This is a genomic window from Candidatus Limimorpha avicola (assembly GCF_056978975.1).
In genome coordinates this window covers 1-57,671 of record NZ_DBMCYK010000010.1, presented here as the reverse complement: position 1 = coordinate 57,671, position 57,671 = coordinate 1, and the positions used below count along the sequence as shown (strand labels likewise).

Below are 57,671 nucleotides of genomic sequence, written 5' to 3'. Positions count from 1 at the left end.
GAAGTAGAAATTTTAATTTCAGGTTTACATCTCATGAACGACTCTTAGGATGAATTGCTAATCAAAATGTGATGTCATTTGCAGCAAATGTCATGACTACAATTCCATTGTCGCATATTAATGATATTGCTGTATTGCCGTCGTTGGTGGTGAAATATCCGTCTTTGTATTCGTAATTGTCGGATAACCACTGAAAACAACTTCTTTCAAAAATAACATTCTCGAAAAAACATTCTGTCTTAATCAATGTATTGTTGCTGTTGTCAATCCAATATACTATCTGTGCAGCATCGTGATATTTAATAAAATAAAGAAAATCAATATTTTCCGTATGTTCAATATGATGTGTTTCGCTACCCATGAAAACTTCAATGTCTTCTGAAGATCCATTTCGGTTAATATAAGGTTCTTTGAAGTCGAGAGGAGGGATGTTGACAGTCAATGTTTGTGTTTCATGTTTGTTGTCAAGTATGATGTCGCATGAGCCTTCAAACAGAGCCGTTATTGTCCCATAGTCGTCAACTGTTGCTATGCTGTCGTTCGTACTGTGATATTCTATTTGATGAATAGAATAGGCATAGATAGAATGAGATTCTCCTATTTTCAAGGTTATGTGGTCGTATGATAAAGAAATACTGTTGTCATCAGTATTTTTACAACTTGTTGACAACAGTATTATTAGTGACAGTATAATGAAAATTTTATTTTTTAACAAATTTGTTGTCCGATTCCAATGTTTGATAGAAAATGCGAATATCTTCATAACTATTTGTGTTATAGTGTTTACCTATAATAAAACTTGCATTTTCAACCTCTGCTGCATCAAGAAGAAGGTAATACGTCACTTCGTCGATATATACGGTATCTTGTGTGCTTATGGTGTCAACAATTGTAAGAGTGTCATAAGGATAATACTTTTCCAAAAGGAATTTGTCAAGCATATAATCCATATAATTTTTAATGTACAGGTCGGAAAGATAATATTTGTCATTATGGAAGAAATAATCCATTTGCCAAACACTGTATGTGTAACCCGGAAGTTCACCACCGTAAATATATATGGAATCGCCAATATTGACTCTCGGCAATCCGTGATGAATTTCAACATCTGTTGTCGAACATCCGAAAGTAAGTAAAGGCTCTTCAAACAAGGAAACGTTAACGTTTATGTAGATAGATTCATATCCGTTGCTTACAGTTATCGTTGTTTTGCCCACATTGATACATGTTATGATACCGTTGCTGTCAACTGTTGCAACGAGTTCATCGGCGGATGTATAGGTGATTGGTTGTTCTGATTGGGCTTTGATAATATATCTTTCTTTCAATACAAGATTCAACTCCGATGGAGTGATACATGTCATTTTTGTATTGATTGGCTCTTTTTTACAACTATATAATAATGTTGCTACAACAAGTAATAATAAATAAATTTTTCTCATCTTGTTAAATTTTATTTATGCAAAGATATAAAAAAATTTGATATAAAAAATAAAAAACATAAATTTGCACTTTTGAAAAAGAAATTAAAGATTTATTAAATAAAAACGTAAGAATATGATAAACAATAACTTCATTAAAAGACACAACGGACCGAGGGAAGCAGATGTTAAAAAAATGCTTGAAGTCATAGGAGTAAAGTCGGAAGAGCAACTTATCGATGAGATAATATCTAAGGATATCAGACTTCCTCATGACCTCAATATTGGTAAAGGAATGAATGAATACGAGTTTACCAATCACCTCAAAGCTGTGGGAGCCAAGAACAAGATATACCGTTCATATATAGGAATGGGTTATTACAACACCATTACTCCCGGAGTCATTACTCGTAACGTGCTTGAGAATCCGGGTTGGTACACTTCATATACACCTTATCAGGCTGAAGTGTCGCAGGGTCGTCTTGAGGCGTTGCTCAACTTCCAGACTGTTATTTGTGATATGACAGCCATGCCTCTTGCCAATGCTTCCTTGCTCGATGAGGCTACTGCAGCAGCTGAGGCGATGATAATGTTTTTCAATAGCCGCAGCCGTGCCCAGATGAAGGCGGGTATCAATAAATTCTTCGTGGCAGATAATCTTTTCCCTCAGACTGTTGAAGTTATCAAGACAAGAGCTCATTTCCTTAATATAGATGTTGTTGTAGGCGATGTCAACAAATTTAATGATAATGGAGAGTATTTCGGTATTATAGTACAGTGTCCTGACCAGTATGGTCGTGTCATTGATTATGGCGATGCTGTCAAGGCATGGAAAGAGAAAGGTTTACAGGTTGCTGTAGCTGCCGACTTGTTGAGTCTCGCACTCATAACACCTCCCGGAGAATGGGGCGCCGATGTGGTGCTCGGTTCAACACAACGTTTTGGTCTTCCGATGTCATTTGGCGGTCCTCATGCAGGATTCTTCGCTACAACGGAGTCATATAAACGTAACATGCCGGGGCGTATCATAGGTATTTCTAAAGACGCTCTCGGTAACCCCGCTTATCGTCTCGCACTGCAGACTCGTGAACAACATATTAAACGCGAAAAGGCAACATCTAATATATGTACAGCTCAGGCTTTGCTCGCCATCATGTCAGGCTTTTACGCCATTTATCATGGCGCCGATGGCATTAGAGAAATAGCTCGACATATCAATATCCTTACCTGTGTTTTGAATGAGGAGATGTCTAGATATGGCGTAAAACAACTTAATGACTACTTCTTCGACACTCTCTATTTCGAACTGCCTGATAATTATTGTACATGCAAACTCAATGAAATCGCTTTGCAGCACAAGATGAATTTCCGAATCATTGACAAACGTCATTTTGGCATTAGTCTTGACGAGACTACTTCTCTTAAAGATGTAAATGAGATTGTCGCTGTGGTTTGCGAGCTTATGGGCGTGTCGCATGAGGACTTCGTTTGCAACCCTGATGTATGTCGCGAGATGAATGGAATACAACCTTCTATGCGTCGTACTTCTTCATATCTTACCGCTCCGGTATTCTCTAAATATCGCAGTGAAACCGACATGATGCGTTATATGAAGAAATTGGAAAACCGCGACCTCAGTCTTAACCGTACCATGATACCTCTCGGTTCTTGTACGATGAAACTGAATCCTGCAACATCTATGTTTGCACTCAGTTGGCCTGAGTTTGCCAACATACATCCTTTTGTCCCTGCCGACCAGGTGGAAGGTTATCTTGAACTTATCAATGAGTTGGAAAAAGACCTTTGCGAGATAACCGGCTTCAAAGGTATGTCATTCATGCCTAATTCAGGAGCAAGCGGCGAATATGCCGGTCTTCTTACTATACGTCGTTATCAGGAGGCTAATGGACAAGGACAACGTGATATTTGTCTCATCCCTGCTTCTGCTCACGGGACTAATCCGGCATCTGCCGCTATGGCAGGCATGCAGGTTGTTGTGGTGAAATGCGACGATAATGGCAATATTGATCTCGACGATGCCAAGGCTAAGGCTGAACAGTATAAAGATACACTATCGGCTTTCATGGTCACTTATCCTTCAACACACGGAATCTATGAAGATGGCATCCGTACCTTGATGAAGATTGTTCATGACAACGGTGGTCAGGTGTATATGGATGGTGCCAACATGAATGCCCAGGTAGGACTTACCTGTCCAGGCTTTATTGGCGCCGACGTATGTCACCTTAATCTACACAAGACTTTCGCCATACCTCACGGAGGTGGCGGTCCCGGCGTCGGCCCTATTGGTGTGGCAGAACATCTCGTTCCTTTCCTGCCTTCTCATGTGTGCTTCAAGACTGGCGGTGAGAAACAAATGGGTGCGGTGTCTGCTGCTCCGTTTGGTAGTGCTCATATACTTACAATATCTTATTGCTATATTAAGATGCTCGGTGGCGAAGGCCTTAAAAAAGCTACAATAGGCGCTATCGTTAATGCTAACTATTTGAAGGATAGATTGAAGGAATATTATCCTATTCTTTATACGGGCAACAAAGGTCATGTGGCTCATGAGATGATACTCGATATCAACGGTATTGACAAGACTACCGGTATTGCTGCCATAGATATTGCCAAACGTCTTATGGATTATGGCTTCCACGCTCCTACAGTGGCTTTCCCTGTACATGATACTCTTATGGTGGAGCCAACAGAGAGTGAACCTCTTGCCGAACTCGACCGCTTCGTTGACGCAATGATTAACATACGCCGCGAAATAGCTGATATTGAAGAAGGCAAGGCTCCTAAAGGCGATAATATCATTACTCACTCTCCTTATACTGCCGAGATGCTTATGGCTGATGAATGGAAGTTCCCGTTTACCCGCCAAGAGGCCGGCATGCCTTTAAAAAGCGATGTTCAGGATAAATATTTCCCTTATGTGACACGTATTGACGATGCTTGGGGTGATAGAAACCTCGTTTGTAGAATACAAGACTGATAAAGTTTTGTTGTGATTATAATTTAGAAGGTGTGTCAGATTGAAAGATTTGGCACACTTTTTTGCTTTTTTAATATATTTTTTCTGATGTGTTGATGGCAAAATATTTGTTGTATTTTGTTATGTTTGACATGTTTTTTTGTCATTGTGTCAGGTGTTTTAACTTCAAAAACAATATTTTATCTGAAAGTAATGAAATTTTTTAAAAAATATAAAAAAATGTTTGATTAATAAAATTATTCTTATATTTGCAGCAAACTATGATTCTTTTTATAATCGGAGAATCTTAATATTGAGGATGTGAAGTGGAAAATTTCTGGATGTTAATGTTTGTCGAAATGGGACAGACGTTTACGGAGTGTACATGAAATTTTGGGATAAGTTGCATAGTTTAGATGAATTGTTAAAAACATAATTGAAAATCTCATATTCTTTTTGTTTAATGCAGAATTGTAAGTAACAGTTGTTTGTGAATTGAAAATCAGAGATTAATAATTGCGAAATGACGTTATAAGGCTTTAATGGCAAGTCGTGTATGATTATGATAACAACTCAATGGCAGCATTTTTATAGTTCTTTTAGGGAATGTATGTGTTACGATACTTTTCAATGAGATGGAAAGAGTAAGAAAATGACGGTGATGAATACAACTATAATAATAGAAATATAAACAGGTAAAAAAACTAACCATAAAACGAAAAAATATGAAAAAAGGATTATTATTGATGTTAAGCATTATTTTAATGCTTACGATGTGTAAGAAGAAAGAAGAAATAACGACGCAGGGTTTGCCTGTAGTAACGACGCATGAAGTCATGGAAATAGGAATATCGTCGGCGATATGCGGAGGAGAAGTGACTGATGACGGAGGAGCGGAGGTGACGGCAAGAGGAATGTGTTGGAGCACTAATCCGGACCCGACGATAACGGATTCGTTTACGACGGACGGGAGTGGATTGGGAAGTTTTACGAGTAACATTACTGAACTTGATGCAGGTACCGTATATTACGTAAGGGCGTATGCGACAAACAGCAATGGAACATCTTATGGCATACAGAAAATTTTTACTACCAAAGACCAATTTGGTGTATATGATTTTGTGGATTTAGGATTGCCGAGCGGATCGAAGTGGGCTACATGCAATGTTGGGGCAAATTCTCCAACAGAATATGGCAATTATTACGCATGGGGAGAAATTGAACCCAAAGAAAGCTATACTGAAGAAAACTGTCTTACATTGGAACTGGAAATGGAAGATATAAGTGGAAATCCTCAGTATGATGCAGCAAGAGCTAATTGGGGAGGGGGATGGAGAATACCTACTCAGGAAGAACTTGATGAATTGATAGAAGAATGTGAATGGGAATGGACGAATGAAGGTGGAAATGACGGTTATAGGGTAACCGGACCAAACGGAAACAGTATTTTTCTACCTGCTGCGGGTAATCGATACAAGACGATGCTTTACGGTGCAGGCACGAGCGGCTTGTATTGGGGATCTACACCGGACGCAAACAGTATTCAGAATGCATACTGTATCAATTTTCTCATAAATTATTTTGACTCTGATTGTAGCAGACGCTACTATGGTCGCTCCGTGCGCCCTGTCTCAGGAATGTATATAACAACAAAAGGTGTTACAGGAATTACTGAAACATCTGCGTTATGTGGAGGTAATGTGGCTGATGACGGTGGGGCTGCTGTGACAGCAAAAGGAATATGCTGGAGCACAAGCGAAAATCCTACAATATCGGATTCACATACTACAGACGGGAGTGGAACAGGAAGTTTTACGAGTAATATGACAGGTCTTACTATGGGAACTACATATTATGTAAGGGCCTATGCGACAAATATCGACGGGACATCGTATGGAAGACAGAAACGTTTTACCACTAACGGACAAATCAACGGATACGACTTTGTGGACTTGGGATTGTCAAGCGGGTTGAAGTGGGCGACATGTAATGTGGGGGCAAATTCCCCTAAAGAATATGGTAATTATTATGCATGGGGTGAAGTTGAAACCAAAGAAGATTATAATCCGGGAAACTGCATTACATACTGGCAGGAGATTGGAAATATAAGTGGAAATCCTCAGTATGATGCAGCGAGAGCCAACTGGGGTAGTACATGGCGAGTGCCTACTCGAGAGGAATTTGGCGAGTTGGTAGAAGAATGTGAATGGGAATGGACGAATGAAGGTGGAAATAATGGCTATAGGGTAACCGGAGCAAACGGAAACAGTATCTTTCTACCTGCTGCTGGTTTATATAGCAGGAAGTTGTTATACCAGGCAAATTCTTATGGTTATTATTGGAGTTCTTTGCCGGACGAGAGCAATACTTTGTCCGCGTACTGTCTTATGTTTTACAGTAAATATTACAATAATAGTTATAATGACCGCAGTTGCGGGGTCTCCGTGCGTGCTGTCTCGGATTAAAAGCGTAGTGTGTTGTAATTATGATTTATTTGTCGGGCGGCATCTGAAAGCCGCCCGATATTATATTGGTTAATATATGTTCGAAATAAAAAATATCAATATATAAAAATTGTAAGATTTGAAGAAACAATAAAATGATAAAGTCAGGATGTTTTTATGGTACAAAAAGCATTTGACATGTTTTTGTCATTGTGTCAGGAGTTTTAACTTCAAAAACAATATTTTATCTGAAAGTAATGAAATAAAATTTTATTTTCAATATATAATAAAGGATTTGAAAAATTTCATCTGACAATAAAAAGAAGAACAATTATTATAGAAATAAAAGAGAGTGGTTCAAAATACGACCACTCTCTAATTAAATATATTTAATATCAATTATTTAGCAAGAAATGGATATCCATATTCAGTGGCAGGCACGAAAGTCTCTTTTATGGCTCTCGGGTTGGTCCATCTGATGAGATTCCACAAACCGCCGGCTTTGTCGTTGGTGCCGGAAGCTCTTGCACCGCCGAAAGGCTGACATCCTACAACGGCACCTGTGGGTTTGTCGTTGATATAGAAGTTGCCGGCAGCATATTTGAGTTTGCGGTCTGCCAACTGCAAGGCTTTGAGGTCGTATGCGAATATGGCTCCTGTCAATGCGTATGGTGAAGTGCTGTCGCATAGTTCAAGAGTTGCTTCGTAGTCTTTGTCATCATATACATAAATGGTGATGATAGGTCCGAAGATTTCTTCTGCCATAGACTCGTATTTCGGATTCTTTGTCAATATTACAGTGGGTTCCACGAAATACCCAACCGATTTGTCGCATTTGCCGCCGAATATAACTTCTGCTTCATCGGACGCCTTGGCTCTGTCGATATAACCTTTGCAATTGTCGAATGACACCTCGTCGATTACGGCATTGACATAGTTGGTGAAGTCGCAAACGTCGCCCATCTTGATGGTACTCAACATTTCTCCAATAATCACCTTTATGTCGTTCCACAATGATTTAGGCAGATATGCACGTGAGGCGGCGGAACATTTCTGACCTTGATATTCAAAGGCACCGCGTACTATGGCACATGCCACCTCGCGAGGATTGGCAGAACTGTGTGCGAAAATGAAGTCTTTGCCTCCAGTTTCTCCGACGAGACGCGGATAGGCCTTGTATTTGTTGATATTCATGCCTACACCTTTCCACAATCCCTGGAATGTGCCTGTTGAACCGGTGAAATGTATTCCCGCCAGGTTAGGGTTGTCGAGGGCTGTGGCGCCTATCAAAGAACCCTTGCCGGGTAAGAAGTTGACAACGCCGGCAGGAAGACCTGCTTCCATGGCGATTCTCATGATGTGGTAGTTCGATAACAGTGATGTCGTCGATGGCTTCCAGATGGTGGTGTTGCCCATTAATGCCGGTGTCATGTTGAGATTGGAGGCTATCGAGGTGAAATTGAAAGGTGTCACTGCCATGATGAAACCTTCTAAAGGACGGTATTCCACTCTGTTGAGTTGATCAGGTGTTGAACTAGGCTGTTCGGAATATAAAATACCTGCATAATAGTTGTTGAAACGATAAAAGTCTATTGTCTCGCATGCTGAGTCAATTTCTGCCTGGAAAGCGTTCTTGCTTTGTCCCAACATGCAGGCAGCGTTGATTCTTGCACGATATTTTGTCGCAAGCAACTGTCCTATGCGAGCCATTATTGATGCTCTCTCAATCCAAGGAGTGTTTTCCCATTCGCGCTTGGCTTCAAGAGCAGCTTCTATCGCCATGTTGATTTCTTTCTCTCCGGCTTTGTGATATCTTGCCACTACATGTTTGTGGTTGTGAGGCATGACTACTTCTCCCATGTCGCCGGTACGTACTTCCTGTCCTCCTATTATAAGAGGTATTTCAACGACTTCAGCTGATTGTTTTGCAAGCTCTTTCTCCAAAGCAATACGCTCGGGACTGCCCGGTCTGTATTCTTTTACAGGTTCATTGGCAGGTTTGGCAAATTGAAATAATGCGTTGTTCATATTCTGTCTTTTTCTATCAAGTTATTTTACAGCGACAAAGTTAAGCTTTTTTTTGCATCTTTACAACTCTTTCCATATTTTTTTGACAAAAACATATATATGTTTTACTTATTATTGAATGTGTTCTTTTATTATATCCTGTTCGACAAATATTAAAAATAATTGACATCAAAATGTTTTTTTAATAGTTTTGCATGCTTAACGTATGTTGATGAACGAAAAAGAACTGTTGTCAGACAATATCATATCCTATGTTACAAAACGTAATTGGGATAAATTGAAGCCTTCAATTGAGGGCAAATTAATGTCAGGAGCCAATAAGTGTCTGTCGAAAAGGTCTGTTATACCTTTTGAATATCTTATGTGCCGCGACAATGTTCCTTTTGTGAAATCTTTCGTCTCTTTGGTTCATGCGCAACAATGGAAAATATGCGACGTGATGTTTACTCTTGTCAATAATATTCTTGCTGAGAAAGGCATGTCGCAGAAACCTCATGTAATACGTTTTCTATCTACGATAAAATTTTCTTATATTTCTGATTTAAAGGTTCGACTGCCTGATGATGAGATTGACATACTTGGTGTTTTGTATCAGAGCCTGATGTTTGAAGGTGAACGTAATGTCAAAGGCGCATATTATACACCTTATTATATAACGTATAATATGACAAAAGGTCTGGATTTTTCTTCCGGACAGACAATATTAGATCCTTGTTGCGGTAGCGGTGCTTTTTTCTTCCCATTGCATGATGTGCAGCCGGAACAGATATTTGGCTTGGACAACGATCCTGTAGCTGTAATGTTGGCAAAGACAAATCTTATTTTGAAATATCCGGATGTAATTTTCGACCCTCAGATATTTTGTTTTGATTATTTAAAAGATGATGTTATAAGAGAGAAAAAATTTACTTATATAGTGAGCAACCCGCCATGGGGAGCTGTGACAGATGTCAGGTATTTTGATACCGGCATTTCTTCAAAAGAGATTTTTATTCATTTTTTCATAAAGTCATTTCATCATCTTGAGAATAATGGATTGCTGCGTTTCCTGATGCCTAATGCAGTACTTAATGTGCGTTATCACAAAGAATTGCGTCGTTTCATGCTTGAAAATGGCAACCTCTCGAATATCTTTTTCTATAATGGCAATTTTTCCGGTGTGATGACAAAATATGTCGATGTGACTTTGAAAAATATGCCTTCGGAAGAATTTGTCTCTGTGTCTGATAAAGAAAAAATACAGCTCATCTCAAAAAGACATTTTTACGGATATCCTAATTTTGTTTTTAATGTGTTAAGCTCTGTCGATCGTGAAATTATTGATAAAATCAAAGATAAAGGTCAGCTGTCGCTCGAAAAGAGTGAATGGGCGTTGGGCATAGTGACAGGCGACAATAAACATAAACTGAAAGATGTAAGAGAAGATGGCTTTGAACCGGTTTTTACCGGTAAAGAAATATCAAAATATGTCTTGATGCCTTGTAAAAAATTTTTGTTGTATCAGCGGGATTCTTTTCAGCAAGTTGCAAAAGATGAGTACTACAGGGCAAATGAGAAACTTGTATATAAGTTTATTTCCAAACGGTTGGTTTTTGCTTATGACAATAACAGAAGACTTTTTTTGAATAGTGCCAATATACTTATTCCTCATGTCGATGGCATGTCGGTAAAAACTGTAATGGCATTTTTGAACTCCGAGGTGATGCAGTATTATTATTCGTCTTTGTTTGGTGATGTCAAAGTGTTGAAATGCAATCTTTTGGAGTTGCCGTTTCCATTGATGACAAAATCTTTGGATAATAAAATTGTGAAACTTGTAGATAATGTTGTCTCTGGTGATTTTTCAGCAATACAAAGGATTCAAAACATAATATACAATGTATATGGCTTAACGCCTTCTCAAAGAAGATATATACATAACAGCAATATGAGAAACAAACTGTTATGATGATCAATGCAGTCGTTTTATGGCGGTCAGGAAATGGGAATACTTTCCCGTTTCTCTGTTGAAGATACCTGTTTGGTCGAAAAAATCTATTCGTATTTTCCCGGAAGAATGTATTATTTCATTATTGGAAAGCAATATGCCGGTGTGAACTATGTTGTGATCTTCATTTTCGAAGAAGGCGAGGTCGCCAGGCTGAGATTCTTGAGCAAAATAAATTAAATTGCCATGTTTGATCTGTTGGGAAGCATCGCGTGGCAGCATATAACCCGCCGTTTTGGCACATAATTGCGTGAATCCGGAACAATCCATTCCGAAAACAGTCTTTCCTCCCCAACGATAGGGAGTGTTTAATAGTTTTCTTGCATTGGTTATCAATATATCAGGACAAAACACATCAGGAATAGTCTCGGTATCTTCTGTTTCTTCGTTGATCACAGTGCCGAAACTCAATGTCAATCCTTTATATTTGGATATTGGCTCTTTTATTATGTGGATTGCTGAAGATTTGAGTACATTATATTCTTCATCGGTGATACTTTTGTGCTGCAGTCTTCTGATCCATCCTTCATATCCGTCATCATTAATCCTGATTTTTAACCATTCTTTTGTTATGTCAACGATTTCATATATCTCATTGAATAGAAGTTCTGTAACAAGTTCACTTTCATGTGATTTGTCTTTTCTTACCGGAATGACTGATAATGAACATATTCCATGAATTGTCTCACTCATGATATCTTTTTTTGTCTATAATTGGATTTATTAGCGAAGATACAAAAAAAATACTTATTTTAGCAAACTGTTTGACGTAATTTTTTATAATTGACGTTGTTGGATTATAAATCTATTGATTATGAATAAATTCAAAAAAATTATAGAAAGAATCCGCCATTCGTATTACGATATTTTCAAGGTATTGGCTTTTGTCGTGGCTATGTTCTTGGTTATATGGTTTATGCCACGTATGGCAAAGTTTAAATATGAATATCAAAAACTTAGACCATGGCAGCATGAGACTCTTTATGCTCCTTTCGATTTTCCATTGTATAAGTCGGATGAACAACTTGCAGAAGAAAGAAATGCCGCTTTGTCAGGCATCGACCCTATTTTTGTTTTCAATACGAAAAAGACTTCAGAGATTAGAAATGTGTTGTTGAAGGATTTTGAACAACAATGGACAGGTCCGGAAGAAGATATGCCGTATTATCGCGACATGTTGATGAAATTATATGATACCATTGAAAATAAGGGCGTCATTGCACATGTCGATTTTATAGATAATATTGGTAAAAATGAAACAATAGATGTGGTAAAGGACAGGGTGATGAAGAAAAGAAAAATAGGGGAGTTTTATTCTATAAAAACCATGCATGATACATTGTCATTGTATTTGTCCGATATTAAAGATAACAAGTATATCCCATTGCTTAACAAACTGTTGATAAATTCTTTGCATCCTAATGTAGAGTATTCTGAAGATTTGTCAAACAAAGCCAAAGAACAAGCTCTTGCTTCATTGTCTGAGACTTTCGGTATGGTAGTGAAAGATGAACTTATTATTTCTGAGGGTGAGATAGTTACAGAAGATAAATATATGATTCTTACTTCTTTGGAAAAGAAATACGACAGTATTACAGACAATGAGTATGTCCATAATAATTATCTATTATATGGGCAGATTATCATTGTGGCATTTATTTTTATACTTCTCTTTTTTATGCTGAAGTATTTGTGTCCTGATGTTTTTGAAGAATTGCGTAATATCAATCTTATTTTAGTGTTGATGATGCTCGGCATTCTGTCATCGTTTTTGGTGATAAAATATCTTCCGAATTTGATATATGTGGTGCCGGTTGCCTTGTTGAGCATTTTGCTGATAACATTTTTTAATGCTAAGGTTGTTATTATTGTTCAGGTATTGACATTAACAATCATATCTTTGGTAGTTCCGAATTCATTCCAATATTACATTATTCAACTTTTTGTAAGTATTGCATCGATTTTTCTGTTGCTTAGAAGAAATACAAGGTCAAGCTATTTTTTGACTTCGATACTTGTATTTGTCATGTATGTGTTGATTGATATAGGGGTGAAGTTGTTGTATGAAGGAGGCGTGGGCAGTTATTTTGTTTCTGATATGGCGGTTTTTCTTCTTAATGCAGTTTTAACAATGTTAGCCCTTCCTTTGGCATTTTTATTTGAGCGTATGTTTGGATTCGTTACTGATTTGTCACTTCTTGAATTGAGTAATACTAATAGTCCTTTATTGAGAAAATTGTCATCTGAAGCTCCAGGAACTTTTCAACATGCATTGCAGGTGGCAAATCTTTGTGAAGAAGTCATTTATATGATAGGTGGTAATATGTTGCTTGTCCGTACCGGAGCCATGTATCATGATATTGGTAAGATAAGATATCCTTATTATTTTGTTGAGAACCAAAATGGCAGTTATAATCCTCATGAAGATCTTACTAATATTGAGAGTGCCAGAATGATAATAAATCATGTCATCGACGGAATAGAGTTGTGTAGAAAATTCCATATTCCTGAGCAGGTTATAGATTTTGTAAGAACTCATCACGGAACACGTCGTACCGAATATTTTTACAGAAAGGAAAAACTTAACAATCCAAATTTAGAGGATGACAGTTCGTTCAGATATCATGGTCCTGTGCCGTTCTCAAAAGAAACGGCGGTGCTCATGATGGTGGATTCAGTAGAGGCAGCATCTCGTAGTCTCAAAGATAAAAATGAACAGTCCATCAGTGACCTTGTGGATAATATTATAAATGCTCAGATTGCTGATAATCAATTTGCTAATTCTAATATTACTTTCAAAGACATTACTGTTGTCAAGAAGGTGTTGAAGAAAAAACTCAAAAGTATTTATCATATCAGAATAGCATATCCCGATTGATTAAATCAGTATTTTGTCAAGATATTCCATACTTTCCGGCCCTTCGTTGAAAACCAAGTCCAGAATGCTTAGATTTGAGACAAAATGAAACCTGTCGCAGAAGACTTGATAGTAAGAGGGATGGTTGTATTCGTTGTTGCATTTGGCTAATATGTTTCGCAAGTCGTCTTTTGATGTTATTGGTTCAAAATCTGAAGTGTATCTTATTGTTTTGTCGATTTTTAATATTTTCAATATCGCTTTTAAAACGTTTTCATTAAGTTGATGTAATGTTTTATATTGATTGTCAAATATTATTGAGATGAAATGATAATAATGTTCAAAATAGGGCGATTTCATATACGCGGATTCCAAGCATCTTTTATGTATATGCTGCCATGGTTCTTTATAACTTATTTTTATGTCTTTAGTCATGGTATGATTGCCATTGACTTTTACCACAGGTACTGTGAGTGTCTGTATTCCGTTGGCTGTTAGAACATTACATCTGGTACGGCATGTTTGTTTTTTATAAGTGTCGTATATTTCTATATATGGCTCTTTTGTTCGGAGCAAAAGAGCCATATATAGAATTGATGGAAAATAAGATAAGGGAAAAATGTTATTCATTGATAAACAATAAAATATTTATTGAAATAACAGATATTTATTAATGTATGAAACAATTTCGTTCTCGTTTTTATAACCAATTGAAATATAAGGTTCGCCTTCTTGAGGGAAGAAAAATACTGCCGGTATGTTCCTTATTTTCATTGCCATTGACAGTTTCTTTTCTTTGTCTGTATTTACTTTGTAAACTGCAATTTTTCCTTCGTAGTCTTTTGCTATTTTTTCCAATACGGGCGATAATTGTTTACAAGGAGGACACCAGTCGGCGTAAAAATCCACAATACAAGGTTTCCCGTTTTGAGGAACATATTCATTCGGATAAGTATTTATATCCCAGACATTCTTGATGAATTCATTATAAGTCAATGATTTTATCACCGACTTCTCTTGAGTTGACTGCTCGGTATTTGTTCTGTTTTGCTCTTTTTTGTCAGAAGAACAATTAATCATACATAATAATAATAATAATAACGGAAGTAATAATGTCGTTTTTTTCATGATGTTTGATTTTTTTGCAAAATTATAAAAAATGTAATTCGAGGACACATTTTTTGTTGTCATAACAAATAAAATCGTATCTTTGCCAATAATTTAACAGAAAATAAAAAATGCAAAAGAAAGATTTATTGAAGGATGTCGTTAAGCATATCGATATCAAAAGTTACGATTCGACACAACTTGTTGATGCAATGCGCAGTATGTCGTTTACCTCACGTGACACCGCACGTGCGGCAGATATTTTAATGATGATGTGTGGCGAAAAAGGTTGTACCAATATATTGACGATAGCAGGTTCCACTTCGGCAGCCGGCTGTATGCAGGTTTATGTCGATATGGTACGTAACAAGATGATTGATGTAGTCGTATCGACAGGTGCATCAATAATCGATATGGATTTGTTCGAGGCTCTTGGCTTCAAACATTATATAGGGGAGAAGGAAAATGTCGTTCCGGATACCACTTTGCGCGAACTTTATATAGACCGTATTTATGATACTTATATAGATGAGGAGGAGTTGCAGATTTGTGACCATGCCACATACGAACTTGCCAACATGCTGGAGGCGCGTCCATATTCCTCACGTGAGTTTATATGGGAGCTCGGCAAATGGCTGCATGAAGGTCGCGCCGTGAAAAAAGATAGTCTTATCCAGACGTGTTATGAATGCGGGGTGCCTATATTCTGTCCTGCTTTCAGCGATTCTTCAGCCGGTTTTGGCATTGGAAAACATCAATGGGAGCGTATGAACAAGAATGAAAAATATCTTTCTATCGACTCTGTGAAAGATTTTATAGAACTTACCCAGATAAAGATGGCAGCTCCTGAAACAGGTCTTTTCATGATAGGAGGAGGTACTCCCAAGAATTTTGCTCAGGATACTGTGGTATGTGCCGAGATACTTGGCAAAGAAGTACCTATGCATAAATATGCCATTCAGATTACTGTTGCCGACGTACGCGACGGTGCTTGCTCTTCTTCTACCTTGTTGGAAGCCGGCTCATGGGGCAAAGTCAGCGAGAAACTGCAACAGATGGTCTATGCCGAAGGTACTACAGTGATACCTTTGATTGCATCTTATGTGTATCATAACGGTCCATGGAGAGAACGTGAATATAAGAATTGGACGGAGATATTCCGTAAATAACAATTTGTTGTCATAACTTTGCTTTTGATGCAAAATGATATTCAAAATCATCACAGCACATTTTAATTCTATGGTGCTGTGATGATTTGATATAATGAAGTTTAGTTTTTTTTGCACTGTAAAATTAAAAATTACCTGTATGCTTATAAACAATATTAGAGAACTTTGCGGTATTATAGATGACGATTCTTTGATAAAGGCAGGAACTGAGATGTCCAAAGTGAAACGTATCAAGAATGCTTTTTTGTTGATAAGAGGTGCTAAAATAGCAGACTACGGAGAGATGAATACTCCTGAATATGAACAATACCTCGCTATTGAGCGTAAAGTCGTTGATGCCGAAAATGGTATCGTGATGCCCTGTTTCTGTGACTCGCATACTCATCTTGTTTATGCTGCTTCACGTGAAATGGAGTTCGTTGACAAGATAAAGGGGTTGAGTTATGAGGAGATAGCCAAAAGAGGTGGCGGTATCCTCAATTCTGCCAAGGCTACTGCAGCAGCATCTGAAGATGAATTGTTCGAGTCTGCCATGCAACGTCTTGAAGAGATAATGTATATGGGTACCGGTGCTGTCGAGATAAAAAGCGGCTATGGACTTACCACAGAAAGTGAATTGAAATTGTTACGCGTCATTAAAAGATTGAAGGAAAATTCTCCTTTGACGATAAAATCGAATTTCCTCGGAGCTCACGGCATTCCGCTTGAATACAGAGGGCATCAGGAAGATTATGTCGATTTAATTATAAATGAGATGATACCTCTCGTTGCAACAGAGGAACTCGCTGACTTTATTGATGTGTTTTGTGATAAAGGATTTTTTACATGTGAAGATACCGAACGTATTCTGATGGCAGGTATTAAATATGGAATGCGTCCCAAGATTCATGCCAACGAGATGGCCGTGTCTGGCGGTGTGCAGGTAGGGGTGAAATATGCCGCTATTTCTGTTGACCATCTTGAACAAATTGGTAAAGAAGAGATTGAAGCTCTCAAAGGCAAAGATACCATGCCTACGGTGTTGCCGGGTTGTGCTTTGTTTCTGAATCTTCCGCTTTCTCCGGTACGCGACATGATAAATGCAGGACTGCCTGTAGCCATGGCTTCCGACTTTAACCCTGGCACAGCTCCATCGGGCAATATGCAACTTGTAATGTCTTTGGCTTGTATCAGATATAAAATGACACCGGAAGAGGCTTTTAATGCAACGACGATAAATACTGCAGCTGCCATGGATGTTAATCGTGAACTCGGCAGCATAACGAAAGGCAAACTTGCCAACGTTATAATTACCATGCCGATGAATGGGTTGGAGTTTATGCCGTATTATTTTGGAGCCAATAAGGTGAGTAAAGTGATTGTTAAAGGCAAGATGAGATAATTGCCTTTAGAATAATTTGAGGATTGGTATTGTACGAAAAAACATCAAATATTGTTTTTAACTGCACTCCAAAGATTTATATTCAATTTTTGGAGTGCAGTTTTAATAATCATATAAAATATTCAGGATATAATTCCTTGAATTTACGTTCATACATGCCTGTTTTTGTGAGTGTTTTGCGAGTCCAGTCCAAACGTAATTCGTTTTTCTCGTCTTCAGTGAGATGCCATTCTACATCAACGCTTTTATGAAGTCGTTGTGTCAGAGTAAACATCAGGAGTGCGGCTGAGACACTGATATTGAAACTTTCGGTAAAACCTACCATGGGAAGCCTTACGTACATGTCGGCATGTTCTATGGCATAGTCGGTAAGACCGGTTTTCTCGGTGCCGAAAACTAATGCCACTGGCTTGTCAAGAGGCAGTGTTTCATGAGTATAGTCGTCCCGGTGTGGACATGTGGCAACGATCTGATAACCTCTCTCATGAAGATGTTCGAATGCTTCAGGAGTGTTGAAATCATCGACATTGTATTTTTTCAGGTCTAACCATTTGTTGCTTCCCACCACAATGTCAGGATTGATGTCATATACCCACTTGTTTTCTATGATATGAATATCCTGAATACCGGTGAGGTCACAACTTCGGAGGACGGCACTCGCATTGTGAGGCTGATAGATATCTTCCAAAACAATAGTTATATGTCGTGTCCTGTATGATAATACTTCTTCAAAACGTTTTTTCCGTTCCTCAGTTGTAAATTGCGATAAGAAGCAGTATAGCGCCTTGTCTTTTGGACTCATTATCAAACTTTTAAATTATTATTCATTTTCAGGATAAAGGTCATTCCACCATGTGGAGTCATCTTTTAGATATTTGTCCCACCAAGCCATTATAGTCCTTTGCCATTTGATACGTTTTTTATAGTCGTTGATGGCATGATTTTCCCCTTCCACCTGAACAAATTCACATTCTTTACCGAGCAGTTTCAAGGCCGTATAAAGTTGAATACTCTCGCCTACAGGAACGTTGGTGTCTGCAGTACCATGCAGGAGCAATAACGGAGTGTTGCATTTGTCTGCATTGAACAATGCACTCTGTCCTACATACATTTTCTGGTTGTCCCATGGGAATGTTCCGGCGGCTGCTGCACTGTTATAACTATATCCCCAATAGCCTTCACCCCAGTATGATGAGATGGAACTGATTCCTGCATGTGAGATAGCGGCGGTGAATATATCGGTTTTTGTCGTCAGGAGTTCTGTCATGAATCCTCCGTAGGAAGCTCCCATGCAACCTATATGTCCTGCATCGACAAAATCGTGATCTTTTAAGAATTTTTTTGTTGCTTCAATAATCTCATCTGCTACGGTGATGCCCCAGTTGTTGACATGACGTGCAGCAAATTCTTGTCCATAACCTGTTGAACCGGATGGTATTATGACATAAACTACATAGCCGTTGGCTGCAAAGTAGTTCTTGGGATAACGACCGCGGAAAGACCTGTCGGTAGGACTTGTGCCACCATAATAATACACAATCATGGGGTATTTCTTGTCTGCTTTGAAGTCTGGCGGCAGATAGTAAAATCCATCTATTAGGGCACCTGATTTTGTCTTTACGACATAATCGTGATATTCACCGAATTTTACATCACGGAAGATATCTTTTTCAGGGTCTGTCTCTGAAATAATATTTTTGGATGATAAATCCATTACAAAAGCCTTGTCGCAAGTCTGTATCCCATTGCAGCTGAAAGCCAATAATGAACAGTCGTCAGCTTTATCCATGGTTTTGACATTGTCGTATCCGGTATATATCTTCTCGAAAGTGTCGTTTCCGACATCATAACGGTAAATGTTGTGGTAACTCTTTTCTTCAACCTTGAAATAGATTTTGTTGTCATTGCTGCACCATGAATAACTCTCGATGTTAGGGTCAAAATTCTTGGTGATACATTTTACGCTTTTGTCTGCAATAGTAAATATATAAGCCTGATTGTCATAGTCATTGGCAATCATTTTCTTGGGAAGATTTCTGCCTGCACCGTTAAACATGCTTGCAGAACCTGTTACCAAAAGTTGTTTCTCGTCGGGGCTGTAACTGAAAGACCCTGAAAACCAATCATTCCACAAAGTGTCTATAGTGTTGTCTTTCAGATTTATTTCCATGGCAATCTGATGCGAGTAGGGGCGTTGTGCATAGTCTTCTATGTGTTGTGCCACAAGTATTTTGGTGCCATCTTTACTGATATCATACAGATAGTTGCTTTGATCTCCGGCAGTAAGCTGACGATGTGTTCCGGTTGCAATATCATAATAATATAAATTGGTTTGATTGCGATACCATGGCAGTCTATCTGATAAACATGACAGTTTGTGAACGCCGTCCTTGCTTTTTTCACCTTTTACGTTGACGAGATATATCAAGCATGTGGCATTTTTGTTCATGCTGAATGATGTCATGTCTTTTGTCGCTTTCATAATCAATTCAGTAGAGCCGTTTTCAAGGTTTTGTTTATATATTTCTGCGAATTTGTCATTATCGTTTCTGAACAGAATGGCATTCTCGGAAGGATGAAATGATACCCAACCCATTTTATTATATCTTGTGTTGAGAATAATGTTGCCATTTTTCATATCTATTATTTCCACCCACGAGGTTACTTTGCCATCCGGAGGTGTCGTCTCGGAGTAGGAATACATTACATAACGTCCGTTGTCTGACAAAGTGGCATTTGTGGCTCTAATACCGTCCAATACGAGACTGATGTTCATGGTTGTAGTCGGGTCAATGGTCCATGAGATGGAACCTTTGTATTTTGTACCTAATTCCAATTTGAAAAGCCAGTTATATTCTTCTTTTTTCTGATAAAAAGTCTTTACAAAAACTTTATGCAGACCTTTTTCAAGTTTTATTTTAGCTGTGTTTTTGTTTTTCTCTCCGTTTTTGGCAAAATCATTTGCAAAAGAAATCATAGAGCCGTCAACGAAAAGTTGATAAGGAAAAGGAGATTCTGATTTAAATTCCAATTCCTGGTATTTGTCGCTGTTGAGATATCCTGCCAATACAGTATAGGCATAATTGCCGTCATTACGTTCCTCAGGACTTAGAATCATGTTCCAGTCGCCGGATTTGGTACTATGATGCACTTCCCAAAGCAGAGAATTGTCCGTATTAGTGACCTTCCTGCCTTCTGCAGGAGACATATTGCAATCCGGAAGCATAATGATATCGAAAAAATCTTTTACGGAAAATGTGTTTCCTGCTATGTCAGCTCCCTTGTTAATAAGAGGTGTATTTATCGTCTGAGGTTTGTAATTTAACCAGAGATGTGTAGGATAATAAATGTAATCTGTTGATTCTTGGGCTTTTAGCATTGAAGACAACAGTGCTGAAAGCATGATGGTTAAAATAAATGCAGACTTTTTCATATCAATGATATTTTAGGTTGAAAAATATTTGGGCAAATATATTTAATTTTTGTTTGTTATTAACAAAAAAAAACTATTTTTGCAGACGAAAAATTATATCGATATGGCAAAAGAAAATTTGAAGAATGAAGGCGGTAAAAGCCTTGAGTCTATTGAATCAACATTATCAAAGACAGAACTTTTTATTGAAAACAATCAAAAGACATTATTGGTAATTGTCGCTATTGTTGTAGTATTAGTAGTCGGATTTTTCGGTGTTAAGAAGTTTTATCTTGAACCGCGTGAGAATGATGCACAACAGGCTATTTATCATGCGGAACAATATTTTGAGAATGACAATTTTGCCAATGCATTGAACGGTGACGGCAATAATCTTGGTTTTGCCGATATCGTTAGCGAATATGGAAATACCAAGACCGGTAATCTGGCAAAATACTATGCAGGTGTATGCTGCCTGAAGACCGGCGACTTCAATAAAGCTATTGAATATCTCAAATCATTCAAGGGTAAAGATCAATTGGTAACACCTTTGGCATTAGGTAATATAGCCGATGCATATCTCGAACTTGGTAAAGTGGCGGAGGCTGCTTCTTATTATGAGAAGGCTGCCAACATAAGCAAAAATTCGTTTACGGCTCCCAATATGCTTCTCAGAGCTGCTATGACATACGAGATGTTGGGAAATTACCAGAAAGCAATATCTTTATATCAACAGTTGAAATCTGAGTATCCTAACAGCAATGAGGCTTTCAGCATAGAAAAGAATATTGCTAATGCAGAAACAAACACATTATAAATATAAAAATAAAATCTTTTTCGAGTGCATCATTTTTGGTGCACTTTTTTTGTGATTAAAAAAATATAAGTCTTTCATTGAAATTTGAATATATTTGCAATAGCTGACATTATGTGTTTTACTGTATGACACTGTCGTTTTTTATATAAAGTAACAATATAAAATATATAGTTATGAAGATTGTATATTTCGGTACTCCGGAATTTGCAGCATCTCAGTTGGATGCTATTTTGAATGCAGGTTTTGATGTCGTTGCGGTGGTAACGACACCGGACAAGCCTGCCGGACGTGGAAAGAAAATACATTGCTCTGAGGTTAAAGAATGTGCCCTTAAACATGGTTTGCCGGTATTGCAGCCTGAAAAATTGAGAGAGTTTTCTTTTGTTGATAAACTTCATTCTTTGCATGCCGACCTGTTTGTCGTAGTTGCTTTTAGAATGTTGCCGGAATTGATATGGAAAATGCCTCCTATGGGGACTATCAATTTACATGCTTCTCTTCTTCCTCAATATCGTGGTGCTGCACCTATCAATCATGCTATCATAAATGGTGAGACAAGGACCGGATTGACGACGTTTTTTCTCGACAAAGAGATAGATACCGGAGCTGTTATATTGCAGAAACCTGTTCCTATAGACGAAAATGATGATGCAGGAACGCTTCATGATAAATTGATGTTGGAAGGTAACAAAGTCATTGTTGAAACAATTGAAATGATAGAAAATGGTTGTGCCAATGCAATAAGTCAAAATCGTATTTTTGATGCTGATACTATTGTTTTAAAACCTGCTCCGAAGATATTCAAGAACGATTGTTATATAAATTGGAATAAACAAAAAAATGAAATAAAAAATTTCGTTAGAGGGCTGTCACCCTATCCTGCGGCCCATGCTCTTCTTAAAAATGGAGATGAAGAAATTCTTGATTTGAAGATTTTCGAGGTCGAAATAGAGGAAAAAAACGACTGTGATGTGCCCGATTTTAAGGTCATAACTGACGGAAAATCATTTTTAAAGGTTGTTTTAAGGGATGGTTTTGTTAAAATTTTGAAAATACAGCAGCCTGGCAAGAAGGTTATGCCGATTGCAGATTTTCTAATAGGAGCGCGGCTTTCAGAAGATTTAGAGATAATTTTAAAAGCATGAATTAAAAAAAAATTAAAAAAAATAAAAAAATAATTGTATAATATCTTGTTAATCTTTATATTTGCCAACAAAATGAAAATTAACTCTTTCAAAAATTAACAAGATGAATAAAGCTGAATTGGTAAATGTCATAGCCGAAAAGTCCGGTTTGACAAAGGTGGATGCAAAAAAAGCTCTCGATGCTTTTATCAACGTTTCAAAGAACGCCTTGCAAAAGGGTGATAGAATTTCATTGGTCGGGTTTGGATCATTTTCTACTATGACTCGTCCGGCAAGAAAAGGTAGAAATCCGAGAACTGGTTCTGAAATTACTATTAAAGAAAAGAAAATAGTGAAATTCAAACCGGGTGCAGAATTAATCAAAGATCTTTGATTGTATGACGTTGAGAATTGAATTAACATTAAAAAAGTTGCCTTAAGGCAACTTTTTTATTTTAAGCTCACCATGTCACCATTTATTCTGATTTTGCCGCTGTCTTCCATCCAACGTAATGTCTCCAATATCTTTTCTTCATGATAATCTTTGATGCTTCTCAATAGTTCTTCGATACATACAAGACGATCTTTCGTCATATTTTCTATTATCTTTTCAAGATTATTGTATTCGCTACCGGTAATTTGCATCTTGTTGTTGCTGTGACATACATCACATCTTCCGCATCTCTTGTTTGTCCTTTCTCCGAAATAACGTAAAAGTTGAATACTTCTGCAAGTTTTATCATTATTTACAAATTCAATAACTGCATTCATTCTATTTATGGCATCGTTTTTACGATTTTTGTACACTTCGTCAGAGAGATAAAAATTTTTGCTGTCTATTCTTTCTGATATGAAACGAATTTGAGGTTTTTCGTTGCGTGGTATATAAACTAAAAAATCCAACTTGTCGAGCTGTTGTAACATTTCCGTTACTATCTTTGTGCTTATGTTGAGTTTATTTGCTATTGCTTCTTCTTTTATCTTTACAAAATTACTTAAAACTCCGGGCAATGACCTTAGAAGATATTGTATCAAGATGTCAAACTTCTTGTATTCTATTTGAAAACGGTACAAGTCTTCCCGTTGAGCAGATATCCATAACATGGAAGGATTGTCGAGAGCGTCTGACAATGCGATGTAACCTTCTCTCTCCATCAGTTTAAGTGAATTGAATGTTTCTGATAGAGAATAGTTGTATGAAGCGGCAAAACTGTTGATATCAAAATCATAGCTTTGGTCTTGTCCGTCACCTATAGATATCATAAGATAATTGCATAGACTGTCGTATATGTTTTTTATTCTTTCCAAATCCGGATATGAGTTGATAATGTTGTTTTTTAGTGTTGTAATATCTTGAGGTGATACTATTAGATAAGTCTCTGACGGTTTGAGGTCTCTTCCGGCTCGTCCCGCTTCCTGAAAATATGCTTCGAGACTGTCCGGCAAGTCTATATGTACTACTATGCGTACATCAGGTTTGTCTATGCCCATTCCGAAAGCATTGGTGGCAACAATTACTTTTATTTTGCCATCCATCCATTGTTGTTGCCTGCTGTCTCTTGTCTTGGCGTCAAGACCGGCATGATAATATGTGGCGCTAATGCCGTTGTTTTGTAGCCATTCGGCTATGGCTTTGGTTTTGTTGCGGCTTCTTACATATACTATTCCGCTGCCACTGTCTGTTTTGTTCAACAATCGGAACATCAAGCCGTATTTGTCAGCATCTTTTATAACATTGTAAGTGACGTTCTTACGTTCGTAACTCGTCTGAAAAACATTGTCTCTTTTGAATTTAAGACGTTGTTGTATGTCTTTTACAACAACAGGAGTGGCAGTGGCGGTAAGTGCTAATACTGGAGCATTGGGGATATATTCCCTAATATCAGCTATTTTTAGATATGGAGGACGGAAATCATAACCCCATTGAGAGATGCAATGTGATTCGTCAATGGCAAGGAGGTTGACTTTCATTTTCATGATGGCATCGATGAATCCGTCAGTTATTAGACGTTCAGGCGATACATATAATAATTTCATGTTCCCGAAAACAGCTTGATTGTAAACAGCGGCAATTTCTCTGTTGTGCATTCCTGAGAATACAGCACCTGCATTTATTCCTCTGTCACGCAGATGTAATACCTGATCCTTCATCAGCGAAATCAAGGGCGTGATGACAATACACGTGCCATCCATCGTCATGGCGGGAACTTGAAAACAAATGGATTTTCCTCCTCCCGTAGGCAGTAATGCCAAAGTGTCGTTGCCGTTTATCACAGAGTCAACAATATCTTCCTGAAGAGGACGAAATGATGTATATCCCCAGTATTTCAACAATATTTCTCTCGTTATATTGCTCATTATGCTTTTTTGCAAAATTAATTATTTTTACCTTAAATACGATATAGCTGTCTTTCTTTTTCAGATTTTTAAACATATTTTTAACAAATATAATTTGAAAATTATTCTTTAGAGATTAAAAATATGTTAAAATTGATTGGTTTATTCAACAACAAGTTTTAATTTTGCAAGCAGAATAATAAACTTAAAATTATAAAAATATGAAATTCGATCCGGCAACAAACATCCAAAGATTGGACGGAAAAGATGCATATCGCGGTGTCAATCCTTCTATAAGCGACAGTGCAACATTTATGTTTGAGAAAGCAAAAACCATGACAGATACTTTTCATGGTGAAACAGAAGGTTATTTTCTATATTCCCGTCATTGGAATCCAAGCAATCTTGCATTGTGTAAGGCTTTGGCTGCTATGGAGGGGACGGAATCTGCATGGGCTACAGGTTCGGGAATGTCAGCCATAACATCTGCTATCCTTCATGAAGTGAAAACTGGCGACCATATAGTTGCAAGTATGACGACATACGGCGGAACATTTGCTTTCCTTAACAATTATCTTAAGAAATTCAATATTGATGTCACTTTTGTGAATTTCCAGAATCTCGATGCTGTTAAGAAAGCCATTCGTCCTAATACCAAGGTGCTCTATACTGAAACAATGAATAATCCGTTGCTTCGTATTGCCAATATCCCTGAGTTGTCAAAAATAGCACATGCAGCAGGTGCAAAATTATTGGTTGACAACACTTTTACCCCTATGATTTTTTCACCTTATCGTCTTGGGGCTGATGTCGTTATTTATAGTATGACGAAGTTTATCAATGGTAAGAACGACTGTGTGGCAGGGGCAATATGCGGTTCAGCTGCTTATATCAATTCATTGATAGATGTTAATGATGGTACAGCCATGTTGTTGGGTCCTGTCCTTGATCCACTGCGTTCTACAAGCATACTTAAGAATTTGCATACTTTGCATATACGCATGCAGCAACATGGTCGCAATGCTATGTATCTCGCCGAGCATTTTAAAGAGGTCGGTTTTAAATATAATTATCCGGGTTTGCCGGAACATCCTGATTATGAGTTGTTTAATAGTATGATGAATCCCGGATACGGCTATGGTGGCATGATATCAATTGATATGGGTACCGCAGAAAAAGCAAGTCGTATCATGGAGATAATGCAGGAAAAAGGCGTCGGTTATCTTGCAGTAAGTCTTGGATATTTCAAGACATTGTTCAGTAATTCAGGTAAATCGACTTCTTCAGAGGTCCCGGAAGAATTGCAACATGAAATGGGTATGAGCGAAGGCCTTATCCGATTCTCTGTAGGTCTCGATAACGATATAGACGCAACTTTCCAACTTATTAAACAATCTGTGGAAGAAGCTAATAAATAACTCGTTAATTAAGATATTGAAAAAGTCCCGGACATTGTTAACCGGGACTTTTTTTATTGATGTTTTAAAATTATTAAATATAATTTTGTTGTTGTAATATTTTTTTTATATTTGCAAATTGCAAACTATGGATGTTAAATTTGATGTGTTTTACATCAGCATGTTAAGAATGTTTTGAATAAATAATAAGATATGAAGAGTAAACTGTTTTTAGGTCTGTTTATGTTTTCATTGGCATTAACAGGTTGTGGAAATTATCATACTGAGGTGATTTCGAAACCAATAGCTGTAAAATATGAGAACAAAGAACAAAAGTTGTTAAAAATTAGAGAATTAAACCAAACTGATTTGGCAAAATGGAGAGCTCAGTTGAAAAAACATACTGACAAAATGCCAAAGAAAATCAAAAAGGCGGGTTTTATCAATTTTGAAATGAATTCTGATATAGTTTTGGCTAAAAATGATATCGGTAAAGATGAAATGAATCTTGTCATGAATTACACATACAAAACTAATGGTATCAATAGTAAAGGCCTGCTATATGATTATGATTATGATATTCATAATTATAGATTGAAAAATTCTGAAGCCTGCAGGCTGCTGTGTGACTTTATTGATGAAATGTTTAATAAAGATTTGAAAGATTATATAGTTGATGGAAATAAAATCACCATTAATATTACATATACTACTGATGCAGCTACAACAGTTATGGCATTGCCGTATAATAAAAAAAATGCTGTCTTTAACAATGTTAAAATAAAAGTCAATGGAGAAGATGCTGTGGTGTCTGTTTCGGAAAGTACAGGTATAACTAATAATATTCAACTCGGTTTTCTTCGCATGAAAGGAGTTGAAGACTACATTTCCGATATTAAAGCATTGAAAAATACTGATAATTCGTATAACTTGTCTTATAATGATGAATTGCTGAGTTATGTATATCGTGATATGAATGTTGAAATAATTATTCATGATGCTTATGCTGTAGAATTGAAATAGTCGAATTAAAAATTAGAAGATATGAATATGAGATTTTTTACTTTGTTGATATTGACAATGACTGTTGGTGTGATGTCGGCGCAAAATGTTAAAAACGTTAGAGTGTACGAGCAAGATACTGTCATTTATGTATTGTATGATTTGAAAAAGACTTCAGACATTACTTTACAGGTTTCTCTCGATGTTGATAATGAGAAATATATCGATATCAAAGATATAAGCGGTGATGTAGGAAAGAATATTGAACCAGGGAAAGGAAAGATGATAATGTGGGACTTTAGAACCGATGTAGGTAAACTCGTAAATTCAAGTGTAACTTTCAAGGTCAAGGCAGATAGAGTCGTTGCAGATAAAAATAAAATGAAAAATAATGATGATAAACGAGAGAAAAAGAAAAAACGAGATAAGAAATAATTTTATACGAAAACTTTGAGGGGTGTCAAATCGAAATCTGACACCCCTCTTTGTATGTTATATGAAGGCAGTTTTATCTGATGATAACCTTCGTGGCTTTCATCGATTTGCTGTCGTTGATTCGCACAATGTAAGCGCCGCTGTTGAACTGATATTTGATAATGTTGGTGCCTACAGCAATGTCATCTGCAACAACAGGTTGACCCAAGATGTTGTACACCACTGCATTCAGCAGCTTGCCGCTGTTGTTTTCAATGACGACATTATATCTGTTGGTATAAATTCTTACATTGTCAAACATATTGTCTTCCACAGAGAGATTTCTCAAGTCTATGTGAAGAGGTGACGAGATACCGCCATTCGGATTTACAGTATTGGTGGTTCCCCAGACACCGTTAGGAGTGCTGTATTCATTGGTCAATCCGCCCTCTATGTCATATACTGTTATACGTTGTATGCCGTTTTCGTTGACATTAGGTATTATGCCGCCCCATGCTCCGTTAACGCCTGCTACATTGTCTTTATAGAATGTAGCGTATTGTGATATGTTGGAGAAGTCAACACCGCAGGACTCTACACTTGTTCCGTAAATCGGGCGACCTTTGCTGTCTATGTCATCGTGCAACAATACGAAACTCATGGCTGCATCATCAGAAGTAGCCCATACTGCAGTACCCTGTGTTTCATCGCTTTCATTGCCAAAGCCAAGTACTGTGGCGTATGATGCTGTGGTGAGATATGTCACTGCCGTGGTACCGTCATTGCCATCGTTAAGACGAAGTCTCATATATACCTGATTGCCGGGGGTAAATCTGGCGTTGGCTGTGGCTTCCAAAATAAACCAACCCGTATATGAGCCGTTGCTGTCAGTGGTGAACTCTCCGTAATTGCCTTCTGTCTCGAGACTTGGGCTTGTAGTACGATAGAAACCGTCGGTATCTACGAATATGATGTTGCCTGCACCATTGGCTGTAGCCCCATCGTCGCTCGTAACAGCCTGGTTGATATAACGGTACGTGGTGTTGCTTGCTAAATTGCTTAATGTAAGATTGAAAGCGTAAGGCAGACGATTGTTGTTGGTACCGGAAGCGCCTTGTATGTATAATGGTACTGTCTCGTTGCTTATGACAGGTACATCAGATGATGTCACGTTGCCTTCCAATGTCACCTCGGTGGTGATGCCTCCGCATTCATGACTTATCACACCTTCGTATGTTCCTATTGCCAAGTCGGCTTTGAGACGTACATAGATATTTACCGGTTGTCCGTTGATACTGCCGTTGGAGTAGGGCAGTTCTATCATGTCTTCAAAGACTTCATTGTCTGTGGAAATCTCGTAATTTACATCTGCCGTCACTGTCACATTGCCTTCGCCCTCCAAATTGCCGGCACTGAGAGTATATGTTTGCGTCTCGGATGGTCCTTCACCTTCAAGATAAGTGAATCCGGATAAAGTGTTGGGGGTTGCTGTCAGATAAGGAGCGCTGCCGTCGGTGGCTATCAACATGATGTCGTCGATCTCCCAACCTGCAGCTTCAGTCTCTGTTGAGGTGTATTTGAATGCTATGTAACAGTTGTCGCCGCTGAAATCGTTGAGCATTATCTCTCCGGACTCAGCCCATGACCAACCTCCTGTTGACATGTTGAATGATAATGGAGTCCATGTGGCATTGTTCGGATCGTTGCCGTCATAGTCGTTGGAGAACAGCAGTTCTACATCAGGACCGGTGTAATTCTTGGCATTAGTGAATGTAAGTATAATGTTGCTTCCGCTATATTCATCCAAGTTGAATGCAGGAGACAACAGCCAGTCCTCATTGGCGCCCTGGTTGTAGGCGTTGGCGTAGGCATAATGGTTGTTGTTGTATTCGGCAATAGTCCATTCGCTTTCGGATTCGTCTATGCTGACCTGTGTCCATCCGTTCCAGTCGTTTTCCCAATCCTGGTCGAATATTATCACCATGTTATCGCGAATTATATATGAGGCTGTGCTGACATTACTGTGGTTCATGCCTTCTTTGTAGGCAATGGCTTTTATAGTCATGTCGTTATCAACCGTGATGCTGCCGGAATATTCAGTAGAAGTAGAATCCGGTTCGCTGCCGTCTGTTGTATAATATATGGTGGCATCTTCTGTGCTGCATGTGATTTCAACATCTATTACTTCATAATATGTGCCGGCGGCTGGAGTGAAGACAGGAGCCGCAACAGTAGGTGTTCCTCCCGGTCCTTCGATGAAGATGTCCTGGTAGAAGTTGTAATCTGCAGTGTTGATATTCTGTGTAGAATAAGGACCGAAGTTGTGCGATGCGTTTTGAGCAACGCCTCTTTCATAGTTGCTGTTTATGATGGTGAATCCTGAATAGTTGGGAACCATGGCGGCATCGCCGGCTGTGGCAAAGTCTATATCCCAATAGATGTTTTCTCCTCCTGTTGCAAAGTTGGTGCCGCTGCCACCGTAACCGAGAGTGTCACCGTTGCTGTTGATGAGTATGAACTGATTGTCTGACATCGTAACAGTCCAGCAATATGTCTCGGCGTTGTCGGTTATCTCCGAAGGCAACACCTCGCCGTTGCTGTTTGTGATACTGCTGCATAACACTCCTTCCGGTTTGCCGCTCGTGCCGGCAGTCATGACGTAATATCCGTCGTTGACAGAAGCATCATAACGCGATGCAATGATGATACGGCTGTTGTCGCTGATTTCAGATACTGAATATATTCTGTGCCATTCGTCACCTTCTTCATTGACACTGCCGTTGCATGATACTGTAACGTTATTTACGTCTTCTGATGCTATCGTTATCGTTTCTTCGTATGTTCCAACATTCAATCCTGCAGCAAGTCTGACATAAATGTCGCTGTTTATGGCGCCATTTTCAGGAGTGATACTGATGCTCTCCTGTGCAGAGAATGACTCACCGGCTGTGAGCGAAATCTCATAGTTCTCCGATGCTGTCACTGTGACACCGGCAGTGAGATTCATGCCGTTGATGTTGAACATCTGTTCTGCTGACGGACCATTGCCTGCTATATAGCTGAATCCGTTCAGAACATTAGGCGTTGCAGTCAATACAGGATTGGTGGTGCTGCCAACGAGCAGACAGTCGTCAACTTCCCAACCTGCTTGATTTTCTTCTGTTGAAGTATATTTGAAACCTATATGACAGTTGTTACCGCTGAATCCGTTTAATGATATGTCACCGGATGGTGTCCATGTCCATGAACCTGATGAGAGTGTGCATGTCAATGGAGTCCATGTGGCAGTCTCGGGATTGCTGCCGTCGTAATCGTTGGAGAAATACACCTCCAAGTCAGGACCTGTATAGTTTTTGGCGGTGATGAATGTCAGGACGGTATTGCTGTATTCGTTGAGATTGAAAGCAGGAGAGATGCACCAGTCAACGTTGGCACCGGTGTCATAACCGTTGATGTAGGCATAATGGTTGTTGTTATATGATGCTATGGACCATTCGCCTGAACCGCTTACATTGACAAATGTCCATCCGTTCATCTCGCCTTCCCAGTCCTGATCGAAAATAGTGACTACGCCTGTCATAATGTTGTATTCCGCTGTCGCCACATTACTGTTTTCCATCCCTTCTTTGCATGCTATTGCCTTGACGGTGGTACTGTTGGCAATGACAAGAGGACTGCTGTAAACGCTGCTTTCTACAGTAGGTTCGGTGCCGTCGGTGGTATAGTATATTGTGGCGCCCTCTGTGTTGCAGTTGATGCTGACAGTCTGAGGCTCGTAATAGGTACCTCCCGCAGGACTGAATGTAGGCGTCGCTACGGTGGTGGTGCCGCTGCCTTCACTTAATACGAACATGTCGATGAAGAAGTTGTAGTCTCCGGCATTGCCTCCTGTCATGTTAGTTGTAGAATATGCACCGAAATTATGACTTGTGTTAATGGCAAATGCTCTGTTGGTGACGTTGGCGTTTGTGATGGAGAATGCCGTATAGTCAGGAACCATGGCAGCAGGGTCTGACACTCCGGAAGCTATGATCCATTGAGTGTTGTCGCCTCCCGTGCTGAAATTGGTGCCGCTGCTGTATCCCAACACTTCTCCTTCAGCATTGGTAAAAATGTAATTGCCGTTTTCTATGGTTGCTGTCCAAAAATAACTGTCGATATTGTTATTTATGTCGGCAGGAAGCACCTCGTCGGCACTGCTTGTCGTGCTCGTAAACAGAACACCCTCAGGTTTCCCTGATGTCTCATTCGTCATGGCATAGTAACTTGTGGCATCGCTGTTGTATCTTGCAGCAAATACGACTTTATCGTTGTTGCCGAGGTCCGACACACTCGCTATACGGCGATATTCTTCGCTGCCGCCCTGTCCGTCGCTGACACTGCCGTTGACATTGACATAAATGGTATCTATGTCCTCCGACACAATGGCTATTCTTTCCTGATAGCTTCCTGTTTCAAGACCGGCTTTGAGTCTAACATAGATGTTGAGATTATTGAAATATCCTGATGAAGTGTTGATTAAAAGTGGATTCTCATGATAGAACAAGTTGCCGCCCATGGAAGATACTTCGTAATTTTCAGGACTTATAACAGATACTGACCCATGAAGATATGATGCCGACATAGTGAATGTCTTCTCCTCTGATGGTCCGTTGTTTACGACATATTCAAAACCGCTTAATGAATTTGGAGTAACTGAGATATAAGGATTATGCGTGAAAGTAACATCATCGGCACTGTTGACTCTTAACTGTATGTTGTTAAAGCAACCGACAACAGCAGTTAAGGTCACCAAGTCACCTTCCATCAGACCCTCAACTACAGGCAAACGATATATTACCATTTCGTTGTCGTCTTGTGTTATGATAGTGTTGCCGTTATTGTTGATAGTACCTATCACGGCATCTACTATTTGAACTCTTGTACTTTGTAACATGTTGTCGGCTTCAAAGTCTGCAAGAAGTTCCGCTATTGTTTTTACAACCAAAGGCAAGGTGTTGCCGCTCGATACTATACGGAATTCTGATTCCACAGTACCGTCTATGCCGGTAAGTTCGACAAGTCCATTATAAACGGTTTTGGTACCCAAAGCCCTCACCTTATCGCCTAATGCCAAGGTCTCAGGTACAGTATTGTTATTGAGATACAAGTCTATGGCAGCAGTCTCGTCCTGCACGTAGATGTTACGACCGTCGATGAAAGTCACGACGCCTTCTATATATGCTGTCTCGTTGTTGTCGAGAACTCTTGCAGCAGCTATGTCTATAAGCGTAGGGAAAGTATATGTCGCTACAGCCACTTCGCTGTTTTCCATTCCATCTTTTACAGCCATTGCCTTGATGGTTGTCGTCGTTGTCACAGCAATAGGGTTGTTGTAAACGCTGCTTGATGTGGTAGGCTCGTCACCGTTGGTGGTGTAATAAATAGTAGCGCCTTCTGTGGCACAAGATATTGCAACATTTTGTTCTGTGGTATATAAGCCGCCTTCAGGAGAAAATTCAGGCGTGGCTACGACTGATGGCACCGGTGGTGTAGGGACATCACCGAGTATGAAAATTTCTATCTGCGTGTTCTTGATGTTGTTGTGCACTGAAGTATAGGTACGCCAGTCGTTTCCGTTATACACACCCAAATAACGGTTGAATTCGTTATTTAAGAAGCCGTGGTAGTCAGGGGTCGATGCATTTGTGACGTCCAAAGTCCAGATGTTGGCATCTCCGCCACCTACTCTGACGCCATTGTTGGAATTTGTAGTATATAGAAATGCACTGTTGTCGTTCAATGGAGATATCTTGTATCCGCCTTCTACAGCAGTGAATTTCCATTGCAGTTCGGCAGCAATGTCACCTTGAATGGTGTTGTTTTCAATTACAACAGAAACTGCCGTTGGTGTCGAAGAAGAACCGTTGGCACTCGTAAGAGCATAACTGCCGTTGACATCGACTATCATGTAAATGCCTTCTGCCGTTACATCGGTGTGGTTGGATATTCTGTTGAATGTCAGAGTTGAAGAAGCAGCAACGACATTACCTGCAAGTGTTATGTTTTCATTTAAGGAGTTATATGTTGCAGTTATTGTCCCTGTATGCTCTCCTGAGGCAAGCCCGGCTTTCATTCTGACATATAAAGTGCTGTTGACACTGCCGCTGATCGGGCTTAACGTCAGACTGCTGTTGTATGCCCCTCCTTCCGTCATACTGACTTCAAAGTCGGATGATACTGTGATATTGATGTCCCCGTTTAATAATGAGCCGGTTACAGCGAATTGTTGTGCTGCCGAAGGACCCTCGCCTTCGTTATATTCAAAACCGCTTAACTCTGATGGCGTCATTGCTATGGATGACACATTGATAGTGATGTCTTCTGCTGTATTTACGAGCAGTTGTGGATCATTATAACAACCGATGATTGCTATTACATCAATGTTGTCTCCTTCTGCAAGACCTTCTTTTTGAGGTATTCTGTAGATATTGACGCTGTTGCCATCTTGAGTGATGCTTGTGTTGCCTGAGTAGTTGATGGCTCCTGTGGTGACATTCTCAAGAAGAACTCTTGTGGACTGAAGCATATTGTTTGCGGCGAAGTCGCTGTTTATTTCTGCTATTGTCTTGGTTGCGAGGGGTAATGTGTTGTTGTTCGATATGATGGAGAACTCGCTGCTGTTGTTTCCGTCAATGTTGCTGAGTTCCAAAAGACCTCTGAACTCTGCTATTGTACCGGTGGCGTTGACTTTATCGCCTATGGCAAGTGATGAAGGCACTGTTCCGTAGTTGAGATACAGGTCTATGGCAGCCGTCTCGTCTTGTATGAAGACATTACGTCCGTCTATACGTGTCACTATTCCTTGTACCGATGCTGTGCTGCCCGTGCTCAGTGCCCTGACTTCGGCAATGGATTGTAAAGTGACAATCTCGTATGTGGCAGTCGCCACGTTGCTGTTGTTCATGCCGGACTTGACACCTATGGCTTTGACAGTGGTAGTGTTGGATACTGTTATTGGAGAATTGTATAAAGTACCTGATGCTGTCGGAGTGCTGCCGTCAAGGGTGTAATATATGGAGGCATCCTCAGTATCACATGTTATTGTTACTGTCTGTGCACTGTTATAGACACCGCCGGCAGGGCTGAAAACCGGCGTCGCTACGGTGCTTACCGGAGGGGTGGGAGTGCCGTTTAACTCGAATATTTCAATTTGTGTGTTCTTGATGTTGTTGTGCACTGAAGTATAGGTACGCCAGTCTGGATTAGGAAGATACACACCTAAATAACGGTTGAATTCGTTATTTAAGAAGCCGTGGTAGTTAGGGGATGATGCATTTGTGATGTCTAAAGTCCAGATATTGGCATCTCCGCCACCTACTCTGACGCCATTGTTGTCATTGGTAGAATATAGAAAAACACTGTTGTCGTTCAATGGAGATATCTTGTATCCGCCTTCTACAGCAGTGAATTTCCATTGCAGTTCGGCAGCAATGTCACCTTGAATGGTGTTGTTTTCAATTACAACAGAAACTGCCGTTGGTGCCGAAGAAGAACCGTTGGCACTCGTAAGAGCATAACCGCCATTGACATCTACTATCATGTAGGTGCCTTCTGCTGTTACATCTGTGTGATTTGCCAACTTGGTGAATGTCACACTCTCTCTGTTGGAAATATAACCGGCAAATGTTGCCATTTCCTTATGACTTGTGGTTTCTTTTGTTGACGAAACATTGTCATTTGACATGGTCTCGGCATTTAAACCAAATCCTGCAACAAACAGCAGGAATGTCATGATTAAATAGTTGAGTTTTTTCATATTTAATTGATTATGATGTTAATTCGTTCCCGAAAATGGAGTCACAAAATTAAGAAAAAAATATTTCGTTTTTAATAAAAAAATATTAAAATTTGTTAACATTATTTTGTTTGTTATGAATATATAAATTATTGAATATCATAATATTATTTAATAATTCTATTCTTAATTGTTGATATGTCTGTTATCCGGTTTCTTATTTTTGTTATTTTTGCAAAAAATATTTATGAAAATTTTGCTGTTGAATGGTCCCAATCTTAATATGTTGGGAAAACGAGAACCTCAAATATATGGTTCTCAGACTTTTGATGATTACCTCGTTGTCTTGAAGTCTCTTTTTCCCGATTATGAGATGGATTATGTTCAATCCAATCATGAGGGGGTGCTTATCGATGTGATACAGCAGGCTGAAGGTCATTATGACGGAATTGTGTTCAATCCCGGTGGTTATTCTCATACTTCCATAGCTCTTGCCGATGCAGTACGTTGCATCTCTGTCCCTGTAGTAGAGGTGCATATTTCCAATATTTATGAAAGGGAAAGCTACCGTCGTCATTCTTTTGTCGCTGAGGCTGCCGTGGCATCTGTGGTTGGAAAAGGACTGCAAGGCTATGCAGATGCTGTTTCTATTATTGCAGATAGATATAAATGATTCTCTTTATGAAAAATCCTCGGCGTTGAGTTCACTGAACTTTTTTTTCTTCTCCAAGAAATGTTTGAATACTATATTTTTCTTGTATATCATTGAGACATTCTTGTGCTTCAATGTTTTACGGCAGCGTATGAGTCTTGGCAGATGTCTGTAGAAACTGAAATGTGCTCTTACGACAGCAAAAAGATCTGCTATGCTGCCTTCGAACATGAATTTCAATCCTGCAATCCAATCGAGCAATATCCTGTAAAAAATAATGCCCAAGGCAGTGCCGTCCGGCAGGTTTTTCATCAACAGTGACAGGTTGTTGCGGAAGTTGAGATATGTCTTCCGTGCCGAACTTTTGGGTAAGGTGCCTCCTCCAATATGATATACAGTCGAATCGGGACAATACATTATCTTGTAGTCGAGGTTCTTCATCCTCCAGCAGAAGTCTATTTCCTCCATGTGGGCAAAGAAACTGTCGTCCAATCCTCCGTATTTGTGATATAATTCTGCCCGTACGAACATACATGCTCCCGTAGCCCAGAATACTTCTTTTACATCATCATATTGTCCTTCATCAGTCTCTAAATTTTGAAAGACACGTCCACGACAAAATGGATATCCGTATTTGTCTATGTATCCTCCGGCAGCACCTGCATATTCGAATTTGTTTCTATTATGATATGACAATAATTTTGGCTGACATGCTGCTATGCTTCTATCGCTGTCCATCAATGCAATAACAGGTTCTATCCAGTTGGGCGTCACCTCTATGTCGGAGTTCAGAAGTACATAATATTCGGTATCCACCTGACGTAATGCCATGTTGTATCCTGTAGAAAAACCACCGTTGCTTTCGTTAATGATAAGACGTACATCGGGAAAATTCTGTTTCATGAAATCAACGGAATCATCGGTGGAGCAGTTGTCTGCAACTATGACTTCTGCCATGTCTGTGCTGTATGACAAGACAACCGGCAAAAACTTTTCGAGAAATTTTTTTCCGTTATAGTTCAATATTACAACTGCTATTTTTTTCATGTGTGCAAAGATAAGTTTTTTTTAGTTTATATTATAAAATTTAATAAAAAAGAGGAGTTATATCAAAAACAACTCCTCTTAAAAAAGTATTTGTGGTATGGTATGTTTTTTGAAAATTACCTTGGATTATTGTAATAATCAACGGCTTTGTCTCCGTAAGAATTGGGATTTACAGTGCCATCGACATTGTAATCATAATATGTTCCGTATGTTCTGAAATATATCTCGTTGGACCAGCGATAGTTGCTCAATTCTCCCACTGCGTCTGAATGAATCTGGTAGAAATCGTTGGTCACTATGTCTCTTGTCATAAACACGAATTTCTTGTTACGCTGGTTTCCGAGAGTATAATAATGCCATATCTCGTATGGATAAGCACCCGGTTCGTTATAACTTTCGACTATTCTGTCTGGCGTTCCGTATTTCAGGAATACGATGCCTCTGTCACTCCTGTAGCCTTTTTTGGTGGAGGTGGAAAATGAGGCGTTGACTCTTTGAACCTGTTTGTAATATTCGTTCCATTGTTCTTCAGGATCTATCTGGTTTCTGCTTGACCAGAACGTATAGAAAAACTGTTGCATGGTTCTAATATCGTCGGTCTTGACAAGATTTTCGGCATATTGTCTTTCCACTTCAGACGAGATGGCATAAAGCGTTCTGATATATTCTCTTATGGTATCTATGTCTTTTATTCTCCCACTGAAAACATATTCCGTGTTGATGGATTCGAGTGCTGTAGGGTCTATCTGATAGTTGTTGTTGCTTCTTTGGAAGAAGAAACGGTTGAGACCGATGACTTCGTTGTTTCTGTTGCGTGCCTCGAGGACGAGATAATAATTGCCTGAAGGAAGTCCTGATATGTCCATGCTGTTGATGATGACTTCGGTGTCTTTGGCATTCATCCTTTTGGCGTATGCGAAATTATTGACTTTGGTATTAGTCTCGAAAGTACTGATGTATGTGTTTAAAAGATATTTCTCGTCTTCTCCGAGTTGCTTCTTGGCGTTATATATCTCAGCATAAAATGTGAGTTTGTTCATGTTTTCCGGATAATACGGCATTATCATGGGTATTAAGTCGTAACCATTTTTGGTACAGGCACTTTCTTTCTCACTTTTTGCATAACTCTCCAACCCCAATATACTTGAAATGCAGAAGTTGTCGGGAAAATCTACAACCACTTCGTCTTCAATGGTGAACGGTTTCTCTGTCTTGTTGTTGACATCTTCCATTGTCACCTCTAAAGTATAGGTCCCATTGGGAAGGATATAACGTTGTGCATCCAGGAAAAATCCATTGATATTGGCCGTATCGATTTCAACCGGACTTTTTACGGTGTATTTACCGAAGTTCTTAATTGCTTCACCTTGTTTTAACAATAACGTTATGTTGATTTCAGCTTCATATTGACCATCGGCATTTTTCACATATACGAGACTTCCGCGGTCGAATGTTATATATGTCTCTATATATTGATAAGGATTCTCTCCTGTTACATTGAATGTAGCATAGGAGATATATGAGTTCAACACTTTTTTTTCTTGCGCCTTCAACTGAAGACCTGTCAATACCATTAAACAAATCAAAAATACTCTTTTCATTTTTATCTGTTGTTGCAAATACTTATTTCGACGCAAAATTAACATCGCAATAAAAAAATGTCAAGGATTTTTACTTTGTATTTTATGGATAATTATCGACAAAATTTTTATAAACATGTAATAATCAATATTTTATAAAAAATACTTCTATATTTGGGAACGAAGGAAATGGAACATGAAATGATTTAAATCGTCCTTGGTATCGAAGATGGATTTGATTTTATTGCTTCTCTTGTTGGCTGCACTGTATGTCAGATTCAACAGAACGGCAATCTCAATGTCGGAAAATCCGGCAAAACTGAGTACCATAAACTTGAAATCTGATGTAGTGATGGATTCGTAATTCTTCCTTATAGTAGTGGCAAGGTTTGGGAAATTGTCGTTGAAAGCCTTAATTACAATGGATAACTGATTGTTTGTCAATGCAAAACGTGAGAAATCCTGCACGGTCTTTGTTAATATCACTACATCTTTGAGTTCCGCTTTTGCGGATTTGATGACTTCGCAGTTGATGAAATTATTGTAACTTTCTTCAAAATAAAGCATTGCATCTTTACGGGATGACAAATCTTCTATTTTTTTCGACATGTCGTCGATTATTTTGTCTTTTGATTCTATAATACTGTCTTTGGTTTTCAAGGATTCATGTGTTTCATGTATGGATTTTCTGACCTCCGACAGTCGGTTGTGTATTTTTTTCCTTCTGATAATGAAAACGATTATTATCAATGACAAAGTGACGATGACAAGTATTAGAAACAGTATGCGTATTTTGTCATGTTTTAAAGATTCTTCAGTATCTTTTTGGATTTTATACTGTTGGTAATCGTCATGAAGTTTTTCTATTTGAAGTTTAAGCGGAGTTTTTCTTATTTCAGCCGATGTCGCTTTAGCCTGATATTGTGTATATAAAAGTTCGTTGTCTTTGTCGTTAAGTTCAAAATATACGGCAGCGAGAAGTTCCGAGGCTGCGAGTTTGTCATTGTCGTCTCCATTTTCGAAACAATACAGAAGATGTTGTAAGGCTTCATCATAGTCACCCTTGTAATAAAAATATAGATACGATACCTTATGAAAATCCATGTCGTTCTTGTCGGCCGGGTCGATGCTCATGAAGATGGAGTCCGCGGTTTTGATGTCTCCTAATTCATAAAGAGCCGTTATCTTGCAAAAGTCTATTTTGTCGGCAAGATATTGAGGTATGTCGTTTTTCTCTTCGGCCATCTCATAATATAGCAGGGCAATGTCCGGAATATGGTTGTCATCGTATAATTTGCCCATCGTTATTAATAAGGTGATGACAGATTCGTTGTCGTCGGCATCTTCGAACAGCATGAGTGCGTTATCATAATAATAGGATGCTGTCTTTAACGAGTTGATGTCGGCAAATATGTCACCCAGACCGATATAAATGTCTGTCAATCTCTCGATGTCGTTATTGGAAGATGCGGCATGATGTTCTTTTATAGACGTTTCAGCATCCAAGGCGTGAAAATATGATATTGCAGAATTGAGGAAATCATGTTTTTCGGCATATTTTACAGCATCGTCTTGAAGATTTTGCGACAACAAAACGAGGAAGTCGTAATTTTTTGAAAGAGGTTTATGCCATTTTTTGTTGTTTTTTGCAGACAGCATATAAGCTATGGAGTCGATTTCCGCATGAGACAGACTTTGATAGGATTGGGCAAAAAGGGAGTTGTTAACACATGTCATGGAATAAGACACTGTGATAATCAATGATATCAAAAATATTTTAAAACTTTTCATACTCATTTGAGGTAACAAAGATATGTAAAAAAACGGCATGGAAAATATTTTTTTACAAAAATGTGGATGCATTAAAAAAATTTGTATTTTTGCAGCGGAGAAATGGCAGAGCGGTCGAATGCGGCGGTCTTGAAAACCGTTGTACAGCAATGTACCGGGGGTTCGAATCCCTCTTTCTCCGCGAGGGCGACTCGGCGACAGAGTCGCTTTTATAATAATAGGAGAGATGCCAGAGTGGTCGAATGGGGCGGTCTCGAAAACCGTTGATCGTTTTCACGATCCAAGGGTTCGAATCCCTTTCTCTCCGCAATAAAGGGTGAATATCAGCAAATTACGGATTTTACACCCAAATTTACACCCAAAATGTAAGTTTGGGTGTTTTAGCTATATTAAAGACCATGCATAATACAAAATCACTCTTGCATATTAATTCTTTGGCATCTAAATTTCCAGAAATAGTCAAGGAATGGTGTTATGAAAAAAATGGTGATTTAACCCCCGATGTGGTTCTTGCTGGTTCCCATAAAGAAGTATTTTGGAAATGTGCTCAATGTGGTCAAATTTATAAAATGAGAGTTTGTAATCGAACGGCACCATCAAGAGCTAAAACAACAAATAAATGCCCTATTTGCTTGGGAAGAATAATTATACCTGGATTCAATAGTCTTAAGGCTAAATTTAGCGAGATGATTGAAAATGATTGGGATTACGAATTAAATACAATAGACCCAGACACAATTCCTCCACATAGCAATAAAAAATACTGGTGGCATTGTAAAAACGGACATAAATATCAAGCTTCAGCTAATAACAGAACGAGTCAAACTGGCGTAAATTGTCCATATTGTTCTCATCAAAAACTAATAATCGAAAACTCTTTAGCCATACAAAATCCTAATTTGGCAAAAGAATGGGATTATGATAAAAATGTACTAACACCGTACGATATACCTGCATATTCTAATCAAAAGGTATGGTGGAAATGTATAAAAGGTCATAGCTGGTTGGCAAGAGTTAATAATAGAAATAATGGTAGAGGATGTCCAGAATGTTCAAAAGGTAAACACACATCATTTCCAGAACAAGTAATTTATTATTATGCGAAACTCCTTTTTCCAGATACAATAAATGGGGCTAAAATAGACAATATGGAAGTTGATATATTTATACCATCTATAAAAATAGGCATTGAATATGATGGTGAATATTATCACAATTCTGAGAAACGTCTTAAACATGATTTGCTAAAAAATAAAACGATGGAGAAGCGTGGTATTCATTTGATACGAATACGTGAAGATGGATGCCCTATTATAAAAGATACGACTTGTACTATATTTACTTTTAAGTATTCCTCTGATTATGGTAACTTAGGAATAGTAATCAAGAAATTGCTTGTTCTTTTATCAAAATTCACGACAACTGAAATTCATATTGAAGTAGACATTAATAAAATAAAGACTCAAATACTTAGTGAACTGTCTATTGTTCCTAGTGGACAAGATTTATTGTCGGTGAATCCAATATTATCACAAGAATGGGATTATAAGTTAAATTATCCTCTTACTCCAAACTTGGTATTACCGAAGTCCAGTAAAAAAGTTTTTTGGAAATGTAGTAAATGTGGATATGTTTGGGAAAGTCTTATAAGTTCTCGAAACAAAGGATCTGGATGTCCAAAATGTGCAAAGAAACAACATTATACTACAAACGAATGGATTAAGGAGGCGAAAAAAATTCATGGAAATAAGTTTGATTATACAAAGTCTGTATATGTAAATTCAAAAACGCCTATTATAATAACCTGTAAGATACATGGCGATTTTCAACAATTACCATCAGAGCATTTACAAGGTAAAGGTTGTAAATATTGCGCTAAACAAGCATTTCATGTCATAGATAGTTTGGCTAATAAATATCCGGAAATAGCATCAGAATGGGATTATGAACTAAATAATTCGACTGGATTTACTCCACAAAATATAGGTATTGATACTACTAGATTATTTTATTGGCATTGTAATAATGGAAAAAAAACATAGTTATAAAGCAACGATCGCAAGTCGAGTATATAGACATTCAGGATGTGCTGTATGCCATGGTAAACAAATATCTCCGGATAGAAGTTTAGCTATACTAAATCCTGCCTTAGCTGCGGAATGGTGTTCTGAAAATGATAAAACTCCTTATGAGGTAACTCCTAAATCTGATTATGAAGCCTTGTGGAAATGCCCTAATCCTAACCATCCGCCCTATAAACAAAAGGTTAGAGTTCGCTCAAGAGGAGTTGGATGTATATATTGCAGTCCTAAGGGGAAAAAACATCCGAAAGATTATGAAGATGAATTACATCGTATATTTCCAAATATCAAAATTTTGAAACCTTTTTCAAAGTCTAATGAACGTATTGAATGCCAATGTAAAAAATGTGGTTATATTTGGAATCCATACCCTTACTCTTTATTAAAGAGTAAAGGATGTCCTAATTGTAAAAATCTTGATTAATTACTTTTATAACGGTAGAACCCTTGCTTATAAATATTATTATATGTTATCTATTATATTACAGGTATTGAATGTTTTAATTTATTAAATTGTTAAGAAAACCATTCTGCCAATCGTGATTTGTCTATGAGAATATCCAACTTGGTTTCGCTGTTGATTTTTTTGAATACAATTTTGGCTTCCATCTTATCGACTTTGAAATGGTATTTGCGTCGTTCTAAGTAAAGTATTCTGCAATACCGGATTGCTTTGTCAGATACTATCGCTGCAGTCTATTCCAAATTGAAGTTGGTAAATTTATATGTTTCGTGATATAATAAAGAGGAGCAATCAAAATTCCATTTGATTGCTTCTCTTTACATAAATTGAGCAATTTAACAATTACAATTTGAATCCTCTACTTTTTCTTGGCTCTTCTATCGGTCTTCGTAAACTTTGCTGTAATTTATCCTGCCTACCGCATCCGGTACCGTTTCCTGAATAGCTGTGCGTTTTGGCACTTTCTTATCGACAATCTTAAACTTGATGAAGTCCGTGTCGAAAGGCACGTTGGAACTGTTCTTCGTCTGCGTATGCACGTAAAGCATCCCGTTATAGGTGTAAATCCCCTTGATTAAGAACTGTATGCCGAAACGCTTGCTGCCCAAGTGTCGCACTTTACGGTCATTGTTCTTGTAGATGCCCTGCATTAACTCACAAAGAATTAGTATATTTGCCACTAACAATAAATCAGCTTCATATATGATAGACAAAAATAAAATGGCTCCGGATATATGGAAATTGTGCGACGAAATATATCATAAGAATATAAAACTGAATGAAGGAAAAGCACAAATGTTTGACAAGCACCAGTTAAGGCAAACATCTTTTCATTTTTATTATTATGCTTATAAAGGAATGTTGGATGGAACCCTATGCACAAGAACCATCCAGCCTGAAATCCGAGATTATATGCTACATCGTATCTATGAAAAATACGGAATTGAAAGACTGAAAGTTGCTTTAGATGCTTTCAAAAAACATATAATCTATTACGAAAACAAACGGAATACCACCGTTCATAAAGAATGGGAGCTATATGATAAATACTCCAAATTGTTGCTTCAATCCCATAGCGAGCAAACTCCGGAAGACGAATTGTTACCGCTAATAGCAAATACTGACAGGCAAAAGATAATCAATGAGCTAAAATCTATTAAGATTACTGACCCCGAACAAATCACTGTCAATTCTAAGATTTATTTAAGGGATAATAAAACTATTGCGCAGTTGAAGTTATTACGCAATTTCACTTGCCAAATGTGTGAAACCCGGATACCTAAAGCGGATGGGACATTCTATATTGAAGCAGCACATATAACGCCGAAAGCACAAAAAGGCCCTGAATTGCCAGATAACATACTTATTCTCTGTCCGAATCATCATAAGGAATTTGATTTCGGAAAACTTATAATTTTAGAACGGAATGAGAAATATATTCATTTTAGTCTGAATGGAAAAGAATATACAATCTCACTAGAATTGAAATGAAAATTAAAAGTTTTTTCAAAAAACGCATCCCTGAACAAATAACCAAGGATGCGTTTTTCAATTTCTATTTTACTGGGGGCTGTCGTCCTTCGCCCCTCTCGTCGCCCGCCCCTTCAGCACCGACTTCTGTTGGTCGATGCGCACGTTCACATGGTCGATGAAAGTCGCATAGGGAGCATCACCGTTGACCACTGCAAGGGCATTCACCAAATCCACCAACGAGCGATAAGCCTCGTCGGTCGACTGGCGCGTTTGTTTCACGATGCCCACCGTGCGCGAAGCCTCCTGCACGGTGCGGGCGGATAATAGACACTACGCGCCTTGCTGAATGCTTTTTTGTAGAATGGCATAGTAGTATTTGTTTGATGTGTTTTTATATAATCCAAGGCAATATAGTATGTATATCGGAAGGCCCAAAGTAGTATATTGGGGCGGTCGATATAGTATATTGCCGGGGACGGGGTAAAGATATGCCGGAGGCATGTTTTTGTCAAGGGGCGTTGGGATATTTATCAAATGGCAGGATTTAGAAGACGAAATGGGAGAATTGGAGGATGTAATCTCAGCATTTACCTATTATGCTTGTAACCGTTTATTCTTTATTAATATTCTGAAATAAGGACATTTCCCATTTATGGATAAATCTTTATCATCATTACCTTTTCTGAACTTGATGATTTCAAATTGGTCTGGATTGAACTTATGCAGGAATGTAATAGGAACTCCCATGTATCCTGCGTAATCTGCCGGAATATCTTGTGTCTTGTCAATGTTAATCCCGTCGTAATTATCATATCTGGGATATTCTGCTTCATTTCCCTGATATTTTTTTGTAAGTACAATATCTTCATGTCGTTTGGGAGTTTCCAAGTTAGTCAGCCATAAACAATTGTTGGGCGAGATTATTCTGTTTCCTGCTTCGTCAATCCGTGCTTCCGTACCATAAAGTTCATAATGGTCTGGAACAATGAAACCGGAAATACCTCTTCCAAGATTAATGCCTAACCATACTTTGTTTTCTTTGATTAGCTGAAATATTTCTTTATAAGTTATCGCATTGATATTTCCTATAATAAGAAATTTTTTATCGTATTTGATTAACTGAGCCACATACTCTCTGAATAAGGAAAAAGGAGGATTGGTTACGACAATATCGGCTTGTTTTAACAGCTGTATGCTCTCTTGGCTGCGAAAATCACCATCGCCTTTGAAGTAAAGAAAATCCGAAGAATCCAAAATATCTTTTTCCCCCTCATCTGCTGTATATTCGAAGCAAAATGCTTTTTCGTTTTCTTTCGCATTGAACAAATCGTTTGTTTGTTCCTTGTAGCATGCGGTTATCAGCTTTTTTAATCCCAATTCTTTGAAGTTATTGGCAAAATAGTTGAAAAAATTACTGTTCCGCGGATCGTCACAATTACAATAGACCACTTTATCCTTGAAGTGTTCTTTGTAATGCTGCAATTCGCTGGCTATATCTGAAAGTTGTGTGTAAAACTCGTCACTTTTCAATTTTTTAGCCTTCTGTAATAACATATTTGTTGCGTTCCTTGCCATTTCAATCTATTTTTAATGGTTTGTTTTCGTGAGTTGGTTGAACAGTTCGCTACCTAATATTTGCAAAGAGGTTTTTGAAATCTCAAGCATTATATCAAACATATCCTGTGCATTCCATTTTTCACCCTTTCCTTGTGTATAGATGGAAGTAGCTTGGAGCATAATCATTTTATCTCCATGCTTTACAAACTTATTCTTGCATAAATTCGTATTGATTGGCATTCCATAATTAGCCGCAGTCAATCTATCCAGTCTGTTCAACATTCCTGAGTTGTATTCCAGCGTTACAACTCTTCCATCAGGTCTTGTTATAAAAATAGTTTCGGTCAGGAAGTCTGAACCTTCAAGAAACAAAGCATAAGGAAAATGGGATTCAGACAACATCAAATTGGCTATTTCAGAAATATTCTTGTGAGACCTTTCTATCGCATTGCCGGCAGCCATCAGGTCTTGATTGTTGTTTTTACCTACCAACTTTCCTTTCCTGATATTCTCAACATCTTTCCCTTGATGCTTGGCTTCTGATACCAAAACAACCCTCCAATTGTTATTGTCATCTTTCACCTCTATAATTCCACCATCAGGTATAATGCTTGAATGAGGTACAAAAAGTGTTTGTCCCAATTCTGGATCAACCTTCTTTAATGCTTCATTTATTTCCTCTTTTGTAATGCTTGTCCTGTAACGGAAAGATAACTGCGGAAACTCTTCCTTCAAGTGTTTGATTACGTAATGAGAAATTTTTCCAACCGTCATATCGTGTAGTTTAGCTTCTTCACCGAAGATGCCAATTACACCTTTTGATTCTTTTTGTTGTTCCGTTAATCTATTTGATTGATTCTTTTTAGCCATATTTTTCTCATAAATATATCACTTTGCAAAAATAGTAAAATATGGCGATAATCTATATGATGTTAAGTAGTTTTATGTTATATCGCCCTGTGCACTATATTCTCAAATACAGAATAACCAAGGTAATTTTTTGTAATTTGTTTCTTTTATGAACGGGTAGAGAAGCTACTAGAATGTATACTGTCCCAAAAAGTGTGTAAAATTCAAAGTTTGATATTTTTGTAGTAGATAAATTTTTAAAAAACAAAACATGAATTTTACATAGGAGCAAAGATACGAAATTATTGAAAAGATAATCAAAGAAGGAAAAGGAATAGAAGAAATACTGAAAATGAGTCTTGAGATACTGATGAAGGCGGAAAGGGAAGGACATAATGCCACAAGCAAAGACATGAGTAATGGATAACGGAAAGTTCATCTTTTTGGAGTGACATATTTAATGATTTGAAAAACAGAGGAGTAAAAGAGACATGGTTGGTGGTGCCGGACGGATAGGTATAGAGAATGTTATGAACAAACATTATAAAGAAGCGGAAATACAGTTATGTACGGTACATTTACAAAGAGAATGTCAAAAATACATCAAACCCAAGCACAAGGCAGAGATGACAATGGACCTCAAGGAAGTATTCAGCTGCGATGATAAAAATGATACGAAAGCAGCAGGAATGGAAAGATGGAAAGAGTTCTGTAAGAAATGGAAAGAATATTATCCTGTTTTTGGTAATAAGATGAACAATGAGAGGAATGTTTATTATTTCACATATTTGGAATATAATTATAAAATAAGAAGTATGATATACACGACCAATTGGATAGAGAGACTAAACAGGGATTATAAAAGGACAACGAAAATGAGAGGGGCGTTACCTAATCCGGAATCAACGATATTGTTGTCGGAACATGTGGCGATGACGAGAAAAAGTTATGAATATAAGATACCATTATTCAAGATGGAAAATAAGAAATTCAGATGGGAGGAATAAAAAGTTATTGTCAGAGCAGCCCGCTTCGGCAAGCCTGCGCGATCTGCTCTGACAATTATTTGACAAATTAAAAAAATGTATATATTTGCAGTCGAAATATGAATCTCAATTACACACTTTTTGAAACACTACCATGAAATATATAATCATCATTCTGATACTTGGTTGCATAGTAATTCCAATTTTGCATTATCTGCGAAATATTAAATTACTATACTCTGTATCTTCTCTAAAGCGAGGGACAAAGGCAGAACGCAAACTGGTAGTTAAAATGCTGAGAAAGGGTTTTCGTCCGGATGCCATATTTCATGACCTTTATCTGCAAAAGAGAAACGGTGAGTTTTCGCAAATAGATATAGTTGTGGTAACACCGCAAGGATTACTTGCCATAGAGGTAAAAGATTATAGCGGATGGCTGTTCGGCAATGAGAAACAGCAATATTGGACCAAGGTCCTGAATTATGGCAAGGAAAAGTATCGTTTCTACAACCCGATCATGCAGAATGCCGGGCATATAAAGGCACTTCGGGAACAGTCTGAACAATTGGCCCGCTTGCCTATATTTAATGTTGTCCTTTTCGCAGGAAATTGTACACTCAAAAATGTGAATTATTGGGCATACAATACTTTTGTTGGGTATGCCAATAACATTAACTATGTATTGAAAAAGATAAAGAAGTTTCCGTTAGCTCAATATACTGATACTAAAGGTGTTGTACGTCTGCTTAGCCAAGCTGTGGAGAACGGGAATAATCCGGAAATAATCGCCCGCCACCTGGATTTTGTACGCAGAAACCGTGTCGGAGCCCCGCCACCTGTCATAAGCGGTGGCAACAGACTATTTAGGTTAATATGGAGACGGTTGATAAAACATTAATGCAATAGCATAGTTGAAGTTTTACCATGCATTATTGAAACAAAGAAAAGTATTTATAATAACTGAATCCAAAAAAGCGTATATTCGAGAAAATGGGGGAAGAGATCTAAATTCCAGAAGTGCCGCCAAAGGACGAATGGAACGTATCGAATATTGATTTACGCGACACAGCATTTCGAAAGGAGATTGATGCTATACCACTGAAATCATGACTAAACTGCTGACCCGCGACAAATTGTTTGCGCCATCAACATTGTAGTGCTTCTGCTCCAAGTACAAGACGGGACGGATACAGTTTTTCTGCAAAGTCTTGCGCTGTGACAATTCTGTTTTGCAGACTTTCCGTATTCCGCGTGAAAGCCGGGAAGATACTCTCCGACACTAAGATAACGGAACTGCTTGCCAATGACCGCACTGGAATAGTCAACGGGTCCAATAGCAAACAGGCAGGGAAGACACAGATCCCGTTAGAGACTGCAAACATTTCAGACAGTCTAATGACGTTTCCGGAAGTGCGAAAACATTTCGTTTCTTATGACAATCTGCAATGTTTACCGTTGGAATTATAATCATTAGTATTTATGCAAGTGTTTCCCTTGTTTTCTTGATTATGATAATTGATTTCAAATGTCGTCATGTTACGACTTTGTTTGATTGTCCATTTGTATTATATGATTATTATATATTCAAATGATTGTTATTTACGGATTTATTTTTAATTGTTGTTTTTTTATATTCCAAATGTATCTCCATATAAACGTGTCATGGATTTTTGTCGGTTTTCGGCAGTTGTTCTTAAGCAAAGATTCAAGGAAATAAGGCTTCTTTGGTATGTTAAACCTGCAAATTGTTTCGTGTTTAACAGCTTTTTCAGGTAAATTATTTCTAATATTCTGATTGTCAATATGTAAATTTTGAATAAAAAATCATGTATGTCATAAAAATATTTTTATCTTTGCAGAATAAATTAGTAAAGAAGAAAAAAGAGAGACTAAGTTATAATTGAGTTGTGTAATTTAAATCATTGATTAGTAATAGATAAAATTATTAAGTCATGCAAAAACAGAATGAAAATCCTGAAATCGACAAAAAGATGTCGATTAAAAATGAGGTCGATGTTTTGGTTAAGAATGCAGAACTGGCATTGAAAGAATATATTACATTCGACCAAGAGAAGATTGATAAGATTGTTTATGCCATGTCGTTGGCCGGATTGGACAACTATATGACACTTGCAAAGATGGCAGTAGAAGAGACGGGGAGGGGAGTCTTTGAAGATAAAATGGTGAAGAATATCTTTGCAACCGAATATATATGGAATTCTATCAAGAATGAAAAAACAGTTGGTGTAGTTTCCGACAATGAGTTGGAAGGATACGAAGAGGTGGCAGAGCCTGTCGGTATTGTAGCCGGCGTGACACCTGTTACAAACCCTACGTCAACGACTATGTTCAAGTCACTCATCTGTACGAAGGCACGTAACCCTATCATCTTCGGATTTCATCCATCGGCACAAAAGTCTTCTGCAGCAGCAGCCAAGATATTGAGAGATGCGGCAATAGCTGCCGGAGCTCCGGAATATTGTATCCAATGGATAGAACATCCTTCTATCGATGCTACTGAGGCTCTTATGAATCATCCTAATGTTTCTCTCATCCTCGCCACAGGAGGTTCCGGCATGGTGAAAGCAGCCTATAGCTGCGGAAAACCTGCCATAGGCGTCGGTCCCGGTAACGCTCCTTGCTATATTGAGACTTCTGCCAACGTGAAACGTGCCTGTACTGACCTTATGATGTCCAAGACTTTCGACAATGGCATGATATGCGCTTCGGAACAGGCTGTAATAGTCGATAAAGTGGTGTCTAAACTTTTTGAAGACTATATGAAAGCCAATAACTGTTACTTCTTGAATGAGAAAGAGATAGAATTGGTGTCTAAATTTGTTATCAATAGTGAGAAAGGTGCTGTCAACCCTGATGTGGTGGGTAAAAGCGCTTCATGGATTGCAGAGAAATCCGGAATTAAAGTGCCTGAGAAAACCAAGATATTGCTGGCACGTCTGAAAGGTGTGGGTCCTGAATATCCGCTGTCACGTGAGAAACTGTCTCCGGTATTAGCTTATTATATAGTGGAAAATCATGAAGAAGGTTTTGATATCTGCGGAAAGATGCTTGACTTCGGAGGACTTGGCCACTCTGCCATCATTCATTCGACAAATAACCAACTTATCGAAGAGTTCGGCAAAGCCATGCGCGTCGGAAGAATAATAGTAAATCAGCCTTCATCGCAAGGTGCCATAGGAGATATTTACAATACAAATACTCCGTCCCTTACGCTCGGCTGCGGTTCCTACGGTCATAACAGTACTACAGCCAACGTGTCAACAGTTAACTTGATAAATAAAAAGAAAATAGCAAAAAGAAGAGTCAATATGCAATGGTTTAAGGTGCCGCCCAAGATTTATTTTGAATATGGTTCAGTGCAATATCTTGAAAAAATGGATGACATATCGAGAGCTTTTATAGTCACCGACCCTACAATGGTACAACTCGGCTATGTTGATAAAGTGCTGTATTATCTCAGAAAACGTGCGCAATATTGTCATTCCAAGATTTATTCGGATGTAGAGCCGGATCCGGATGTGGAAACGATAAGAAGAGGTGTTGCCGAAATGCAGAATTTCAATCCTGATGTCATTATAGCCCTCGGCGGCGGTTCTGCAATAGATGCAGCAAAAGGAATGTGGCTTTTCTTTGAACACCCTGAGACTACTTTCGATGGCATAAAACAAAAGTTTATGGATATCAGAAAAAGAGTGGTGAAGTTCCCTAAACTTGGTTCCAAAGCTAAGTTTGTTGCTATTCCCACAACTTCCGGAACAGGTAGCGAGGTTACGGCTTTTGCTGTCATCACGGATAGAAAGAATGGCAATGTCAAATATCCGTTGACGGACTATGCACTCCGTCCTGATGTCGCCATCATAGACCCGCAGTTTGTTACGAGTCTTCCTAAATCGGCAACAGCAGACACAGGTCTTGACGTGCTTACTCACGCCCTCGAGGCTTACGTCTCCAATATGGCAAACGACTATACCGACGGTCTCTGTCTTCAGGCTATCGACTTGGTGTTCTCTTATTTGAAACGTGCCTACGACAATGGAGCCAAAGACCTTAAGGCAAGAGAGAAGATGCATAATGCCTCATGTATTGCAGGTATGGCATTTACCAATGCTTTCCTCGGTCTGAATCACAGTATGGCTCATAAACTTGGCGGAGAATATCATATACCTCACGGAAGAGCCAACGCCTTGCTCTTACCATACGTTATTGCTTATAATGCTTCCAAACCGGATAAATTCGCCATATTCCCAAAATATGAATATTTTGTCGCTGACGAACGTTATGCCAAAGTGGCAAGGTTCCTCGGCATGGGAGGCAAGACTACACAGGATGGCGTGAACAACCTGATAGCAGCCATACGTAAACTGATGAAAGATATGAATATGCCAATGTCGATAAAAGAATGTGGCATAGACGAGAATATTTTCATGAGTAACCTGAGAGGTTTGGCAGAACGTGCTCATGAAGACCAGTGTACGGGCGCTAATCCGCGCTACCCGCTTATAGAAGACATAATTGAAATTTATAAGAAGGCTTATTATGGCGAATGATAATTGAAAATATGTGCCGTACCAGGAAGTACGGCACATGATCGTTAAAAATAAAATCAATCTTAAAAAACATTTATCAAAACGAATATATCAAATAATTAAAGGAGGAATAATTATGAATATCAAAGTTTGTGTCGGAAGTTCATGTCATTTGAAAGGTTCATACGATGTGATAGAGGTTTTCAAAGAGATATTGAAAAAATATGATGTTGAAGACCTTGTCGATTTGCAGGCGAGCTTCTGTCTTGGCTTTTGCTCACAGGGTGTTACAGTGAAAGCTGACGACCTTGACGAACCGACGGTGAAACAAATAGGGAAGGATGAGCTTTTTATTCACAATGTGAATAAAGACAATGCAGAAGAGTTGTTTGCCAAAGAGATATATCCTTTGTTGAATCTGAAATAATAATTCGTCATGGCTCAATATCTCGAATTTCGTGATGCAAAATGCAGGGATTGCTACAAATGTTTGAGAGGTTGTCCTGTAAAAGCTATAGATGTCAAGGGGCATCAGGCTACTATTATAGAAGACAGATGTATCTTGTGCGGACATTGTACGCTGATATGTCCGCAAAATGCCAAGGTGGTTCACAGTGAGATGAATGATGTGAAAAGTCTGCTGCAGAGCGGAAATAAAGTGATAGCAAGTGTGGCACCTTCTTTCATCTCGAGTTTTGGCTTGAAAGACTTCTCTGTGTTTAAATTGGCATTGGCAAAATTGGGTTTCTTCGATGCTGAAGAGACAGCGATTGGTGCTCAGGCAGTGGTTCAGGAATATAAAAAACTCCTGAAATCAGGGCAGTTCAAGAATTTTATCACTTCAGCCTGTCCTGCCGTATGCCGCATGATACAGGAATATTATCCTAAGGCATTGCCGTATCTCGCACCTGTGGATTCCCCTATGATAGCACATGCCAAAATCATTAAAAAACAGTATCCCGATGCCAAGATAGTGTTTATCGGACCTTGTATTGCCAAGAAACGCGAGGCTGCTGAAAGTTCTCTTATTGATGGAGTGCTGACATTTGAAGACATGGTTACTATGTTTGAAGAGAAAAACATCATATTGGAAGATATAACCAATGTCATGATAAATAATAAAGCCGGCAACCATTTCAACCTCGCCAAGTCGTTCCCTATAAGTCATGGTATCATAAAATCTTTTGACGTGCTGCCTGATAATTATGAATATATGGCTGTCGATGGCCCTGACCGTTGTGCTACGGCATTGGAGAATATTGAAAGTCTCAGTAATGTATTTATAGAGATGAATATTTGTGAGGATGCCTGTGTGAACGGACCATGCAGCTTGGAACGCAAAGGCGGCAGCATCAAGGCTACATCCGATGTACGCGATTACGTCAACAGAGAAAAAATCGCCTTGCTTTCACCGGAACCTGATATTCACTCTGATGTGGATATTACAGCAACATATCCACGCATCCGCAATCACAGTTTGCCGGTGCCTGAACGCGAAATAGAGGCTATATTGCATAAAACCGGCAAGTTTAAGAAAGAAGATGAACTCAATTGCGGCGCTTGCGGATATGCCACATGCCGTGAAAAGGCATGGGCTGTGTATAACGGATATGCCGACATAGAGATATGTCTGCCTTATATGCGTAAACGCGCTGAGTCTATGTCATACGAGATAATAAAGAATAGCCCCGAAGGTCTTATTGTACTTGATTCTGATATGAAGATAGTGGAAATCAACGACAAGGCTTGCGATTTGCTCGGTATAGACGACCCTCGTGCCATTGGGCGTCCTGCTGTGGACTTCTTTAACCCTGCCGACTTCATGATAGCTTATAGCGAGAAACGTCATGTGGATATAAAAGGAATGTTTGTACCCAAGACTAAATGTTATATCGACTTGTCAATAAATTTCTTGAAAGAACATGACTTCCTGTTCGGCATCATGAAAGACGTCACCGAAACTATCAACTATAATGAAGAGTTGAAGAAAATGAAGATGGAAACCATAGAGACTACTGATGAAGTGATAAAGAAACAGATGCGTGTGGCTCAGGAAATTGCGTCTTTGTTGGGTGAGACTACAGCTGAGACAAAGGTGGCTTTGCTGAAACTTAAGAAAACATTGTCGGATTAGTGAAAGGAGTATAACATGGAACTGTGTTTGGAATGTGGTTGTACTTCTTTGAATAAATATGGAGAAGAACTTTGTGGCGACAATGTAGAGATCAGCCGCAACGGGGATTATACCACTCTCGTCCTTGCCGACGGCTTGGGTAGCGGCGTGAAGGCTAATATCTTGTCCACGCTGACTTCCAAGATATTGTGTACCATGGTTTCCAATGACATAGACATGTATGAATGCGTGGAGACTATTATACAAACTCTTCCGGTTTGTAAAGAACGAGGCGTGGCATATTCTACATTCTCCCTTATTCATGTTAATAATAAAGGAGAGGGCTATCTGTTTGAGTTCGACAACCCTCAGGCTATATATTATCATGAAGGACGTTGCACTGATTTCGACCGTACCGCATTGGATATCTGTGGTAAAAAAGTATATAAATCCGATTTGAAACTCTCGAAAGACGATTGTATTCTTGTTATGTCTGATGGTACCATTCATGCCGGCATAGGTATGATACTTAATTTTGGATGGCAACGCCCACAAATTATAGAACATCTGAATAATAACATTAAACCGACAATGTCTGCAAGAGCAATAGCGTGCCTTCTCGCTTCCGCCTGTAACGATTTGTATCTCGACAAACCCGGAGATGATACTACAGTGGCAGCGTTGAAAATACGTGAGAAATTGAATGTCAATATCATGGTTGGACCTCCGGTGGATAAGGAAAAAGACGACTTTTATGTTTCGAACTTTTTAAGTGGTGATGGAAAAAAAGTGGTCTGCGGCGGAACGAGTTCCATGATAGTCGCTCGATATCTTAAAACGACGGTACGCACAAGTTTCGATTTCCCGGATAAGGAGGTGCCCCCGATAGGTTATATCGACGGCATCGACTTGACAACGGAAGGCGTTATAACACTGAGAAGACTGCTGCAACTGTCGGAACGTTATCTTTCTATCCATGACCTGACACCTAAGACATTTACCAAGACTGATGGGGCTTCGCTGCTCGCTACTGTGCTTTTTGAAGAGGCTACGGATATTAAGTTTTTCGTCGGTCAAAGTGTCAATGTGGCTCACCAGGGATTGCCGATAGATACTACAATGAAATTGAAACTCGTGGAGAAACTTGCAGAGAATCTGCGTGCCATGGGTAAGTCTGTTATTCTTAATTACGATTAATTCATATTTGTTATGACAAATAATAGAGTTTTTGATACCAATGTACAGTTGGAGAAGTACAAGGTTTTGAAAGAAGTCATTCGCCGTGCTTATGAAGGTGGACTTGAAGATGCTTATATCGATATTCCAAAGATCATAGCTCCGGGTCCAAAGGCTGAAACACGCTGTTGTGTTTATAAAGAACGTGCCATCATACAGGAACGTGTGAAACTTGCCATGGGTGGCGATAAAGATAATCCTAATGTCATCGAGGTTATCGATACTGCATGTGATGAATGTCCTATCGACAGTATATATGTCACACCGGCATGCCGCGGCTGCTTGATGCATAGCTGTGCCGAGGTTTGTCCTCAAAATGCTATAACGATAGTCAACAACAAGGCCGTTATTAATAATGAGAAATGTATCGAATGCGGTAAATGTACAAAGGCTTGTCCTTATTCTGCTATCTTGGCATTGCATCGTCCTTGTGTCCAAAGCTGCAAAGCAAAGGCTATTACGATGAATGATTATGGTAAGGCTTCCATAGATAATGAGAAATGTATAGAATGCGGCGCTTGCGTCTATAAATGTCCTTTCGGTGCAATAAGCGATAAATCCCTTGTCCTCGATATTATAGATATTTTAAAGAAATCTGATAATAACAAGAATTACAGGGTCTATGCCGTGATAGCTCCTTCTATTGTCAGCCAATGCCGTTTCGGAAGAGTATCGCAGGTGGTGACAGCTATCATGAAGTTGGGATTCCATCAGGTGGTGGAGGTCGCCCTCGGTGCTGATATTACATTGTATCACGAGGCTAATGAGTTTAAAGAACGTCAACTGCTTACCACTTCATGCTGTCCTTCTTTTGTGGCTTATATCGAGAAAAACTTCCCTGACCTCGCTAAATATATCTCTCATTCTGTATCGCCTATGGTTGAGGTGGGACTGTTGATAAAACGTTCCGACCCTACAGCCAAAGTGGTGTTTATCGGACCTTGTAGCTCCAAAAAGAAAGAATATAAACTTGCCAAGACAAAAGGCGCAATAGATAGTGTGATGTCTTTTGAAGAGTTGCAGGCGTTCCTCGATGCCCGTAATATCGATACTACCGCTATGGATGACACCGAGTTGAATAACGCATCGTTCTATGGAAGAATATTTGCAAAATCGGGCGGCATAGCACAAGGCATAACCGAAATGGGTGCCGAGATGGGAGTGGACAATATCAATCCTGTGGCGATGAACGGCCTGGATGAATGCAAGATGAACCTGCTTAAACTGAGAGTGGGCAAGTCTCCGTACAACTTCTTTGAAGGTATGGCATGTGAGGGCGGATGTCTTAATGGCCCTCTCTGTATTACCCATAGTCCTAAAAATATTGTCGATGTCGAGAAATATGGCAACGAGGCAAAAGAAAAAGATATATTCAATTCAGTTAAACTGTATGAACTGAAGACCTGATGTCATAGGTTCTTATATATGAGTATTGATTTAAGAGATGTGTCGGATCGATAGATTTGATACATCTCTTTTCTTATTTTGCCGAAGGATCACAAAAAATATCCGGCGCAAAAACATGAAACATGGAGTTGTACGGTAGTGTTTCAAAAAGTGTGTAATTGAGATTCATATTTCGACTGCAAATATATACATTTTTTTAATTTGTCAAATAATTGTCAAAGCAGATCGCAAAGGC

The 57,671-nt window shown here is 38.7% G+C and carries 38 protein-coding genes, 2 tRNA genes and 3 pseudogenes; 26 read left to right on the top strand and 17 right to left on the bottom strand.

The features are described 5' to 3' along the window. Nucleotides 1-61 precede the first annotated feature (61 nt). Both ACZOVS_RS06135 and ACZOVS_RS06130 read right to left on the bottom strand, forming a co-directional pair. Complete coding sequence (locus ACZOVS_RS06135) at nucleotides 62-670, bottom strand: Ig-like domain-containing protein (protein ID WP_483996351.1); 609 nt, start codon at nucleotides 668-670, stop codon at nucleotides 62-64. Nucleotides 671-701: 31 nt separating this feature from the next. After that, the gene (locus ACZOVS_RS06130) at nucleotides 702-1,442 is read right to left on the bottom strand and encodes an Ig-like domain-containing protein (RefSeq protein WP_483996350.1); all 741 of its coding nucleotides are present in this window, start codon (nucleotides 1,440-1,442) and stop codon (nucleotides 702-704) included. A gap of 115 nt (nucleotides 1,443-1,557) precedes the next feature. Here ACZOVS_RS06130 and gcvP point away from each other — a divergent pair, with 115 nt between their 5' ends. Together gcvP and ACZOVS_RS06120 are read left to right on the top strand one after the other, a co-directional pair. Beyond that, the gene (gene gcvP / locus ACZOVS_RS06125) at nucleotides 1,558-4,422 is read left to right on the top strand and encodes an aminomethyl-transferring glycine dehydrogenase (protein ID WP_483996349.1); all 2,865 of its coding nucleotides are present in this window, start codon (nucleotides 1,558-1,560) and stop codon (nucleotides 4,420-4,422) included. Between the two features lie 704 nt (nucleotides 4,423-5,126). Next, entirely contained in the window at nucleotides 5,127-6,866 is a 1,740-nt protein-coding gene (locus ACZOVS_RS06120) for a hypothetical protein (protein WP_483996348.1), read from the top strand. A 378-nt stretch (nucleotides 6,867-7,244) separates the two neighbouring features. Here ACZOVS_RS06120 and pruA read toward each other — a convergent pair whose 3' ends face one another. Then, nucleotides 7,245-8,873, bottom strand: a complete 1,629-nt coding sequence (pruA, locus tag ACZOVS_RS06115) for an L-glutamate gamma-semialdehyde dehydrogenase (protein ID WP_483996347.1) — start codon at nucleotides 8,871-8,873, stop codon at nucleotides 7,245-7,247. A gap of 211 nt (nucleotides 8,874-9,084) precedes the next feature. Here pruA and ACZOVS_RS06110 point away from each other — a divergent pair, with 211 nt between their 5' ends. Beyond that, on the top strand, nucleotides 9,085-10,821 hold the full coding sequence (locus tag ACZOVS_RS06110; protein ID WP_483996346.1) for an N-6 DNA methylase family protein: 1,737 nt from the start codon (nucleotides 9,085-9,087) through the stop codon (nucleotides 10,819-10,821). 3 nt (nucleotides 10,822-10,824) lie between these two features. Here ACZOVS_RS06110 and ACZOVS_RS06105 read toward each other — a convergent pair whose 3' ends face one another. After that, nucleotides 10,825-11,553 (bottom strand): C40 family peptidase, encoded by a 729-nt coding sequence (locus ACZOVS_RS06105; protein WP_483996345.1) that lies wholly within the window; start codon nucleotides 11,551-11,553, stop codon nucleotides 10,825-10,827. A gap of 121 nt (nucleotides 11,554-11,674) precedes the next feature. On the opposite strand from ACZOVS_RS06105, the gene ACZOVS_RS06100 reads away from it, so the two are divergent. Beyond that, nucleotides 11,675-13,738, top strand: coding sequence for an HD family phosphohydrolase (locus ACZOVS_RS06100; RefSeq protein ID WP_483996344.1), 2,064 nt, complete (start codon nucleotides 11,675-11,677; stop codon nucleotides 13,736-13,738). On the opposite strand, the gene ACZOVS_RS06095 is transcribed toward ACZOVS_RS06100, so the two are convergent. Both ACZOVS_RS06095 and ACZOVS_RS06090 read right to left on the bottom strand, forming a co-directional pair. Next, nucleotides 13,739-14,347 (bottom strand): WbqC family protein, encoded by a 609-nt coding sequence (locus ACZOVS_RS06095; RefSeq protein WP_483996343.1) that lies wholly within the window; start codon nucleotides 14,345-14,347, stop codon nucleotides 13,739-13,741. It lies immediately after the preceding gene. Between the two features lie 18 nt (nucleotides 14,348-14,365). Further along, nucleotides 14,366-14,845: a thioredoxin family protein gene (locus ACZOVS_RS06090; protein WP_483996342.1), complete on the bottom strand. Its 480-nt coding sequence runs from the start codon at nucleotides 14,843-14,845 to the stop codon at nucleotides 14,366-14,368. 110 nt (nucleotides 14,846-14,955) lie between these two features. Here ACZOVS_RS06090 and ACZOVS_RS06085 point away from each other — a divergent pair, with 110 nt between their 5' ends. Both ACZOVS_RS06085 and hutI read left to right on the top strand, forming a co-directional pair. Continuing rightward, nucleotides 14,956-15,993: a 1,9-bis(guanidino)-5-aza-nonane synthase gene (locus ACZOVS_RS06085; RefSeq protein ID WP_483996341.1), complete on the top strand. Its 1,038-nt coding sequence runs from the start codon at nucleotides 14,956-14,958 to the stop codon at nucleotides 15,991-15,993. A 139-nt stretch (nucleotides 15,994-16,132) separates the two neighbouring features. After that, on the top strand, nucleotides 16,133-17,374 hold the full coding sequence (gene hutI, locus ACZOVS_RS06080) for an imidazolonepropionase (protein ID WP_483996340.1): 1,242 nt from the start codon (nucleotides 16,133-16,135) through the stop codon (nucleotides 17,372-17,374). Nucleotides 17,375-17,483: 109 nt separating this feature from the next. Here hutI and ACZOVS_RS06075 read toward each other — a convergent pair whose 3' ends face one another. Next, entirely contained in the window at nucleotides 17,484-18,176 is a 693-nt protein-coding gene (locus tag ACZOVS_RS06075; protein ID WP_483996339.1) for a TrmH family RNA methyltransferase, read from the bottom strand. A gap of 18 nt (nucleotides 18,177-18,194) precedes the next feature. Beyond that, the gene (locus tag ACZOVS_RS06070; protein WP_483996338.1) at nucleotides 18,195-20,807 is read right to left on the bottom strand and encodes a S9 family peptidase; all 2,613 of its coding nucleotides are present in this window, start codon (nucleotides 20,805-20,807) and stop codon (nucleotides 18,195-18,197) included. A gap of 103 nt (nucleotides 20,808-20,910) precedes the next feature. On the opposite strand from ACZOVS_RS06070, the gene ACZOVS_RS06065 reads away from it, so the two are divergent. From ACZOVS_RS06065 to ACZOVS_RS06055, 3 genes are all read left to right on the top strand, one after another. Next, nucleotides 20,911-21,603: a tetratricopeptide repeat protein gene (locus tag ACZOVS_RS06065; protein WP_483996337.1), complete on the top strand. Its 693-nt coding sequence runs from the start codon at nucleotides 20,911-20,913 to the stop codon at nucleotides 21,601-21,603. Nucleotides 21,604-21,776: 173 nt separating this feature from the next. Next, entirely contained in the window at nucleotides 21,777-22,748 is a 972-nt protein-coding gene (fmt, locus tag ACZOVS_RS06060; protein WP_483996336.1) for a methionyl-tRNA formyltransferase, read from the top strand. 103 nt (nucleotides 22,749-22,851) lie between these two features. Then, on the top strand, nucleotides 22,852-23,121 hold the full coding sequence (locus ACZOVS_RS06055) for an HU family DNA-binding protein (protein ID WP_483996335.1): 270 nt from the start codon (nucleotides 22,852-22,854) through the stop codon (nucleotides 23,119-23,121). A gap of 56 nt (nucleotides 23,122-23,177) precedes the next feature. Here the strand turns inward: ACZOVS_RS06055 and ACZOVS_RS06050 are convergent, their stop codons facing one another. After that, a complete protein-coding gene (locus ACZOVS_RS06050; protein ID WP_483996334.1) occupies nucleotides 23,178-25,085 on the bottom strand; it encodes a RecQ family ATP-dependent DNA helicase in 1,908 nt (635 codons plus the stop codon). Between the two features lie 200 nt (nucleotides 25,086-25,285). Here ACZOVS_RS06050 and ACZOVS_RS06045 point away from each other — a divergent pair, with 200 nt between their 5' ends. The 3 genes from ACZOVS_RS06045 to ACZOVS_RS06035 all read left to right on the top strand — a co-directional run bounded on the left by ACZOVS_RS06045 (nucleotide 25,286) and on the right by ACZOVS_RS06035 (nucleotide 27,898). Further along, nucleotides 25,286-26,482: an aminotransferase class I/II-fold pyridoxal phosphate-dependent enzyme gene (locus tag ACZOVS_RS06045; protein ID WP_483996333.1), complete on the top strand. Its 1,197-nt coding sequence runs from the start codon at nucleotides 25,286-25,288 to the stop codon at nucleotides 26,480-26,482. A gap of 192 nt (nucleotides 26,483-26,674) precedes the next feature. Then, entirely contained in the window at nucleotides 26,675-27,484 is an 810-nt protein-coding gene (locus ACZOVS_RS06040) for a hypothetical protein (RefSeq protein WP_483996332.1), read from the top strand. A gap of 21 nt (nucleotides 27,485-27,505) precedes the next feature. After that, nucleotides 27,506-27,898, top strand: a complete 393-nt coding sequence (locus tag ACZOVS_RS06035) for a hypothetical protein (RefSeq protein WP_483996331.1) — start codon at nucleotides 27,506-27,508, stop codon at nucleotides 27,896-27,898. A 73-nt stretch (nucleotides 27,899-27,971) separates the two neighbouring features. Here ACZOVS_RS06035 and ACZOVS_RS06030 read toward each other — a convergent pair whose 3' ends face one another. Continuing rightward, nucleotides 27,972-35,675 (bottom strand): chitobiase/beta-hexosaminidase C-terminal domain-containing protein, encoded by a 7,704-nt coding sequence (locus ACZOVS_RS06030; RefSeq protein WP_483996330.1) that lies wholly within the window; start codon nucleotides 35,673-35,675, stop codon nucleotides 27,972-27,974. Nucleotides 35,676-35,901: 226 nt separating this feature from the next. On the opposite strand from ACZOVS_RS06030, the gene ACZOVS_RS06025 reads away from it, so the two are divergent. Continuing rightward, nucleotides 35,902-36,327 carry a type II 3-dehydroquinate dehydratase gene (locus ACZOVS_RS06025; protein ID WP_483996329.1) on the top strand — a complete coding sequence of 142 codons (426 nt, stop codon included), beginning with the start codon at nucleotides 35,902-35,904 and terminating at the stop codon, nucleotides 36,325-36,327. A 6-nt stretch (nucleotides 36,328-36,333) separates the two neighbouring features. Here ACZOVS_RS06025 and ACZOVS_RS06020 read toward each other — a convergent pair whose 3' ends face one another. The 3 genes from ACZOVS_RS06020 to ACZOVS_RS06010 form a co-directional block, all read right to left on the bottom strand. Continuing rightward, nucleotides 36,334-37,353, bottom strand: a complete 1,020-nt coding sequence (locus tag ACZOVS_RS06020; RefSeq protein WP_483996328.1) for a glycosyltransferase family 2 protein — start codon at nucleotides 37,351-37,353, stop codon at nucleotides 36,334-36,336. Between the two features lie 116 nt (nucleotides 37,354-37,469). After that, the gene (locus tag ACZOVS_RS06015) at nucleotides 37,470-38,954 is read right to left on the bottom strand and encodes a GWxTD domain-containing protein (RefSeq protein WP_483996327.1); all 1,485 of its coding nucleotides are present in this window, start codon (nucleotides 38,952-38,954) and stop codon (nucleotides 37,470-37,472) included. Between the two features lie 147 nt (nucleotides 38,955-39,101). Continuing rightward, complete coding sequence (locus tag ACZOVS_RS06010; protein WP_483996326.1) at nucleotides 39,102-40,724, bottom strand: hypothetical protein; 1,623 nt, start codon at nucleotides 40,722-40,724, stop codon at nucleotides 39,102-39,104. A 96-nt stretch (nucleotides 40,725-40,820) separates the two neighbouring features. On the opposite strand from ACZOVS_RS06010, the gene ACZOVS_RS06005 reads away from it, so the two are divergent. The 4 genes from ACZOVS_RS06005 to ACZOVS_RS05990 all read left to right on the top strand — a co-directional run bounded on the left by ACZOVS_RS06005 (nucleotide 40,821) and on the right by ACZOVS_RS05990 (nucleotide 43,229). Continuing rightward, nucleotides 40,821-40,905, top strand: a tRNA-Ser gene (locus ACZOVS_RS06005). 39 nt (nucleotides 40,906-40,944) lie between these two features. Next, nucleotides 40,945-41,031: transfer RNA gene (locus ACZOVS_RS06000), tRNA-Ser, on the top strand. 64 nt (nucleotides 41,032-41,095) lie between these two features. Next, a complete protein-coding gene (locus ACZOVS_RS05995; protein WP_483996325.1) occupies nucleotides 41,096-42,766 on the top strand; it encodes a zinc-ribbon domain-containing protein in 1,671 nt (556 codons plus the stop codon). Next, a complete protein-coding gene (locus ACZOVS_RS05990) occupies nucleotides 42,750-43,229 on the top strand; it encodes a zinc-ribbon domain-containing protein (protein WP_483996324.1) in 480 nt (159 codons plus the stop codon). The genes ACZOVS_RS05995 and ACZOVS_RS05990 overlap by 17 nt, the downstream gene beginning before the upstream one ends. A 425-nt stretch (nucleotides 43,230-43,654) precedes the next feature. On the opposite strand, the pseudogene ACZOVS_RS05985 reads toward ACZOVS_RS05990, so the two are convergent. After that, nucleotides 43,655-43,918: pseudogene (locus ACZOVS_RS05985) on the bottom strand (DUF4138 domain-containing protein); the annotation flags it as partial. A gap of 52 nt (nucleotides 43,919-43,970) precedes the next feature. Here ACZOVS_RS05985 and ACZOVS_RS05980 point away from each other — a divergent pair. Beyond that, complete coding sequence (locus ACZOVS_RS05980) at nucleotides 43,971-44,759, top strand: HNH endonuclease (protein WP_483996323.1); 789 nt, start codon at nucleotides 43,971-43,973, stop codon at nucleotides 44,757-44,759. 69 nt (nucleotides 44,760-44,828) lie between these two features. Here the strand turns inward: ACZOVS_RS05980 and ACZOVS_RS05975 are convergent. The 3 genes and pseudogenes from ACZOVS_RS05975 to ACZOVS_RS05965 all read right to left on the bottom strand — a co-directional run. Next, nucleotides 44,829-45,056, bottom strand: a pseudogene (locus tag ACZOVS_RS05975) (DUF6261 family protein); the annotation flags it as partial. A 279-nt stretch (nucleotides 45,057-45,335) separates the two neighbouring features. After that, on the bottom strand, nucleotides 45,336-46,316 hold the full coding sequence (locus ACZOVS_RS05970; protein ID WP_483996322.1) for an adenine-specific methyltransferase EcoRI family protein: 981 nt from the start codon (nucleotides 46,314-46,316) through the stop codon (nucleotides 45,336-45,338). Between the two features lie 12 nt (nucleotides 46,317-46,328). Beyond that, nucleotides 46,329-47,168, bottom strand: coding sequence for an EcoRI family type II restriction endonuclease (locus ACZOVS_RS05965; protein ID WP_483996321.1), 840 nt, complete (start codon nucleotides 47,166-47,168; stop codon nucleotides 46,329-46,331). Between the two features lie 444 nt (nucleotides 47,169-47,612). On the opposite strand from ACZOVS_RS05965, the pseudogene ACZOVS_RS05960 reads away from it, so the two are divergent. From ACZOVS_RS05960 to ACZOVS_RS05925, 8 genes and pseudogenes are all read left to right on the top strand, one after another. Beyond that, nucleotides 47,613-48,154: pseudogene (locus tag ACZOVS_RS05960) on the top strand (transposase). A 133-nt stretch (nucleotides 48,155-48,287) separates the two neighbouring features. Further along, nucleotides 48,288-49,031 (top strand): nuclease-related domain-containing protein, encoded by a 744-nt coding sequence (locus ACZOVS_RS05955; protein ID WP_483996320.1) that lies wholly within the window; start codon nucleotides 48,288-48,290, stop codon nucleotides 49,029-49,031. Nucleotides 49,032-49,348: 317 nt separating this feature from the next. Beyond that, a complete protein-coding gene (locus ACZOVS_RS05950; RefSeq protein WP_483996319.1) occupies nucleotides 49,349-49,600 on the top strand; it encodes a topoisomerase C-terminal repeat-containing protein in 252 nt (83 codons plus the stop codon). A 485-nt stretch (nucleotides 49,601-50,085) separates the two neighbouring features. Beyond that, nucleotides 50,086-52,701 (top strand): bifunctional acetaldehyde-CoA/alcohol dehydrogenase, encoded by a 2,616-nt coding sequence (gene adhE, locus ACZOVS_RS05945; protein WP_483996318.1) that lies wholly within the window; start codon nucleotides 50,086-50,088, stop codon nucleotides 52,699-52,701. A 115-nt stretch (nucleotides 52,702-52,816) separates the two neighbouring features. Then, nucleotides 52,817-53,107 carry a (2Fe-2S) ferredoxin domain-containing protein gene (locus ACZOVS_RS05940; protein ID WP_483996317.1) on the top strand — a complete coding sequence of 97 codons (291 nt, stop codon included), beginning with the start codon at nucleotides 52,817-52,819 and terminating at the stop codon, nucleotides 53,105-53,107. A 9-nt stretch (nucleotides 53,108-53,116) separates the two neighbouring features. After that, nucleotides 53,117-54,814, top strand: coding sequence for a [Fe-Fe] hydrogenase large subunit C-terminal domain-containing protein (locus ACZOVS_RS05935; RefSeq protein WP_483996316.1), 1,698 nt, complete (start codon nucleotides 53,117-53,119; stop codon nucleotides 54,812-54,814). Nucleotides 54,815-54,829: 15 nt separating this feature from the next. Beyond that, nucleotides 54,830-55,990: a SpoIIE family protein phosphatase gene (locus ACZOVS_RS05930; protein ID WP_483996315.1), complete on the top strand. Its 1,161-nt coding sequence runs from the start codon at nucleotides 54,830-54,832 to the stop codon at nucleotides 55,988-55,990. A 12-nt stretch (nucleotides 55,991-56,002) separates the two neighbouring features. After that, nucleotides 56,003-57,436 (top strand): 4Fe-4S dicluster domain-containing protein, encoded by a 1,434-nt coding sequence (locus ACZOVS_RS05925; protein WP_483996314.1) that lies wholly within the window; start codon nucleotides 56,003-56,005, stop codon nucleotides 57,434-57,436. Nucleotides 57,437-57,671: the final 235 nt, after the last annotated feature.

Excerpts from the sequence above, each read along its gene's own strand:
- ACZOVS_RS06130 (WP_483996350.1), bottom strand. The coding sequence starts at position 1,442 with ATGAGAAAAATTTATTTATTATTACTTGTTGTAGCAACATTATTATAT.
- gcvP (WP_483996349.1), top strand. The coding sequence starts at position 1,558 with ATGATAAACAATAACTTCATTAAAAGACACAACGGACCGAGGGAAGCA.
- ACZOVS_RS06120 (WP_483996348.1), top strand. The coding sequence starts at position 5,127 with ATGAAAAAAGGATTATTATTGATGTTAAGCATTATTTTAATGCTTACG.
- pruA (WP_483996347.1), bottom strand. The coding sequence starts at position 8,873 with ATGAACAACGCATTATTTCAATTTGCCAAACCTGCCAATGAACCTGTA.
- ACZOVS_RS06110 (WP_483996346.1), top strand. The coding sequence starts at position 9,085 with ATGAACGAAAAAGAACTGTTGTCAGACAATATCATATCCTATGTTACA.
- ACZOVS_RS06105 (WP_483996345.1), bottom strand. The coding sequence starts at position 11,553 with ATGAGTGAGACAATTCATGGAATATGTTCATTATCAGTCATTCCGGTA.
- ACZOVS_RS06100 (WP_483996344.1), top strand. The coding sequence starts at position 11,675 with ATGAATAAATTCAAAAAAATTATAGAAAGAATCCGCCATTCGTATTAC.
- ACZOVS_RS06095 (WP_483996343.1), bottom strand. The coding sequence starts at position 14,347 with ATGAATAACATTTTTCCCTTATCTTATTTTCCATCAATTCTATATATG.
- ACZOVS_RS06090 (WP_483996342.1), bottom strand. The coding sequence starts at position 14,845 with ATGAAAAAAACGACATTATTACTTCCGTTATTATTATTATTATTATGT.
- ACZOVS_RS06085 (WP_483996341.1), top strand. The coding sequence starts at position 14,956 with ATGCAAAAGAAAGATTTATTGAAGGATGTCGTTAAGCATATCGATATC.
- hutI (WP_483996340.1), top strand. The coding sequence starts at position 16,133 with ATGCTTATAAACAATATTAGAGAACTTTGCGGTATTATAGATGACGAT.
- ACZOVS_RS06075 (WP_483996339.1), bottom strand. The coding sequence starts at position 18,176 with ATGAGTCCAAAAGACAAGGCGCTATACTGCTTCTTATCGCAATTTACA.
- ACZOVS_RS06070 (WP_483996338.1), bottom strand. The coding sequence starts at position 20,807 with ATGAAAAAGTCTGCATTTATTTTAACCATCATGCTTTCAGCACTGTTG.
- ACZOVS_RS06065 (WP_483996337.1), top strand. The coding sequence starts at position 20,911 with ATGGCAAAAGAAAATTTGAAGAATGAAGGCGGTAAAAGCCTTGAGTCT.
- fmt (WP_483996336.1), top strand. The coding sequence starts at position 21,777 with ATGAAGATTGTATATTTCGGTACTCCGGAATTTGCAGCATCTCAGTTG.
- ACZOVS_RS06055 (WP_483996335.1), top strand. The coding sequence starts at position 22,852 with ATGAATAAAGCTGAATTGGTAAATGTCATAGCCGAAAAGTCCGGTTTG.
- ACZOVS_RS06050 (WP_483996334.1), bottom strand. The coding sequence starts at position 25,085 with ATGAGCAATATAACGAGAGAAATATTGTTGAAATACTGGGGATATACA.
- ACZOVS_RS06045 (WP_483996333.1), top strand. The coding sequence starts at position 25,286 with ATGAAATTCGATCCGGCAACAAACATCCAAAGATTGGACGGAAAAGAT.
- ACZOVS_RS06040 (WP_483996332.1), top strand. The coding sequence starts at position 26,675 with ATGAAGAGTAAACTGTTTTTAGGTCTGTTTATGTTTTCATTGGCATTA.
- ACZOVS_RS06035 (WP_483996331.1), top strand. The coding sequence starts at position 27,506 with ATGAATATGAGATTTTTTACTTTGTTGATATTGACAATGACTGTTGGT.
- ACZOVS_RS06030 (WP_483996330.1), bottom strand. The coding sequence starts at position 35,675 with ATGAAAAAACTCAACTATTTAATCATGACATTCCTGCTGTTTGTTGCA.
- ACZOVS_RS06025 (WP_483996329.1), top strand. The coding sequence starts at position 35,902 with ATGAAAATTTTGCTGTTGAATGGTCCCAATCTTAATATGTTGGGAAAA.
- ACZOVS_RS06020 (WP_483996328.1), bottom strand. The coding sequence starts at position 37,353 with ATGAAAAAAATAGCAGTTGTAATATTGAACTATAACGGAAAAAAATTT.
- ACZOVS_RS06015 (WP_483996327.1), bottom strand. The coding sequence starts at position 38,954 with ATGAAAAGAGTATTTTTGATTTGTTTAATGGTATTGACAGGTCTTCAG.
- ACZOVS_RS06010 (WP_483996326.1), bottom strand. The coding sequence starts at position 40,724 with ATGAAAAGTTTTAAAATATTTTTGATATCATTGATTATCACAGTGTCT.
- ACZOVS_RS05990 (WP_483996324.1), top strand. The coding sequence starts at position 42,750 with ATGGAAAAAAAACATAGTTATAAAGCAACGATCGCAAGTCGAGTATAT.
- ACZOVS_RS05980 (WP_483996323.1), top strand. The coding sequence starts at position 43,971 with ATGATAGACAAAAATAAAATGGCTCCGGATATATGGAAATTGTGCGAC.
- ACZOVS_RS05970 (WP_483996322.1), bottom strand. The coding sequence starts at position 46,316 with ATGGCAAGGAACGCAACAAATATGTTATTACAGAAGGCTAAAAAATTG.
- ACZOVS_RS05965 (WP_483996321.1), bottom strand. The coding sequence starts at position 47,168 with ATGGCTAAAAAGAATCAATCAAATAGATTAACGGAACAACAAAAAGAA.
- ACZOVS_RS05955 (WP_483996320.1), top strand. The coding sequence starts at position 48,288 with ATGAAATATATAATCATCATTCTGATACTTGGTTGCATAGTAATTCCA.
- adhE (WP_483996318.1), top strand. The coding sequence starts at position 50,086 with ATGCAAAAACAGAATGAAAATCCTGAAATCGACAAAAAGATGTCGATT.
- ACZOVS_RS05940 (WP_483996317.1), top strand. The coding sequence starts at position 52,817 with ATGAATATCAAAGTTTGTGTCGGAAGTTCATGTCATTTGAAAGGTTCA.
- ACZOVS_RS05935 (WP_483996316.1), top strand. The coding sequence starts at position 53,117 with ATGGCTCAATATCTCGAATTTCGTGATGCAAAATGCAGGGATTGCTAC.
- ACZOVS_RS05930 (WP_483996315.1), top strand. The coding sequence starts at position 54,830 with ATGGAACTGTGTTTGGAATGTGGTTGTACTTCTTTGAATAAATATGGA.
- ACZOVS_RS05925 (WP_483996314.1), top strand. The coding sequence starts at position 56,003 with ATGACAAATAATAGAGTTTTTGATACCAATGTACAGTTGGAGAAGTAC.